Below are 56,794 nucleotides of genomic sequence, written 5' to 3' on the forward strand. Positions count from 1 at the left end.
ATTGTGGACCTCATCCCGGCGCTCCGGGCGTTCGCCCGAACATTCTGCCGCAATCCCAATGACGCCGACGACCTGGTTCAGGAGACGATGCTTAAGGGTATCGCCAACCTCGACAAGTTCACGCCGGGAACGAGGTTGAAATCCTGGTTGTTCACGATCATGCGCAATACCTTCTACACCCAGATCAAGGTGAGGAACCGCGAGGCGCCCGGGGAGGAAGATTGCGTCGCCAGTCTGCCGCAGAATGACGCGACTCAGGACTGGTCGGTCAGGGGGCAGGAACTGCTGGACGCGCTGTCGCGCATTCCCCCGCATTACCGCGAAATGTTCGTTCTGGTGATGGTGCTCGGCGAGAGCTATATCGACGCCGCGGAGATTTGCGACTGCGCGATCGGAACCGTGAAAAGCCGGGTAAACCGCGCGCGTCAACTGCTGCTCGAAGAACTTGGCGAGGTGCAGTAGCCAGTTTTCCTGAGGCTGGATTCAACCACGCTGTCGCGGAACATTCAGCCGGTCTCCCTGTTGGGGCGCTACCTCGATCCTGAGGAAACAGGGAGTAGAAAATGACTTATGATCGATTCAGACGCATGCGTGATCGTGAACGGGAAATGCCGTCGCGGCCGTGGCGCGGACGACCGGCGCCCGAAGACTGGCAGACAGATGATCTCGGTTACACCGATCATCGCGGTCGCCCGAGCAATCCGCGCTACGAGGAAGACCGCTACTATTCCGATTATGACGAATTCGGCTATCCGGCTTTTCCCGGTCTCTACCCGCCGGCCCGGGCCCGCCCCCGCCGGCCATGGGACGAGTCCCGCGGGCGCGGGCGTGACGATCGCGATTTCTGGGACAAGGCCACGGACGAGGTTCAGTCGTGGTTCGGCGACGATGATGCCGAGCGCCGCCGCAAGGCCGATCATCGCGGCAAGGGGCCGCGCGGCTACAAGCGGTCCGATGAACGCATCAACGAGGACGTTCACGACCGCCTGACCGACGAGCCGACGCTGGATGCCAGCGACATCTCGGTCTCGGTCGACAATGGCGAGGTTACGCTCGACGGCTATGTGATCGGCCGGTGGCAGAAACGCCGCGCGGAAGACTGCGTTGACAGCGTTTCCGGCGTTACCCATGTGCAGAACAATCTGAGGGTCAGAACCGAGGGAAGCTTCGATTCCCCGGCCTCTCAGATGAACAACAACGAGTGACCATGTTGGGCAGGCGGCGGGACATGCCGACTGCACGATCATTTCCGCAGCCTGACATTGCGCCGCGCACGAAGAATGCCCGCCGCTCGCAAGCGACGGGCTAAGAAGTGGTGCACCACTCTCCGCGACAGTGCTCTAGGCGGCCTTCTTTTCCGCCTCGGCATTGGCTGCCGTTTCGGCGATCTCGGTGAGCTTGCTGTCGGCATTGCTCTCTTCAGAAAGCGTCTGTTCCAGCAGCGCCCGCACATCGTCATGGCCAAGGCGCTTGGCCCAAGTCCTGAGCGTGCCGTAGCGGGCGATTTCGTAATGTTCGACCGCCTGGGCCGCCGCGACCAGACCGGCGTCCAGAGCCGCGGTTCCCTTGAACAGCTGGATCACCTCATCGCCTTCATCGAGAATGCCGTTGATCGCGTCGCAGGTGCGCCCGCGCGCCGGCTTCCCGAGAATTTCGAAAATGTCCTCAAGGCGGCTGATGTGGTCCTCGGTCTCCTCGCGGTGGTGGTCGAAGGCCTGTTTCAGCTTGTCCTCGTTGGCGGCATGGGCCATGCGCGGCAGGGCTTTCACGATTTTCCGCTCGGCGTAGTAGATGTCGCGAAGCGTTTCGTAGAACAGGTCGTTGAGTGTCTTCTCAGCCATGGATGTTTCTCCCTTATTGGCATGTTGACCCGCCCCTAACCGGGCGTCCGGGCAAATGTTCCTGGCGGTGAGCGCAAATCAGTTCTTTCCTGTCTGGCCTTTGGGAAGCGTGGTGGTGATGCTGGCGGAAACGGGATCGCTGGCCGGGAAACTGTCTTCCAGCCCCTCCTCGAGTTCGCTTTCCAGCCTTGCATCGTCTTTACGGGTAGCAAGGCTGTCGGCAAGTCCGTTGATCACGGACAGGGCGGAACTCTCGGGGTGTTCAACCGGTTGCGGGAAGGTGACCGTGACGGTGGCGTCGTTCGCCGTTCTGAATACCACCGTGCGGTGATCCGGCGTTGCGTGGATAGCCTGCGATGTCATGACTTCGACCTCCGTTCAACACGTCTCCCAAATCGCGTCGGCAACGATTTTGTTCCATGAAATCCGCGAAAGCCGGACCGGGACTATCGGGGAGCGATGGCCATGATCGGCGTGCTGACGACGGCCAGAAGCTCAGTTGAGAATGGTACGGCCTTCAACGAGACGCAGATCCTCAAGCGTCGAGAGCAACCATTCAAGCCGGGACATGCCGGCAGGTCTTTCGTCAACATGGGCGATTGCGTATTCGAAGGTCCGCTCCACAAGCCTGTCGGCCGCGGCATCATCGGCGACAAGCAGTCGGGCCGCGAGCCTCAGGCTCGGCATCAGCGTTATCACGTCTTCGCCGTCGCTCTCGGCGACGACTGACGCAGATCGGTCATAGGTCGCGATTAGTGAGGCGATGACTTCGCGAATGCCGTTCGGCTTCGGCAGTGTATTGATGAAGCGAAAACGATCGGGAATGATGATTTCCGCACATCCGGAGAAGAAGACGAAAGGCGTGTGGTTCTGGTAAAGAATATCGGCCAGCGGAAATACCGGCGTGCCGTCGAGATCGATATCCAGGACGGCGGCGTCGGCCCGGCCGAGATGCGGAATGGCCTGGGAAATCGAAGCGACGGGCCCCAGCACTTGGGCGCCGATCTTTTCGAAGGTGCGGGCAAGGTTTCGGGCGATCAGATATTCGTCCTCGACGATCAGGATCCGTGATCCGCGCAGCCTCTCCAGGTTCCCCTGTACGCTGTTTTCGTCCGGATCCTGTAATCCGCTGGAAGGGGTTTCCGGTAAGAGTTGCATCTGAAAACTCCAATTCTGTGAACATGTCAGTATGCACGACGCAAGGCCTCGACCCCGAATAACGGGTGACCAGCGCATTCGCGACTGAGCTTTCCTGAAAAGCGGGTATCACGCTGGAGTGGCCGGCTTGCTGAACAGCACGCGCGGAAACGGTCGCTGTTTTCTTGGATGCATGCTCGCGGCTTTCGCAAGTGCTTGTCCGGCAGTGATAGACGTTGCAACCTTGGCCAGGAGCATAGGCGCTTCATCCCGCAAATGATACCCCTACATGCAAGATCGGCCCGGAAGCCCTATTCCTCGGCGGCATTCAGCTTGTCGAAGGGAATGCTGATCGTCGCGATCAGCCCGGAAGCCGCGTACTCGGTTTGGAAACTGCCGCCGAGGCGGTACGAGATCTCGCCCTTGATGAGGCTGCTGCCGAAGCCGCTGCCATCGGGCGCCTCGATCGGCATCTCGCATTTTTCCTGCCAGTTCATCTGGAAATGGCCGTCGCTGACGAGCCAGGTGACCTCCACCTTGCCGCCGCTGGTGCTGAGCGCGCCATATTTGGCGGCATTGGTCGCCAGCTCATGGACCACCATGCCGAGCGCCAGGCTGCTTTCCGGTGCGACCTTCAGCTCCGGCCCGTCAAGGGTGATGCGCGGGAGGCTGAAGGGTTCAAGGCCAGCGGTCAGGATTTGGCGGATCGAGGTCTGGCGCCACTGCTCGCGCGACAGCAGCACATAGGCGCGCGACATCGCGTTGAGCCGCCCGACCAGCGCGCCGTGGTACTGCTCCACGGATGATGAGGAATCGAGCATCTGGTCGGCCACCGCGGCGACCACGGCCAGCATGTTCTTGACCCGGTGATTGAGCTCGGAGATCAGAACCTTCTGATGCTCTTCCGCTTCCTTGAGGTTGGTGATGTCGGTGAGCGTGAACACCGCGCCGTCGGTTTTGCCGTCGGCGGTGCGGTAGGGCAGGATGCGCGCCATATAGGTCCGTGAGCCGCCCTCCTGCTGGATATGTTTTTCCAGTCCGGTGTCCGTGTTGAGAACGGTTTCGAGGTCCTCTGCCAGATCGGGATAATCAAGTGTGCTCGAGAGTTCGGTCAGGGGGCGACCGACGTCATGGCTTCGGAGGTTGAAGTGGCCGCTCGCCGCCGGGGTGAAGTTGCGCAGGACAAGCTTTCGGTCAAGGAAGATCGTCGCGATCTCGGTGCTGGCGAACAGGTGTTTCAGGTCATTGTTGACCCGGCCGAGCTCCTCGATCTTGGAGTTGAGCTCCGCATTGATCGTGCCCAGTTCCTCGTTGAGCGACTGCATTTCCTCCTTGGAGGCTTCGAGCTCCTCGTTGGTCGATTGCGCCTCCTCGTTCACCGACATCAGTTCTTCGTAGGAGGATTTCAGTTCCTCAAGTGCGGTTTCGTATTCCTCGATGGTCGAGTGCATGCGCTCGCGTGTTTCCTGGAGTTCTCGTTCCAGGCTCGCGATCGCGTCGGCGCCGGGCGGCGGCGTTTGCCGGTCGGCGGGTTCGGGCTTCGCGCCGGTCTTCTCGAAGAGGACGAGATAGAGCGGATTGGCGTCGTCCTTTCCGTGCCGCAGAGGCTCGACGGTGATGCGCACCAGTTGCGTGCGTTCGCCGGCCTGCTCAAACGCGATGTTGTCGTGAACCACCCTCTCGCCGCGTGTCACCGCCTCGGCGAAGGCGGATCGCAATTCAAGCCGCAGACCGTATTTCGCCATCGCCAGCAACTGACGGTTGGGCAGGCCCTGCTGGGCTTCGAGAAACTGGCCGGTGCGCGCGGAATAATAGACGATGTCGCCGTCCTTGTCGGTCACCACATGGGGCGGCGAGAAGTGTTCGAGCACCTGCTTTTCGACATTCGTTGTCAGCGCGAAACTCGATGAGCGCTGACCTTCGTTGCGCCCGCCGCCATTGCGCGTCACGGCGGGCCCGTCCCCGAAGAAATGGCGCAGATGGCTGGTCGGGTTGGCGTAGGGGCTTGCCTGATAGATGCGGTTGCGCTTGTCGACCGGCGTGAACAGATCGGTGTGGCGGCCGATGCTTTCCGATGTGCCAAGGAACAGATAGCCGGTGGGCTTGAGCGCGTAATGGAAGGTCGGGATCACCCGGTTCTGGAGTTCGGGGCCGAAATAGATCAGCAGGTTGCGGCAGGACACAAGCTCCATGCGGGAATAGGGCGGATCCTGAATGACGCTGTGCGGCGAGAAGATGCAGAGCTCGCGGATATCGCTCTTGACCACATAGGCAGCGCCTTCGCGGGTGAAGAACCGGCGTCGCCGTTCCGCCGACACGCCTTCCAGCAGGATGTCCGGATAGCGGCCGGCCCGCGCCACCGTGAGCGCGTCCTCGTCGATGTCGGTCGCGAAGATCTGGACGCGGGGCTTTGGCCCGTCATGCGCGTTGAGATATTCCCGCACCAGAATGGCGATCGAATAGACCTCCTCGCCGGTGGCGCAACCGGGCACCCAGATGCGGACGCTGTCGGTTGCCCGCTTGTTCTTGAAGATCCGCGGCAGGATGTCGCCGGCAAGGATTTCAAACGCCCTGGCATCACGGAAGAAGCTTGTGACATTGATCAGCAGGTCGCGATAGAAGGCGTCGACCTCTGCCTCGTCCTTCTCGAACAGGTCGAGATAGTCCTCGATGCGTTCGATGTTCTTCAACTGCATGCGGCGGCGGACCCGGCGCAGGAAGGTCTTGGTCTTGTAGCCGGAAAAATCGTGTCCGGTATGGTCCTTCAGCACCGCGCATATAGACAGGCGGGCGGCATCGAGAATGCGGTCGACGTGGTCGTCGTCACGTTCCAGATCGGCGAGCAGGAGGAAGCCGCGGGCGTAGTCGGTAAGCCGCTGGCCCATGCGCTCGGCATCTTCCGTGATGTCGATCACGCTCTCGCGCAGCGCATTGTGGAAGAAACCGGATTCCGCGGAGGCCGTGTCGCTCGCCTGGGCGAGCGTGAGGCCGCCCTGTTCCTTGATCGCCTTGGCGCCGAGCATGCCATCCGGGATCGCTAGGATGACCGCGGCGGCATGATCGCCCTGGTCCCTGGCGAGCGCGCTCAGCAGCGTATCGGCTGGACGCAGGTCGGAGGTTTCCGAAGGCGGTGGAAGATAAAACGCGCCGTTTTTTATGGAAAGCGCGCCGTCCTCGGCGGTGAGATAGACCGTGCGCTTTTCCAGCCGCTGGCCGTCCGCCGCGTTCATCACCCGCATCGGGGTCATATCGCCAAGGGTCGCGGCAAGGTCCCCGGCGTCCCCGTGGCCGCCGACCACGAGCACAAAGGTCATGTCGTGGTCAGAAGGCAATCCCCGGAGGAAGCGCTCTACTGCGCCAATGTTGCGGGCCGAGGCGCTCACGCCGACAGTCAGGAAGGTTCTGGGCGTGAGCGTCATGCGGGTTCCTGTCGTGCATCGTGATGAACAAACCGGGGATTCGTCCGGGTCATGCACCGTTCATAGCGTGCGCGCCGTAATCGTGCAAAAAGGTTCAGGCCTGACAATCACATCTTCTCCTTGATGCCGCTCGACAGCAGCCACCAGTTGACCGGATAGGCGGTCGCGAACCCCGCCCACATGGCGATCTGCATCATGAACCAGAATTCGACCGTCGCGACCTCCAGCCTGATGCCGAGAAGGTGGCGGAACAGGAAGAACTGGGCGAAGGCCATGAAGCCATACATGCCGATCTGCCAGGCCGTCAGCGACAGGAAATCAGCCTTGATCGCCTGGAGGATGCTTTGCCCCACAGACAGGCCGCGCATCGGCTTGATCGTGAAATACTGGAAGACGACGCCGAGCGAGAAGGCGAAGATATAGTCCAGCACCCAGACGGCGAACATCTTTTCCGCAAAGATCGTCTGCCAGCCGAACCATACGGCCACCGCCGGTACGAAGAAGGCCAGCCATTCGGCGATCAGGTCGCCCAGCGCGCAACCGCTGCCGCAATGGGCCGCACCCTTGCCGACCATGACGGCAAACGGCGTCTCGGTCTGGCTCGGCGGCTTGCGGTCCTGCTGCATCGCTTCGTGGTGCGCTTCCGCTGTCGCGAGCCGGCCATAGCGGAAATAGGCCCAGAGCGCGGCCATCGAGCCGAAAAGCGCCACCAGCGGCCAGACGAGGTTCATGATCCACATGTGCTGCGGATGCCGTTTCACGTCGAGCGCGATGACGAAGGCACAGGCAAGCGCGACGATTAGCGAAAGAATGGAGAGAACATGGATCCAGACAGGCATACCTTCGGTTCCTTTCTGTGTTCGCGGGCCGAGACGTTTTCGGTTAAAGCTGTTCACCCTGTTAATAGCTCGCAGGCCTTATTGTTTCGTGCGGCCGCTTCCGTTCACACCGCGCCCCGCGACAGATAATCGACGAATGTCAGCAGCAGCAGCGCCGCGAGCCAGAACAGGGCGCCCGTGCCGAACAGGCGGACCATCGGCGTTTCGTGCCGCATGCCCATGAAGAACCAGAGGACCAGGCCCGCCTTCATCGACGCGATGATCAGGCCCGCGAACAGGCTGACGGGGCCGGTGAACACATGGCTTGCCAGCACCGTGAGGCCCAGCAGGAGGGCGAGGAGCAGCCAGATGACGGAGGTCTGCAGATATTGGCGCATAACGATCACCGCGCGAGATAGAGGACGGGAAACAGGAAGATCCAGATGATGTCGACGAGGTGCCAGTAGGTCGCCGCCGTCTCTGTGGCCGTGGCGCCCGCCGGAAGCTTCAGCCGGCGCGACCGGACCAACCAGGCGAAGAGGCCGAGCACCGCGACCCCGATGGTCAGATGCAGCGCGTGGAGCGAGGTCGCGACGAGGTAGATGTTCATGAACAGGTGCTCGCCGGGCGAGGCGAAATCCGTATGGAGGCCGGGCAGGGGCAGCAGGCCCTCCTGATATTCGCTCCAGTATTCATAGGCCTTCAGGCCGAGGAAGGCGACGCCGAGCACGGCCGCAAGCGCGAGGCAGAGCGAGACCGGCCTCGTTTGGCCGGCGCGCGCCGCCTTCACCGCGATTGCCACCAGAGCGCTCGATGTCAGCAGGATCATCGTGTTGGCGCCGCCGATCGCCACATGCATCTTCTTCGACGCGGCGATGAATTCTTCCGGGTGCAGGTAATGGGCGACGAAGATCACGGCGAACAGGCCGCCGAACAGCATGATCTCGCTTGCGAGAAACAGGTAGACGCCGAGCATATCGGCCTCGCGCTGCTGCCCCCGCGTGCTGTAGGGCTCCTTCAGGCGCGGCAGGTCTTGGCTCATTTTCTGCCCTCCTTGTCGACCGGGTATTCGTAGGGTCTGCCGGTGACCGTGGGTATTTCGACGAAATTATGCTTCGGCGGCGGCGATGGCACCGTCCATTCAAGGCCCGTCGCCCCCCATGGATTGGCGCTCGCGCGCTTGCCGGCCACGAGCGAATAGCCGAGATAGACGAAGGGCAGCAGGTAGGCGAAGCCGAGCAGCGTCGAGCCGGCGGATGAGAGCACATGCAGCGTCTGGAACTCCGGTGCGTAGACGTGGTAGCGCCGCGGCATGCCGAGGAAGCCGAGGATGAACTGCGGAAAAAAGGTCAGGTTGAAGCCGAAAAAGATCGTGGCGGCGGTGATCCGCCCCCAGGTGAGCGGATACATCCGCCCGAACATCTTCGGCCACCAGAAATGCAGCGCGCCGAAATAGGCCGAGATCGTACCGCCGACCATGATGTAGTGGAAATGGGCGACGACGAAATAGGTATCGTGGACATGCACGTCGATGGAGAGCATTGCCAGCGCGATCCCCGTCAGCCCGCCGACGACGAAGAGCCCGATGAAGGACATCGCGAACAGGAAGGGCGGATCGAGCAGGATATTGCCTTTGTAGAGCGTCGCCGTCCAATTGTAGACCTTGATGCCGGAGGGAACCGCGACGGCGAGGCTCAAGAACGAAAATACCGCGCTCGCATACATAGACTGGCCGGAGACGAACATGTGGTGGCCCCAGACGAAGAAGCCGATGATGGCGATCGCAATCGACGAGCCGGCGACGAAGCTATAGCCGAAGACCGGCTTGCGGGCGGCGGCGGCCACAAGTTCGCTGATGACGCCAAGTGCCGGCAGCACCATGATGTAGACCGCCGGGTGGCTGTAGAACCAGAACAGGTGCTGGAACAGCAGCGGATCGCCGCCGAGCGCCGGATCGAAGATGCCGAGGCCGAACAGCCGCTCTGCCGCAATCAGCAACAGCGTGATAGACAGCACTGGCGTTGCCAGAACCAGAATGATTGAGGTGGCGTAGTGCGACCAGACGAACAGCGGCATCCGCCCCCAGCCCATGCCGGGGGCGCGCAGCTTGTGGATGGTGACGATGAAGTTGAGGCCGGTCAGGATCGACGAAAAGCCGACGATGAACACAGAGGCGGCGACCAGCACGACGTGGCCGTTCGAGAACATCGATGACAGAGGCGTGTAGAACGTCCAGCCGGTATCGACGCCGCCGACCAGCAGCACGATCAGCGTGAACAGGCCGCCCAGCATATAGATATACCAGCTCAGGAGGTTCAGCCGGGGAAAGGCGAGATCGCGCGCGCCGATCATCAGCGGGATCAGGAAATTGCCGAAGACATTGGGGATTGATGGGATCAGGAAGAACCAGACCATGATGACGCCGTGCAGCGTGAAGGCGCGGTTATAGCCCTCATTGGTGAGAAGATCGCCTTCGGGCGTCAACAGGTCGGCGCGCACCAGCCCCGCCGCGGCCCCGCCGATCAGGAAGAAGAACGTCACCGAAACCAGATAGAGGACGGCGATGCGCTTGTGATCGGTCGTCAGCAGCCACGAGCGGATGGTGTGGCCGGCGTTCAGATAGCTTGGCGGGTTGGCGGTCACGGCGTGTCCTCCGGCGTGGCGAGCGACTTGATATAGGCGACGAGCTTCATCACCTCGTCTTCGCTGAGCACGTTCTTGTATGTCGGCATGATCTCGGGATAGCCGGCGGCGATCTGTGATTGCGGCAGCAGAATGCTATCGCGGATATACTGGTCATCGGCCGTCGCCATGCTGCCGTCGGCAAGCGGAACCGGGCGGCCGTAGAGCCCTTCGAGATCGGGCGCCTTCACGGTGGCGGCGGGACTGTGGCAGCCGCTGCAGCCATTATTGCGGAAGAGTTTTTCGCCCTCCGCGGCCAGCGACGCATCGGTGCCGGACTGTTCCAGCCAGGCGGCAAAGGCGGGCTTTTCCATGACGATGAAACGGCCGGTCATCTCCGAATGATCCGCCCCGCAAAATTCCGCGCATGCGAGTGCATAGATGCCGGGCTTGTCGGCCTCGAACCAGAGCGAGGTATAGCGGCCGGGAACGACGTCCTGCTTCAGCCGGAGCGCCGGAATGTAGAGGCTGTGGATCACGTCCTGCGAGGCCATCGAAAGCCGCACGGGCTCGCCGACCGGGACATGCAGTTCATCTATCTCGCGCTGACCGCCGGCATGTTCGAATTTCCACATCCACTGTTTGGCGACGACGTTGATCTCCATCGCATCCGCCGGCGGCTGATGGACGGTGAAGAACATCCGCGTCGACCAGACGAACAAGGCGACGATCAGGATGAAGGGGATCAGCGCCCAGGAGATCTCCATCAGGGTGTTGCGGTTGACCCGGTCACTGCGGTCCGCCTTGCGGCCGGCGCGGTATTTCCAGGCATAATAGGCGATCAGAATGAATACCGGCGCGGAGAGCGCCACGACGAGCGCCGTGAATACCCACATCAAAAGGTCGAGCCGTCCGCTGTAGGCGGAGGCGGATTGTGGCCAGAGCGCGATGAAATCGCTCATTCCGCCGCCTCCTTCCGCTTCCTGCGCTCGCGCATAAGCGCCACCGCGATCAGCCCGCCGCCGGCAAGCGCGGTCAGCCCGCCGCCGATCCTCAGCATGGATTGCACCAGCGAGCCGTAGCGGCCGGTGACGGGGTCATAGTGGTAGCAGAGCAGCAGGATCTGGTCGCCCCAGTCACCGATCCGGCCTTCGCCGGCCTCCGTCAGCGCCAGCTTCATGTCGGTCGGCTGCGGAGTCAGGCCATAGATCCAGCGGCTCAAATGACCGTCGCGGGTCAGGAAGGCGGTCGCGGCGACATGGGCATACTGGCTGATGCGCTCGTCATAGGCATAGCGATAGCCGAGCGCATCGGTGACCGCGCGGATGTTTTCCGTCGTGCCGGTCGTCGCGTGGATGCCGGTCATGTCGATGTCCGGGAAGGATTTTTGCAGCACCGCGAGATCCGCGCGCGCATCCTCCGGCCCTTCATCCGGATCGATGCCGAAGGCGATCATGGTGAAATCCTCGCCCGGCTTGAATTCCTGCGCCCGGACCGCCTGCATGACGCCCGACAGCGTCACGCCGCAGATGTTCGGGCAGTCATGCAGCACCGGGACCAGCACGATCGGCTTTCCGTCGGCAAGTTCGGCGAGCGTCACTGTCTCGCCATCGGCGTTCTGGAAGGGCAGGTCGAGGGGGATTTCGGCGTCCGGCCGCTCGTCGATGCCCGCAAGCCCGAACGGGTCGAAATTGGCGTCGCGCGCGGCGAGTGCGGGGACGGCGAGAAGCGCGAGCAGCGCCGCCAGGACGGGGAGCTTGATCATGGACCACCTCCATTGGTCTCATTCGGCCAGCCTCGGTCGGCGAGGAGATCGATGGCGCGATCGACGGGAATGCGGATGCGGCCGTCCGCGCTCCGGCCGTAGGTTTCTATGAGGCGTCGGTTCCTTGCATTCAGCGCGTCGAGATCGGCCTTGGGGTCGACCTCAAGCCGTGGGCCGGCGACGGGCCTTTCGGCAGTCTGAACGGGCGTCGGCTTACGGTCCGGAACGCTGAAAAGGCCGGTGAGGAAAGCGACAAAGGCCAGCGACACGGCCACGAACACCACCAGAAGGACGCCGGCATAAAGGACCATGCGGACGGGGACGTCACGCTGTTCATACTTGGCGCCGTTATTGTTCTCGTTCATGGCCGGACCTCCCGTGGCGGGCGAAGGCTGGCACTGGCAGCGAGCATCAGGCCCGCGCCGGAAACGAGGGCGACGGCAAGGCCGCCACGGCCGGGAAGCGCAAGCCAGAGGCATTCGACCGCCTTGCCCCCGAGGATGATGGCGGCAAGCGCCACGACCCAGCGTCGCGCTTGCCGGACCGGGGGGAAAAGCAGAAGCGCTGCGGGCACCACGCCGCTTGCCGCCAGCAGATATTCGACATAGCGCCAGGGCCCAGCGCTTCGCGGCGCGAACCATTCGAGCCCGGCGGCGGAATTGACGTTCCAGGACACGAAATACTGGATGTAGGCGAAATAGAGCCAAAACAGCACGGCGAGCAGCAGCAGCGTGCCGGAGAGCGGCGTGCGCGTTGCAGGGGCTGAAAGCACGAGCAGGCAGAGCGCGATATTGACCTGGAGCGACAGCACATAGAGCGCGAATCCGGAGGAAAAATAACCCGGCGCGAGCGGCATCAGCCACAGGCTGACCGCCAGTCCCTGCAGGAGGACGAAGAGTATGAGGGCGATAGCCGCTGCAGCGCGGGAGCGCGTGGCGCACCAGGGCGCGATCAGCAGTGCCAGCAGGAGGCCGATCGTTACCAGCGCGTAGGACCATTCGTTGAGAAACAGAGCGCGGAAGGTGGTGTCACGCTCCATCCCGTGCCAGCCGTAGAGTGTTGGCGAGAACAGAAGCAGCGGCAGAAAGACGACGAAGATCGGAGCAAGCCGGGAGAGGCCCTCTGTCACCCCGGCGAGTTCACGCTGCCAGCGTCCGCCGGTGAGCGCCATGACGAGCAGCAGAAAGACCGCGCCGATCGGGATGGCGCTTGCAAACACGCTGGCTGCGAGCAGGCCGGCGAGGCCCGGTTCCGGCCGGTCGACGATCAGCAGTCCGGCGACTGCCAGAAGCAGGAGGCCGGCAATCAGGCGGATCAACGGCGCGGTTGGTCGGAGGGTCATGGTCGCGCCTCCGCAAGCTTTTGCCGGTCTTCCGCCGATAGCCGCCGCTCCGGCGCATCCTGGCTGAGCTGCAGCGCCTTGACATAGGCCGCGATCGCCCAGCGGTCGCGCGCCGGCACGCGGCCGGCATAGGAATACATCACGCCATAGCCATTTGTGATGACGTCGACGATGTAGCGCGCATCGACATTGCGCAGGCGCTCGGAATGGAAGCTTGGCGGGGCGGGAAAGCCGCGCGACGGGATGCGGCCATTGCCGTAGCCGGCAGGGTCATGGCACGGCACGCAGAAGATTTCGTAGCGCGCCTTCCCGCGCTCCAGCAGCGCGCGGTCCATCAGCGGGCGGGTCTGAAGTGCGGCGGTCTCGGCCGGGGCGCTGCGGGAGACCGTGCCCTCCGGCGGATGCTGGAGCGCCTTGCCATCAGGAAACAGCGAACTTTCCTCATAGTCGTCATAGCGCGGCTGATCATTCATGCCGTCACAAGCGACAAGGGTCAGAAGGCAGGCCAAGAAGGGAAACGCTCGGATGGTCACGACGGCGCCTCCGGCAGCGGCACCAGAGCGACGGTTTCTGCACCGAGGTTCTTCAGGTCATCCGGGGTTCGCGCGGTATCGAATTGCTCGTCTGTTGCGTGAACGAGGATGTAGAAGCGGTCGCTCGCGGAAAAATCCGGGATTTCGAAATCGGGGTGATGCAGCTTCGGCAGGCGGCAGGACAGAAGCGTGCCGATCACCGTGAAGACGATGGCAGACATCACCGCGATTTCCAGCGTGATGATCGGCAGCGGTTGCCAGGCGAATACGGGCCGCCCGCCACTATTCAGCGGATAGGCGTAATTGGCGTAAAGCTGCACGCCCAGCCCGGCGAACGCGCCGAAAAGCCCGCCGGCAAGCGTGATCCAGGCAATGCGGTTGTCACCGGCATCGAGCGCATCGGCAATCTCACTGGAAAAATAGGGGCCGAGAACGTCCAGCTTGCGGTAGCCGCGCTGCCGCAATGTTGCGATATGGGAAGCGAGACCTTCCGGGCTGGTAAAGCCGGCGGCTGCGGCGTGATAATGCGTATCGGGGCGGTCAGCGGGCATGCCGGGCCTCCTCTGACGCTTTTTTCAGCTCGAAGCCGGAGACGATCGGCAGCAGGCGGACGAACAGCAGGAACGGCGCAAGGAAGACGCCGATCATGCCGACAAACAGCGCCCAGTCCCAGAGGCTTGCCTGAAACGTGCCCCAGGAGGAGACGAGATGATCGCGGTAAAGCCCGGTGACGATCAGCATGTAGCGCTCCATCCACATGCCGGCGGCGACCGAAACGCCGATGGCGGCAAGCAACAGGCTGTTTCGCCGCACGCGCCGCAGCCAGAGCAGCTGCAACGGCACGAAATTGCAGATCACCGCGCCCCAGAAGCTCCAGGCATAGGCGCCGGAAAGACGGTCATGCAGCGTTTCGAGTTCCGAGCGTTCGCCGGAATAGAGCGCGTTGAAAATGTCGGCGAGATAGCCGTAGGCCGTCATAAGACCGACTGCGAGCAGGAGCTTGCCGATCAGGTCGCTATGGGCATCGGTCAGAATGTCATTGAGCCGGAAGGCGCGGCGCAGCACCGCCATGATCACCGCCACCACCGCAAAGCCGGAGAACACCGCGCCGCAGAGGAAATAGGGCGGAAAGATCGACGAGTTCCAGCCGGGAATCGGCCCGCCACCGAGCAGCAGCGAATAGGCCGCGGTGATGATGAACACCATCGTGACGGCAAGCCCGGCGCAGAGCCGGTAGGCCTGTTCCCAGCGCCGCCAGTGCCGCATGGAGCCGCGCCAGCCAAGGGCGGCGAGCCCGTAGCAGACCTGCCCGAGGTGGCTCTTTGCCCGGTCGCGCAGACGGGCGAAATCGGGGATCGCGCCGACATACCAGAAGGCGGCGGAGGCCATGAGATAGGTCAGCACGGCAAAGAAATCCCAGGAGAGCGGGCTCTTGAACTGCGGCCAGATGCCCATCGTGTTCGGATAGGGCGCCGTCCAGTAGAACAGCCACGGCCGGCCGAGATGGAGGATTGGGTAAAGCCCGGCGCAGACGACGGCGAAAAGCGTCATCGTCTCGGCAAAGCGGTTGAGCGCATTGCGCTGCGTGACGCCGGTCAAGAGCAGCAGCGCGGAGATCAGCGTTCCGGCATGGCCAATGCCGAGAAACCAGATGTAGTTGACGATCGGAAAGCCCCAGGCGACCGGAGTATTGTTGCCGAACACGCCGACGCCGCGCCAGAACAGCACCGTGACGGCGACGGCGAAGCAGAGGAGCAGCAGCAGCGCGAAGGCGAAAGAGAGCGCCCAGGCGCGTGGCGCCGGAAAGCCGAGCGGCAGGTCGGTGACGGCGTTGATCCGCTTGGCAGAAAGTGGCCTTGCCTCCGTCATCACCCCTCCACCCGCGCGAGATAGGATGTGCGCGGCTTGGTGTTGACCTCTTCCAGCAGCAGATAGTCGCGCGCCTCGGCCTTGCGTTGGCTGACCTCGGTGTCAGGATCGGCGACATCGCCGAAGCTGATCGCCTGTGTCGGGCAGGCCTGCTGGCAGGCCGTCACCACCTCGCCATCGCGCAGCGGTCGGTTTTCGCGGTCGGCGTCGATGCGCGCGGTCTCGATCCGCTGGACGCAGTAGGTGCACTTCTCCATGACGCCGCGCGAGCGGACGGTGACCTCGGGATTGCGCATGGCGCGGAGCTGCTCGGGGTCGTCACCGGTATAGTCGAACCAGTTGAAGCGGCGCACCTTGTAGGGGCAGTAGGAGGCGCAGGTGCGGGTGCCGATGCAGCGGTTATAGACCTGCACGTTGAGCCCGTCGGAACTGTGGACGGTGGCGTTGACCGGACAGCCCATCTCGCAGGGCGCATCCTCGCAATGCATGCACGGCACGGGCTGGAAATAGGAAAGCGGCGCCTCCGGCGGGCCTTCGTAATAGCGGTCGATGCGCAGCCAGTGCATCTCGCGGCCCTCGGCCACAAGGTCCTTGCCGACCACCGGGATGTTGTTCTCCGCATTGCAGCCCACCACGCAGGCATTGCAGCCGATGCAGGCGTCGAGGTCGATCGACATGCCCCAGGCCGGGCTGGTCTTTGGCTTTTCCGGATAAAAGCTTCCGGGATGTTCTTCGTGCGTTGCGGCCGCCTGGCGCGAGGCCTCGGCGCTGACGGTCCTGACGAAATCATGCCCCTCCATCGCCTGGTGAAGCTGGGTCGAGGCGAGCTTTTCGCGCGCGCCCGTTTTCTCCAGCGTGACCCCGCTCAGCATGGTGCCGCCCGCCGACAGTGGATAGGCATCGGTGCCGAGACCATCGGCGAGCGAGCCGAAGGTGCGGTGGCCATAGCCGAGGGTGAGGGTGAGCGTTTCGGCCTGCTGGCCGGGCAGAATCCAGACCGGGCCTTCCGCCGTTCTCTCGCCATGGCGGAGCCTGATGACGTCGCCGGCGGCGAGGCCTTCGCGCTCGGCGAGCGCCGGGCTGATCAGGATCGGATTGCCCCATGTCAGCTTGGTCATCGGCTTTGGCGTTTCCTGAAGCCAGCCATTATTGCCGAAACGGCCATCCCAGACCGACGGGTCCGGCTGGATGAGAAGGGTGAGCGCGGCGTCTTCCGTGGTCGGCATTGCCAGTGGTGCGCCGGCGGTTTCAGGTGCCGGGGGCGCAATCGCCGGGGCAGAAGTGCCTGCCACAAAACCGGCAAACAGGGCTTCATTCCATTGCGCGTCAAAATCGCCCTCGAACCGCTCCCGCCATGTCGTCATCACGATGACGCGGGCATCCGCCTCGACTTCGCCGATCAGGTTGGCAAGCAGCGTATGCTGCGATCGGACCGAGTAGAAAGGCTGCACCAGCGGCTGGAGGACGGTCGCCGCGCCGTCGACCGCGCGCGCATCGCTCCAGCTTTCAAGATCGTGGGGGATCGGCAGGTGCCAGCGACAGAGCGCGGCCGTTTCATCGTAATAAAGCCCCGCATGCAGCGCCGTCTCGACCTTCGCCATCGCCGCCGCGAAGGCGGGCGGCCCGGCATAGGCAGGGTTGCAGTCGAGGACGAGCAGCGTCGAGACCGCGCCCGCATCCATGTCATCGACCAGGCTGTCGAGATCGCGCTGGCGGGCGGGCGTTGCGGCGATGGGTTCGGTGAAGGCGAGCGTTTCGCCGATTGCGCCGAGATGCTGGTTGATCCGATAGGCGAGCGCATGCAGCGCCGGCGCGTGATGCGCCCCGACCGTCACCAGCGCCCGGTCCGGCCGGGCCTCAATCTTGGTCACGACGCCATCGACCCAGCGGCTTTCGCTTTCGCTCAGTTCCGGCACGTCGCCGGTGACGCCAAGCCGCGCCGCGAGCGCTGAGAGTAGGGCCGGCATGCGCTTTTCGGCGGCAATCAGCCGCTCGTCGGCGCGGGCTCCGGTGATGCTCGGGCTTGCCTCGGCCACAAGGATGCGGCTCTCGCCGTCGCCATTCCGAAACGCCTTGCGCCGCAGGCTCCATTGTCGGGCGTTGATCGACTGGCGCGAGCCGGGGCCCAGAAAATCATCGGAGAACGAGACGATGGTCTCGGCGCGGCTGAAATCGGGCTGCGGCATCATCGCCCGGCCGAAGGCGGCCTCGGCGCCGAGAACGCGATTGTCCTCGTTGACCGGCTCGGTGATGTGCCAGCGCGCCAGCGGCCAGCGGTCAAGCAACGCCTCGAGCTGACGGATCATTGTGGGGGAGGTGATCTGACCGGTGAGAATGCTGAGCCCCGCGCCGGCCGTCGCGTCCAGGGTCGCGCGCTTTTCTGCCAGAAACGCATCGAAGGCCGCCCAGCTTGCCGGATCGCCGAATTCCTTCGGCGCCTGCGACCGGTCCGGATCGTAGAGCCCGAGCAGGGATGCCTGCAGAAACACATCGGTGGCGCCGCCGGTGGCCGGATGATCGGGATTGCCCTCAAGCTTCACCGGACGGCCCGCGACCGTTCGGCCGAGAACGGGGAGCGCATAGCCGGAAAGCCGCGTGGCGGTCGCGTAGAGAACCGGCTCTTCGCGGTTTCCGGCGGCACGCACATAGGGAAGCGCGTTCTCATCAGAGCGTGCATCGCAGCCCGTGAGCCCGGCCAGTGCGAAGGACGCCGCCATGGTCTTCAGCAGCCCGCGGCGGGTGATGCCTTCCCCCATAGCCTGAAGCGCCGGGAATTCCGACCTCAGGAAAGCGTTGAACTCCTCCGTCGCGGACAATTGCTCCAGCCCCAGCCAGAGCGCTTTGCCCGATCGGCCGTCGAGATGTTTGCGGAAGATGTCGGTTCCTTGCGTCACATGCCCTCCTTCATCGGTGACAGACATTGCAGTCATCGAGACGATCCGGTTCGATCCCGCGCGCTTCCACGACCAGCGCGCCGTAATCGCGATGGGCCGCGAGGTCGTCATCAAGGCTCGACCAGTCCATGCGAGTGACTTCGCTCGGGGGGCGCAGTTTGGGGGCGGGGTCGCGATGGCAATCAAGACACCAACCCATATCGAACGGCTTTGCCTGTTTCATCAGCGGCATCTTGTCGACCCGACCGTGGCAGGTCTCGCAGGGCACGCCGGTGGTCACATGGATCGAGTGATCGAAATAGACATAGTCCGGAACCCGCGCCACGCGGTTCCACTGAAGCGGTTCTCCCGTGGCAAGGCTCTCGCGCACCGGCGCCAGCATCGGCGCATCGGTCCAGATTTGCGAATGACAGGTCATGCAGGTTTCGGTCGATGGCAGGCCGGCCCTGGCGCTGGTCTCGACCGTGTCGTGGCAATAGCGACAGTCGATGCCGAGTTCGCCGGCATGGTGCTGATGGCTGAAGGGGACGGGCTGTTCGCTGACCCAGTCGACGCCGGTGCGATAGCTGGAACTTGCCGCAGACCACCACAGCGCGCCGCCCAACACCACGGCAAGCGCGACCGCTCCGGCGAAAAGCCGAAGCTTCGCATCCGCTGAGGCGGTGAAAATCTGTGCCACGCCGGCCCCCTTGATCGGCGTCGCCCGGGAGGGCAACTTTATTGGTTAACACCGGCCTGCCCGATTGGTTCCGGCTTTTGAACGCGCGCCATGGCGCTCTCGCCATGAATACTCGCCATGAATTCGCTGCCGCCGAACATTCGACGTTGAGATTTGTTCCGGAGCTTTTTGCCGGGCGCGGAACATTTCTTCCGCGTTGAGGTTCGATGCGGAGCGGAGACCGCTTGCTACCCGATTTCAGCCAAGGAGCATTGCCAATGATCGCATCCAGCGAAGACACCCGCTCGGCCGGGGCAGCCAATGGCGTCGAGAGACTTTCGGAGACCAGCCGCGCAACGAAGTCGGAAACTGACGCAGCGGCTCGACGGCCGAACCGCATCGTCATCGTCGGCGGCGGTTTCGGCGGGCTCGCCTGCGCATCGAAGCTTGGCGGCGCGCCGGTCGAGGTCACGCTTATCGACAAGCGCAACCACAATCTGTTCCAGCCGCTGCTCTACCAGATTGCCACGGCCATTCTGTCGCCGGCCGATATTTCCGAACCGCTCCGGCGAACGCTCGGGAAAAAGCGCAATATCGATGTGGTGATGGCCGAAGTCGTCGGCATCGATGCGAAACGCAAGGCCGTTCTAACGCGGGACGGCGCGCCGGTGGAATATGATACTCTGGTGATCGCGACCGGCTCCGTCGACAACTATCTCGGCCATGACGAATGGAGGCAATATGCCCCCGGCCTCAAGACCAATCGCGATGCCCGGCAGGTGCGCGAGACCCTGCTTCTCGCCTTCGAGCGGGCCGAACTGACGCTCGATCCGGACGAGCGCCGCAAGCTTCTGACCTTCGTGATCGTCGGCGGCGGGCCGACCGGGGTCGAATTCGCCGGCGCCATCGCCGAGCTCGGCGTGTTTCTGCTGCGACGGGATTTCAGGAACATTGCGCCCGAGGAATTGAACATCATACTGCTCGAGGCCGGGCCGGGCATTCTCTCCGGCTTTGACGAGAAGCTCTCGCGCTACGCGCTGAAGCGGCTTGAGGCGCGCGGGGTCGATGTGCAGGTCGATACACCGGTCGAGGCCATCGCTGCCGAAGAGGTCACGGCGGGCGGCGAGACAATCCCGACCGGCTGCGTCATATGGGGCGCGGGCGTCAAGGCGACGCCGGTGGCGGAGTGGCTGGGCGTGGAGCCCCAGCGCGGCGGCAGGGTGCCGGTGGCGGCCGATCTCAGCGCCATCGGCTTCGAGGATATTTACATTCTCGGCGATGCGGCCTCGGTTCAGAGCGAGGATGGCCCGTTTCCGGCGCTGGCGCAGGTCGCCAAGCAGCAGGGGAAATATCTCGGCAGGAAGCTGCGACGAGAAGCCGAGGGCCACGATGACGAGGCGCCGTTCCGCTTCCGCAATCGCGGCATCACCGCCGTCATCGGCCGTAACGCGGCGGTGTTCCAGTCCGGCAGGTTCAAGCTGACCGGTCGCCTCGCCTGGTGGCTCTGGGCGCTCATCCATGTCTATCTGCTGGTGAACTTCGAAAAACGACTGCTCGTCAGCGTCCAGTGGATCTGGACCTTCCTCACCGGCCAGCGCAATGCCCGCCTGATCGACGACAAGACATGATTCCGCTCTCGCCGGAACATCGCGGCCTCTCTTCGGTTAGGCGCAAAGGCCGGTCTTTGACGGACCGAAACGAAAGGAGAGACCGATGGCAAATGCCGACAAGAAACATTTCGGGCCGGGTTCGCAGGGCAAGAGCAGTGGCGAAGGCGCCATGACAGACCTTGAGGACGAGGTTCTGCCGAAGGACAAGGTGCTTTCCAACCGCGACAAGGCGCGCCATTCCGAGGAACGCGGGCTTGACGGCAAGAACGTGCAGAACGAGGAATACAAGGACCACAGCGCCAACCGCCGCAAGGACGAGTAGCGTGAAGTTCGATTCCAAATAGCAGCGCCGGGCTTTCGTCCGGCGCTTTTCTTTCGCCGATCAGTTGCTCGGGTTCATCGCGTGAGGCGGCGCCTTGTCCGCCTGATCATCATTGTCGGCGCTGCTCCTGCCGATGGCGAAGGCAGCGATGATTACCACGATGATGATGGCTGCGCCCGCAATGCTCCAACGTCTCATACTTATCTCCTTTCAGCGTAACCGGCGACCGTTCAAAAACGGCGGACGCCCTGCGCCCGCCGCGTCTATCCGTTACTGCGTATCCTCGACGCTGCCGGGCGGCTCCGTGGCCGGAGCGATATCGGTCTGCGGGGGCGTGTCCGTCTGCCCGCCTTCCACCGGCTCCTGGCCGGTGAGCTGTTCGTCGGCGGAGGGTGGCGGGGCTTCCCCGTCGCCAGACGCATTGCTGTCGTCGCCGGCCGCCGCGGCAGGCGTATCCGGGGGGTGTGAACCGGGGCTGCCTTCGCCGCCTGCCTCCGCCATGCCCGCGGCCATGGAACCTGCCGGCATTTCGTCGGTCCCGAGCGGCTCCGGCGTGACCGCGCCATCGGCGGCGGCGACCCGCCAGACCGTGTTGCCGGCATCGTCGGCAATGAGCAATGCGCCGGTTCCGTCGATGCCGACGTCGACCGGTCGGCCGCGCGCCTCGTCGCCGTCCAGAAACCCGCTGACGACGTCGGCTGCGGCGGCAGCCGGCTCGCCGTTCACGAACGGCACGAACACGACCTTGTAGCCGTTGAACACGGTCCGGTTCCAGCTCCCGTGCTCGCCGACGAATGCGCCGGAGGCATAGTCCTCGGGCAGTGCCGAGCCTTGCGAAAAGGCCATGCCGAGCGGGGCCACGTGACTGGAGAGCGCATAGTCCGGGGCGATCGCCTGGTCCACCATGTCCGGCCGCCGCGGGTGAACCCGCGCGTCCACATGATCGCCGAAATAGCTCCATGGCCATCCGTAGAACGCGCCCTCTTCAACCGATGTCATGTAGTCCGGCACCAGATTGGGGCCGAGTTCGTCGCGTTCGTTGACGACGGTCCAGAGTTCGCCTGTATCCGGATTGATCGAAAGGCCATTGGGATTGCGCAGGCCGGACGCGTAGATACGCGCGGCCCCGGTCTCGCGGTTCACCTGCCAGATCGCCGCGCGGCCCTTTTCGGCTTCGATGCCGTTCTCGGCGATATTGGAGTTCGACCCGACCGAGGCATAGAGTGTTTCGCCATCCGGGCTCAGCACCAGATCCTTGGTCCAGTGGTGGTTGATCGGTCCGCCCGGAAGCGGCGTCAACACTGCGGGGGCTGCGGTGATCTCCGTCTGGCCTAGCTCGTAGGGATAGGTCAGGATCGCGTCGGTCGCGGCGACATAGAGCGTGTCGTCGGCCCAGGCCACGCCGAAGGGCGAGTTCAGGTCGGTCAGAAGGTCGTGCCGTTCATCGACCTCGCCGTCGCGGTTCGTGTCTCTGAGCAGCGTGATCAGGTTGCTTTCCTTCGGCTGCCCGCCTCCGCCGCCGTGGGCGATCGACATGATCCAGCCGCGGATCAGGTCTTTCGGTCGGTCCGGCGGCTGGCCGGCCGGCCCGCGCGCCTGGACAACCAGCACATCGCCATTGGGAAGCGTGTACACCGTGCGCGGATTGGCGAGATCCCCGGCATAGGCCGAGACAGTCAGGTTGTCGGGCACATCGGGCGTCTCACCCTCGTCCCAGCCGACGACTTCGGCGACCTTCATGCTCGGCAGCAGGGAGTGCTCCGGCTCGGGCAGTACCGGATCGGCGCCGATCTGCTCCGACGGATCGACCTGGCCGCCGTCGCCGCAGGCGGACAGCGTGACGAGCGCCGAACCCGCCGTGAGGGCGAGGACGCGTTTTCGAGTAAGGCTGAATTTAGTCATGGAGGATCCTCCATTCATAGGAAAACGGGCGGACGGCGGAAAGCCAGAGCGTGGCGAGGATCGCGATGAAGGTGATCGCGGAGAGGATCAGACCGCCCGGCACCACCGCCTTCCAGCCATCACCCGCGTGGACGAAGCTGTTGAGGACCGCGAGTGCGAGAACGACGATGTAGCCGACCGTTTCGCCCCAGCCGGGCCGGTAATGGCGGGCGTTGGGGCGCAACGCATCGCCGATGCCGGCAAGCACCGCAAGCGCGCCGAAAACGAGCCCGCCCAGCAATAGCCATTCCGAGAAGTGCTGCCACATCAGAACGGACGTCCGCCAATAGAGGATATCCGTGATCAGCGCGAAGCTGAACGCCACCAGCGGAAACGGGACAAATACGGAGCGGTAGGGATACCTGCCCACCGCGTTCTGTCGAGTATGCATGAGCGTAACCTCCTTGCGTTCGAACGCGGCCACAACAGGCGGAAGACGGTTTTGTTCCTGGGCGGCGCGGAAGGCGGCGTTCAGCAGGTGCCGCAGAGCCGCCCGCTACACATACGGCAGGCTCGAACCTGTCAAACCGCCAGGTGAAGGCTTCGCCGAAGCCTTCAACAGCAGATTCCGCGCGGAATTTTGTGAACCAGATCATGACCCTCGCGAATGCGCGCGAAAGAGTTGGCGTATTGAGGTAAGCACGACAATGGGGCCGTCCTCATTCTGCGGTCGGGTGCAACCTCCCGACCGCATTTCATAATCCCGGGTGGCGCTACCAGCCTGTCATGGTGAACACAGCCGGAAAATGTCTGCTATTGGTTCCGGCACGGCGGATGTCACGACGACCGGCAACGGCTATCCGCCCAGCGTCTACTTTTCGGCCCTCGGGAACCCGAGACCTCCGGGTCCCCCGCGGCCCCGGCGCCAGCCTTTCGTGCCGCTCTCCGAAGGTTATTAGTCGGCGCTCCTGGACATGAACACGCTTCCGACCATGCGCCAGCGCGTCGGCAAGCGGGCCTGGCTCGGCAGAGAAGTGGTTGTTCCGCCCGCGCCCGCGCCGGTGCTGACGCCGAAGGACCCGGGCTACTACTCGCAGACGAACGTCTCCGTTAACAGCGCCGGCACGCCCGAATTGGATCAGAACGAAAGCCAGGCCACCTTCATGATCCCGCTCCAGCGGTCCGCGCCGGCTCCTACTCCTACGGCGGCAATCTTGGCTGTCGCGTGAAGTGGTAGATCAGTCTCATAGTCAAATGGAAGCCGGAGAAATATCTCCGGCTTCGTACTGCGAGCAAACCTTCGGCGATTGCCGGGGGTTTTAGGTTGTTTCCCGCGGTCTACGGAGCTCGCCTCTCGTCGGTGAGCCTACTTCGTCACCAGCCGGTAATAGACGAAGTCCGAGGTCGCGCCGTTGACGTAGCCTTCGACGTCATCCTGCATGGCAACCTCGTAGGCGGCCTGGAACATGATGATGATCGGCGAGGTTTCCTGCACCTTCTTCTGCAGGTCGACATAGATGTCGAGACGCTTTTCCGGATCGGATTCCGAAAGCGCGGCCATGGTTTCCTTGTTCATGTCGTCCGGCACGGCCCATGCGTTCCGCCAGGTGGTGGTGGCCTGATAATTGTCGTCCGAATTGTCGGAATTGTAGGCGAAGGCCTTGGCGTTGGAATGCGGGTCCATGAAGTCCGGACCCCAATAGAGCAGCATCGCCTCATGGGTGCGGTCGCGGTATTTGGTGATCACCTGCGCGCCGGTGCCCGGGATGATGTCGAAATTGATGCCGGCCTCGGCGAAGCTTGCCTGCAGCGACTGCGCCATGTCGGTGAACGGCGCGGAATTGATGACGTCGAGCGTCACGTCGATCGGCGTTTCGACGCCGGCATCGGCGAGGATCTGCTTGGCTTTTTCCGGATCGTAGGTGAAGGGCGTTTCATCATAGGAACCCGGGAAACCCTTCGGCCAGAACGCCTGATGGATTTCCATCTGGCCCTTCAGGAAGCTGTCGGTCATGCCCTCGTAATTCACGAGGTAGCGCGCGGCCTCCCAGACGGCTTCCGGCTGCAACGCCTCGGTCTTCTGGTTGAAGGACAGGAAGTGGACGGCGGCCTGCGGGAAGGTCTCGACCTTGATGCCGTCGCCTTCGATGGAGGCGATCTGGTCCGGCGTCAGGTTGCGGGCGAGGTCGACGTCACCGGAGGTCAGCAGCAATTGCTGCGTCGCCGATTCCGCCACATGGCGGATGATCACCGATTCCATCGCCGGCGCGCCCTTGAAGTAATCCGGGTTGGCGGTCAGCCGGATCAGCTCGGCCGGACGGTAATCGGCAAGGCTGAAGGGGCCGGAGCCGGCGGTATTGGAATTCAGCCAGGCATTGCCCATGTCGCCGTCGGTCTCGTGCGCCATCACTTCCTTTTCGTCGACGATCGAGGCCGGACGGGAGGCGAGCACGTTGAGCACGAAGGCGGAAGAGAAGTCGCCGTCATATTTGATGGTGACGGTTTTGCCGTCGACGCTCACCATGTCGTCGACATTCTCCGGCGTCCAGCCGAGCTGGGCAAGGATGAAGGCGGGCGTCAGGTTCAGCTTGATGACGCGGCCGAGTGAAAACGCCACATCCTCGGCACGGACAGGATTGCCGGAGGAGAAGGTGGCATCGTCGCGCATCGTGAAGGTGATGGTCTTGGCCTCGTCATCGGCCGTCCATTCGCTGGCAAGGCCGGCCGAAAGCACGGTCGGGTCCTCGGCATCATACTGCACCAGCCGGTCATAGGTGTTGGTGACGAGTTCGCCGGAGGTGAATTCATAGGCCTGGGCCGGGTCGATCGCGACGATATCGTCGATGTTCTGAGCGACGACCAGCATGTTTGCGGGCGTGTCGGCCATGGCAGACCCCGCGCCCATCGGCAGGGTCAGCGCGGCCGCGAGTAGTGCGGCTTTGAAGAGTTTCATGGTCAGTTCTCCTCTTTCTGGTTCGGTTTTGCCGTCTGTGCGGCTGGTTTCGGGGCGGCATTGGATCGGAACAGCGCCAGCGTTCCCGCCCAGAGAAGCTTTGCCGGCCTGTCCGTATGGTTCGACCATGCATGCGGCTGGCTGCCGCGGAAATGCAGGCTGTCGCCCGCCGACATGATCATTTCCTCATTATCGACGCGCTGGGTGATCGATCCCTCCAGCACGTAGATGATTTCCTCGCCTTCATGGCTGACGAGTTCCGAGCGGTAACCGGGCGGCACGGTCATCACGAAGGAGGAGAGCGTGTTGCCAGGAAAATCGGACCCGAGGCGCTCATAGATCACCGAGGAGCCGTCGACCGAGAATTTGGTGCGCGCGCCCTCTCGCGTCAGCGCGTCGCGCGGCGTTGGCGCGGCGATGAAATAATCGATGCCGACGCCGAGCGCCCGGGCAATCTGCGCCAGCGTGCCGAGCGAGGGCACGGCCTGGTCACGTTCGACCTGGCTCAGATAGCCGACGGAGACGCCCGATGCCTGGCTGAGCGCCGTCAGCGTCATCTGCATCTGCTGTCGGCGGGCCCGGATGATCGATCCGACCCTGGGCTGTGTCGTGTCCCGCATGGCGACGAGCGTTTCGCGCATATTTCATCCCGATCAAAATTTTTTTGATCTAAGCAAAAAAACTTGTATTATCCAAGTGAAAATATTCATCGCGCCGCGCCTTGCGGCGGCAGAGCCTCCCGCCAGACAAGGGAAAGACCCGAATTGAGTTTTGAGCCAGCCGGCCCGACAGACGAAACGATGCCAGTGGCCGGACCGTCGCGCATCAGGCGCGGCGGACGCATGCTGGGCGCCATCGCCTCGGTGCTGGTCACCATCGCGTTCACCTTTCTCGGCCTCCTCGCCATCACCTTCTTCATCGGCCGGGTGATCCCGATCGATCCGGTGCTCGCGGTGGTCGGCGATCGCGCGACGCCGGAGGTCTATGAGGCCGCCCGCGTGCAGATGGGGCTCGACCAGCCGCTGCCGGTGCAGTTCTTTCATTATGTCGTCAATGTGCTGTCCGGCGATTTCGGCCGCTCCGTCTCCACCGGCCGGCTCGTCTCGGAAGATCTCGCCCGGTTCTTCCCGGCGACGCTGGAAATGGCGACGATCGGCATCATCATCGGCGTTCTGCTCGGCGTGCCCATGGGCGTCTATGCCGCCGCCCATCGCGGTCGCCCGCTCGATCAGGTCATCCGCGTCATCGGCATGCTCGGCTATTCGGTGCCCGCCTTCTGGCTCGGCCTTGTCGGGTTAGCGCTGTTTTACGCCCGCTTCGGCCTCGTCGGCGGGCCGGGGCGGCTCGATATCTTCTATGACGGGCTGGTGCCCCCGGTGACCGGGCTCATTCTGGTGGACAGCCTGATCGCCGGCGAAACCGACATCTTCTTCAACGCCATCTCGCATATCATCTTGCCGGCCTCGGTGCTGGGCTTCTTCAGCCTCGCCTATATCGCCCGCATGACCCGATCCTTCATGCTCGACCAGCTCGGCCAGGATTTCGTCACCACAGCGCGGGTCAAGGGTGTCGCCGAATGGCTGGTGATCTGGCGTCATGCCTTCCGGCCGATCCTGGTGCCGCTGATCACCGTGATCGGCCTCTCCTTTGCGGGCCTGCTCGAGGGCTCGGTGATGATCGAGACGGTTTTTTCCTGGCCCGGCATCGGCAATTACCTGACGACCGCGCTTTTGAACGCCGACATGAACGCCGTGCTCGGCGCGACGCTGGTTGTCGGTTCGGTGTTCATCCTGATCAACAAACTCTCCGACGTGCTCTACCGCGTCATCGACCCGAGGGCCCGCCGATGATCACACGCGACTGGCTCCTGGCCGATTCTCCCACATCGCTGCTGCAGGCGCGGCTTGGCGCATCCTATCGCGCCGGTCTCGCGCTGCTCGGCAATCCGCTCGCCGCCATCGGGCTTGCGATCGTGCTGCTGCTGGTCATCATGGCTGTCTTCGCCCCCTGGCTTGCGCCCTATTCGCCCTTCGGCCAGTCACTTGGCGAAAGGCTGCAGCCGCCGAGCCTGCAACACTGGATGGGCACGGACGAACTCGGCCGCGACATTCTCTCCCGCGTCATCTACGGCGCGCGGATCACGCTGATGATCGTGGCCCTGGTTGCGATCATCTCCGCGCCGATCGGCCTCATCGCCGGCGCGGTCTCGGCCTATTTCGGCGGCTGGACCGACCGGATCATGATGGGCATCACCGATGTGTTCCTGTCGATGCCGAAGCTGATCCTCGCGCTTGCCTTCGTCGCCGCGCTTGGCCCCGGCATCGAGAACGCGATCATCGCGATTGCGATCACCGCCTGGCCGGCCTATGCCCGCATCGCCCGCGCCGAGACCATGACGTTTCGCAATTCCGAATTCATCGATGCCGTGCGGATGCAGGGCGCGTCCCCGGCGCGGATCATCTTCCGCCACATCCTGCCGCTCTGCACCTCCTCGATGATCATCCGCGTCACCCTCGACATGGCCGGCATCATCCTGACGGCGGCGGGCCTCGGCTTCATCGGGCTCGGCGCGCAGCCGCCATTGCCGGAATGGGGCGCGATGATCTCGCGCGGGCGCGCCTTCATCCTCGACCAGTGGTGGGTGGCGACCATGCCGGGCTTTGCGATCCTCGTCGTCAGCCTCGGCTTCTGCTTCCTCGGCGACGGGTTGCGCGACGTGCTCGACCCGAAACAGGGGGCCGGACGATGACGGCGCTCCTTGATATCCAGAACCTCCGCGTCTCCTTCCCGACCCACAAGGGCCGCGTCGAGGTGGTGAAAGGGCTCTCTTTCACCCTTGGCCGCGAACGCCTCGGCATTGTCGGCGAATCCGGCTCCGGCAAGTCGATGACCGGCCGCTCGATCCTGAAGCTGATCGCTCCACCCGGACGGGTGACCGCCGACCGGCTCGATTTCGACGGCATCGACATCCTGGCGCAATCGTCCCGGCAGATGCGGAAAATCCGCGGCGCGCGCATCTCGATGGTGATGCAGGACCCGAAATTCTCGCTCAACCCGGTACTGACCATCGGCGCCCAGATCGGTGAGGCGCTGGCCGCGCATTTCTCGCTGTCGCGCCGCGCAATCCGCGAACGCAGCATCGCCATGCTGGAATCGGTGCGGATCGACGATCCCGAACGGGTGATGGGCCTTTATCCGCACGAAATCTCCGGCGGCATGGGCCAGCGGGTGATGATCGCGATGATGCTGATCCCGGAACCGGACCTCCTGATTGCCGACGAACCGACCTCGGCGCTCGACGTTTCGGTGCAGGGCCAGGTGCTCGATATCATGGACCGGCTGGTCCGCGACAAGGGCATGGGGCTGATCTTCATCAGCCATGATCTCGATCTGGTGTCGCGTTATTGCGATCGCATTCTGGTGATGCGCTCCGGCGAGATCGTCGAGGAATGTGTGGCGTCCGAGCTTTCACAGGCGCGCCATCCCTATACGCGCGGCTTGCTGGCAGCGATGCCGCGCATGGATGAGGACCGTGATTTCCTGCCGGTGCTGGAACGGGGAGACACGTGATGACCGCGCTTTCCCTGAACAATGTCGATATTTCCTATGGCGACACCAAGGTCGTCTTCGGCGCCGGCCTTGCTGTGGCCGAGGGCGAGAGTTTCGCGCTTGTCGGCGAGAGCGGCTCGGGCAAATCGACCATCCTGCGCGCCATCGCTGGCCTCGCGCCGGACTGGTCCGGCGATATCGCCGTCCTCGGCAAGCCGCGCGGCAAGAAACTCGACAAGGATTTTGCCCGCATCTGCCAGATGGTGTTTCAGGACCCCTACGGCTCGATCCATCCGCGCAAGACAATCGATGCCACGCTATCCGAACCGCTGGCCGTCCACGGCATCGGCAACCGTTCCGAACGGGTGGAGGCGATGCTGGCCGCCGTCGGCCTCGACCGCCGTTTCCGGTTCCGCTTTCCGCACCAGCTTTCCGGCGGCCAGCGCCAGCGTGTGGCAATTGCCCGCGCGCTAATGCTGGAGCCGAAAATCCTGCTGCTGGACGAGCCGACCTCGGCGCTCGACGTCTCGGTGCAGGCCGAAATCCTCAACCTCCTGAAGCGGCTACGCGCCGAGCAAAACCTCACCTTCCTGCTCGTCACCCACAACCTGCCGGTGGTCTCGTTTCTCTGCGACCGGCTGGCGGTGATGCGGCGCGGACAGATCGTCGAGATCGCCGGCGTCGAGAAACTCAAGACCGGCGCGCTGGAACACCCCTATGCCCGCGAGCTCTATGCAGCAAGCGGCGGACATACCGAAGGACACTGACATGACCACCGAAACGGCGCTCGCCCGCTTTGCCACCGACATCGCGGCCGCCACCACGGCCGACGCCGCTTTCGAAGCGCTCCAGCGGCTGACTGAGGCGACCGTCGGCGTGAAGCTGTTCACGGTGATGACGGTGGACATGGAAGCGGGTCTTGCGCGCCGCGCCTATACCAGCGATCCCGTATCCTATCCGGCGACCGGCACCAAGCCGATCCATCATGATGCCTGGTTCGATATCGTTCACATCGAACGCCGCCCCTTCGTCGCCAACACGATTGAGGACATCGCCAAGGTGTTCCCGGATCACGCGCTGATCGACTCGCTCGGCTGCCAGTCGGTGGTCAACCTGCCGGTCATCCTCGGCGGCGAACTCGTCGCCACGGTCAACATGCTGCACGAGACGGATCACTATACGCCGGAGCGCGTTGCCGCGATCGTGCGCGACCTCACCATCCCCGCCCAGCTTTGCCTGAGCGTTGCCAGAGGTTGAAGCGGCTTCCGTTCGCGCCGGCTTTTGTTTCAATGTGAGGCGTTCTAGCAGGCCGTGAAACCGCCATCGATCGGCAACGATACGCCGGTGATCATGGAAGCCCCGTCGCTCAGCAGGAATACGATCGGGGCTGCGATTTCGTCTTCGCTTGCCCAGCGCCCGAGCGGCATCTGCGCCAAGAAGGGCTCGCCGATTTCGGGACGTCCCCAATAGAAGGCGGACATCTCGGTCATGACCACGGTCGGGTTCACGCTGTTGACGCGGATATTGTGGGGGCCGAGCTCAAGCGCAGAAACGCGGGTGATGTTGTCGAGCGCCGCCTTCGAGGAGCCGTAGGAAATATGGCCCTTCAGCGCGACGAGCGAAGCCTGGCTCGAGACATTGACGATCGCGCCGCCCTGGCCAAGCCGGATCATTGATTTGGAGGCATATTTGGTGACCAGCAGCGCGCCGCGCGCATTGACCGAAATGACCTTGTCGAAAACGTCGATATCGGTCTCCATCGGCGTTGCGATCTCGCCGCCAAAGCCGCCGCAGTTGACCACGCCCCACAGATCGCGCCCGTCGAGCGCTTCGCGAATGCTGTCTTCGCTTGTCAGATCGAATGGCAGGGTGGCGCAGCCGGTTTCCGCGGCAAGCGCATCAAGCGCCTCGGCGTTGCGGCCATTGGCGATAACGGTGGCGCCGGCGGCGACCAGTTGCCTCACGGTGGCCGCACCGATCCCGCCGCTGGCGCCGGTTACGAGGATGGGGCCTTTGCCGAACGTGGCCATGTCAGTTTTCCTTCCCGATTTGTCGGTATTCCGGTTTGTTGCGGTGATGCTGTCGCCTATTTCACCGCGCCGGCGGACATGCCGGCGAGGAAATAGCGCTGTGCCAGGAGGTAGATGAGCAGAAGCGGCACGGAGCCCAGCACGCTCATCGCCATCATCTGGTTCCACTCGAAGGCGTGCTGGCCCATGAGAAGCTGAATGCCGATCGGCACGGTGCGCATATCGGTCGATTTGGTCAGCGTCAGCGCGAACAGGAATTCGTTCCAGCACAGCAGGAATGTATAGACTGCGGTAGCGACGATGCCCGGCAGCGAGATCGGCACGATCACGCGCCACAGCGCCGTCCAGCTCGAACCGCCATCGACGGCCACGGCCTCGTCCAGATCGCGCGGCAGCGTATTGAGATAGCCGGTCATCAGAAGGATGGCATAGGGCAGGGTGAAGACCAGATAGGTCAGCACAAGCGCCGCATAGGTGTTGAACAGCCCGTAGGACACGACCAGCCCGAAGAACGGGATCAAAAGCGTGATCGGCGGCAGGGTCTGGGTGCTAATGAACAGCGTGCTCAACACGCCCTTGCCGCGGAAATTGAAGCGGCTGAAGCCATAGGCTGCCAGAAGCGCCAGAACCACGGTGAAGATCGTGACCAGCATGGCCACGAGGTAGCTGTTGAAGAAGAAGCGCAGCTTCACCGGGTCGGTCAGGATCGCGGTATAAGCCTCCAGCGTGAACGCGCGCGGCAGGATTGTCGGCGGCAATGCGAAGATCTCGCTGTTGGGCTTCAGCGAACTGCCGAGCATCCAGTAAATCGGGAAGGCGGCGAAGAACAGGCCGGCGGCAAGTCCGAGATAAAGCGCCAGTGTGATCAGTCTTTCGCGTCTGCTGTTTCGTCTGCGCATCGGACCTACCTCGCTTTTTGATGACGGATGTAGAACAGGGTGAGGCCGATCGAGAGCAGCAGGATGGTAACGGCGCTGGCCGCGGCCTGTGAAAGATCATATTGCGCGAAGGCCAGCTTGTAGGTGTAGGTGCTGAGCACTTCGGTCGCGTAGATCGGGCCGCCGCCGGTGGTCAGCCAGATCAGCGGGAAAACCTGCATCGTCCAGATGAAATCCAGGAGCGAGATGCTGATAATGATCGGCATGAGCTGCGGTATGGTGATGAAGAACAGTTTCTGCGGCCCTGTCGCGCCATCGATGTCGGCGGCCTCGTAAAGGTCTTTCGGAATACCCTGAAGACCGGCGAGAAGACTGACCATGAACAGCGGATAGCCGGCCCAGATATTGGCGAAGGTCACCGCCTGAAGCGCCGTTTCCGTCGACGAGAACCACTGGATCTTGGAGCCGATGATGCCGAGATTCATCAGCACGCTGTTGACCACGCCGTTCGGCTCCAGCAGCAGCCGCCAGATCACCGCGATAATGACCTGGGTGAACAGCCAGGGCAGAATGTAGAGCACCCGCAGCAGGCTGCGCAGCCACGGGCTGACCCGGTCGCTGTTCAGCATCAGCGCGAATGTCAGGCCGAGGATCATGTGCATGATCACGCTGACAATGGTGAAATAGAGGGTGTGCCAAAGCGCTGCCCAGTAGACGTTGTCGCTGAAAATCTCGCGATAATGCTTCAAACCCGCAAAGCGCGCGTCCGGACGCAGCACGGCGCTTTCCTGAAAGGAATAGGCAATCACCATGCACATCGGCAGCAGCATGAGCAGCGCCACGACCACGAGCGAGGGCGACAGATATAGATAGGGTGCAGCCTTCCGTTTGAGCCTGTAGCTCGCCATCGAGGTCGGGTTGATCATTGGCACGCTCATCGATTTCCGGATTTTGAGATACGCTCGGTCTTATCGGGGGCGCGCGTATTCCGCGCCCCCGAAGTGCTTTTGTATCAGAGCGGAGACGTCAAAACTCCTTGACCCAGTCGGCCTGTGCCGCCTCGGCCGCCTGTTCCGGCGTCTGCTGGCCTTCGAGCATTTTCTGGCTCTCGATCGCGAACTGACGCATCAGGTCCACGGCGACGGGAAGCCCGGTGAACTCGTTTGCCAGATATCCTTCCTGGAAGATCTCGAACGCCTTGGCATAAACCTCGTCGGAGGTCACGAAATCGGGCTTTGCGTTGACATTGCCGGGAAACGCGTTGGCGAGCGATACGAGACGGGCATTCACATCTTCGCGCATCATGTATTCCACCAGTTTCCAGGCCTCTTCCTGATGTTCGGTGGATTCGGAAATCCCGATGCCCCAGGAGGCGTAAGGCAGGCCGCGCTTGCCTTCGTAGCCCTCGACCACAGGAATCGGCGTCACGTCGAACTTCAGATCGGGGTTGCGCTCGCGAATCAGGTTCACATGCGCCAGCGTGTCGACCATCATGCCGATACGCCCGTTGACGAATTCCTCGACCTTTTCCTGTTCGGTCTTGGTGGCGATGCCGGGCGAGATGACGCCGGCCTCGTTCAGCGAATTGATATAGGTGAGCATGTCGATGACCGGCGGCTTGTCGAGCGCGGGCTGTCCATTGTCCAGCATGCTTTCGCCGGATGCCCAGACCCATGACATCATGTCGTTCAGAACGCTCGACGGCGATTGCAGCGAAAGCGGCAGCGCCCAGCCATACTTGTTTTCTTCGGCGTTCGTCATCTTCTTGGCGGCTTCAAGAAATTCCGGCCGGGTCGACGGCAGTTCGGTGACGCCCGCCTCCTCGGCGAAGTCGAGGTTCACGAAAATCGGATAGACGAAGGATGCCACGGGCATCATGACGGACTTGCCGTCGATCTTGATGATGTCGGCGGCCTCGCTTCGGTCGAAGCCGGTGCTGTCCATGAGCGGCGCCATATCCGCAATCGCGCCTTGCGCGGTGAGGCTGTTCACCCAGGCGCCGTCGAGACCGACGACATCGCTCATCGTGCCGCTTGCCGCGCCGATCGCGATCTGATCGCGGGTCGTTGCGTAGGGGCCGCTGATCAGCGTGACCTTGATGTCCGGATTTTCGGCCTCGAAATCGTCCATGATGGCGCGCAGTGAGCCCGCGGGAAGCTCTGGCTCCCACCATTGCGAGAACTCGATTTCCGTCTGCGCGAGAGCGCCCGAGGCGCCAAGCAGCCATATGGCGGCCACGCCCGTCAAAAGGTTCATTTTTCCAGAGTATTTCATAGTTTCTCCTCCCTTGCTGAAATAGGCCCTCCTGGCCTCGTGAATTATGGTCGCTGGCCACGAACGCTCCCAAATGTCCGGGCCTTGACCGTTGATTGATTGCACCTCGTTTATCTCGCTCCGACGGGGCCTCCTCCGCGCCGTCTACATGGTCGGCCGACCCCGGCCGTCGCGGGGCCGAGCTGCAATATCAGCGAATGACGACATGGCTGTCGGGATCGAAAAAATGCAGTTTCGTACAGTCGACGGCCACCTTGATCGGATCGCCGGCCCTGACTTCGCTCGTCGGGTCGAACCGGGCCACGGCGTTGGCAAGCCCCGAAAGATCGGCAACGGCGTCCGGGTCGCCCGAATCGACCTCAATGGCATTCAGCCGCAGATGAACCATGTGTTCGGAACCGAGTTCCTCGACATTGACCACCTCCGCCGGAATGGCCTGATAGCCGCGCGCCGCTTCCAGCCTGCTGTCGTAAAGATCCTCGGGGCGGATGCCGAAAACGACCTTATTTCCGTTGTAGCGTTCCAGGGACGGCAGGCGCGAAAGCACGCTTTCGGGCAGGCGCAATTCAAAGCCCGGCGTCTTCAAAACCCCGGCGTCCAGATCCGCTTCGAAAAGGTTCATCGAAGGCGATCCGATGAAGCCGGCGACAAAGGCATTGACCGGTTCGTCATAAAGTCGTTTCGGCACATCGACCTGCTGCAGGATTCCGCCCTTCATGACGGCGACGCGGTCGCCCATCGTCATGGCTTCGGTCTGGTCATGGGTGACATAGATGGTCGTGACCCCGAGCTGACGTTGCAGGCCGGCGATTTCGCCCCGCATCTTGACGCGCAGCTTTGCATCGAGATTGGACAGCGGCTCGTCCATCAGGAAGGCTGCCGGCTCCCGCACCATGGCGCGCCCCATCGCCACGCGCTGCCTCTGGCCGCCGGAGAGATTGGCCGGCTTGCTGTTCAGCAGATCGGTGAGCTGAAGAATATTGGCGATTTCGGCGACCCGCGCCGTGCGCTCGGCCTTGCTCTTGCGGGCAAGCCGCATCGAAAATCCGATGTTCTCGGCGACGGTCATATGCGGGTAAAGCGCGTAGGACTGGAAGACCATTGCGATATCGCGGTCTTTCGGGGCCATGTCCACCACATCGCGCCCGCCGATATAGAGATGGCCGCTGGTAGTCTCCTCCAGCCCGGCAATCATTCTCAAAGCTGTCGACTTGCCGCAACCAGAGGGGCCGACCAGGATCAGGAATTCGCCATCCGCGATCGTCAGATTGAGATCCTGTATCGCGCGAAAGCTGTTTCCGTAGGTCTTGCAGATGTTCTCGAGAACGACCTCTGCCATCTATATCCTCCCGACACCGCCGATGCCGCTGAAAAGCGCGGCATTGAAGCGATCTGTTCAGCGCATTGACTGCTTTCTCCTCAAAAAAACTATACGATAAAAATTACAAAATACAAATTATAAAATTACTTAATGTAAAAAAATGACCGTTTCGAATTTTTTATAAAAGCTGAAATGCCGGAGCGCCTTTCGCTTCCAGCAGGTCGTCCACAGCCCAGCCTGTTGGAAGCGCCTCCCTTCCGCCGCGACCTGAGACCGACAACGCGGCCGCCGCCGCGGCAAACTTGACGCAGTCGCCGATGTCACGCCCCCGAACAAGCGCGACGGCATAGGCGCCGTGAAAACAATCGCCGGCCCCGGTGGTGTCGACCACGCTGACGGAATGTGATGGCAGGTGACGAGGGCGGCGATCCGCCTCCAGCAGATATGCGCCATTTGACCCATCGGTTAGCACAACGGCGCTGCGCCGATCGCTCCACAATGCGTGCAGCACGTCCCGTGGCCGTTTCTGCCCCGTATGGAGGCGGGCGAACCCGAAGGGCAGCACAAGATGATCGCAAGCCTCAAGCAGCAGGTCGGTCGTCTCCCCCTCGCTCCATTCCATATCGGCGATCACCGGCAGGCCGAGGCTGCGCGCCCGGAACACGGCTTCCGGTGAACGCGTTGCATAGCCATCGATCAGCAGCGCGCCGGCGGTTGTCAGAACTGTATCCGGCAGGTCCGGCGCGGTGCCGAGCCGGACATCGTCGTCGAAGGCGATGAACCTGTCGCCGTCCGAGCCGACGGTGATCGTGGAGCGGACCGGCCGGCAACCGGCCGCGCGCGGCGCGTCGTCCGTAAACACGCCTTCGGCCTTCAGCGCCGCCACGACCGGATCATCGGGATCCTCATCGAGCCAGCCGATGAAGCTTGCCTCTGCGCCGAGGCGGGATGCGGCGACCAGAGCGGTCGCCACATTGCCGCCGAAGGCGCTGGCGCGCCGCACCACCCGGCCTTTGCCCGCCTGCAGCGGCGCATCCACATAATAGATGTCATCGACTGACAGGGCGCCGAAGCCGATGATCGTGGCGGGCCGGGACATTGTCAGCCCTGCGCCTTCTTCAGGGCGTCCTCGGCGGCAAGCCCGTCGTGAATGACGCCGCGGAAGGCGCGCGCCGCGATGACGGGATTTCCGTGACCCCAGAGGTTCCGGCCGACGACGGCGCCGCGGGCACCGGCCTGGATTGCCTCTGCCGTCTGCTCCAGCGCGCCGAGCAGGGTATCTGTCTTGGGGCCGCCTGCAATCACGACCGGGACCGGGCTCGTGCGGACGATTTCCTTGTAGCCGTCGAAATCGCCGGTGTAGCCGATCTTGATCACGTCGACGCCGGTTTCGATGCCGATGCGCGCCGCATAGGCGATCTCTTCCGGAGTGAAAACGATCTTTGCGCCGTCGGTGAAGTCGCGCGGATAGATATGGGCGACGATCGGCATGCCGAAACGGGCTGCGGCGTTGACGGAGTCGGTCAGCCAGCGGATGTAGTGCCCTTCCGTGCTGCCGCGCACCGGAATGGCCACGGCAAGCGCATCAGCGCCCGCCCGCACGGCATCTTCCGGCGTCGCGATCAACTGGCTGATCCGGTCGTCCGGCGTGAAGCATCCCGCCTGGATGACCAGCGATGCCTGACCGGCATAGCGCGCCCACAACAGCCGCGCCGCGCCCGGTTGAATGCTGACATAGTCGGGCTTGCCCTGCATGACGCGTTCAAGCGCGCCGGGCAGATCGGCAAGGCCGCCCTTGCGGACATCGCCGTAACCGACGAAATGGTCCACGGCACCGCCGAAAAGGTTTCCCGAAGGGTGTGAAAACAGGCGCGCCAGACGCACCGTTGTACCCAGGGTCATTGCAGTTTCCTCCTGTGATTGTTGAGATTGTCGCCGGATGCGGCTCAGCCTTGCGCCAGAGCGCTGATCGTATCGAAATTGCGCCGAACGGCGGCCGCGGGGTCTATCCCGGCCTCGTCGGATTCTTCCTCGACCACGATCCAGCCATTGAAGCGCGGCGCCCGCTCGACGGTCGCGAGTACAGTGGCGAGGTCGCAGATGCCTTCGCCCAGCATCGCCCAGTCGCCGCCAGCATCGACATCCTTGAGATGGACGTAGCGTATGCGATCGCCGAAGTCGCGGAGGGTCATGTCAATATTCTGTCCCGCCCTGAGGATATGGCCGGTGTCTGGAACCCAGCCGATCTCCTTGTCGAGAAGGCTGAAGATCAGATCGTAATCGGCCTTGTCGAACAGCAGCGTATTCTTGTGCGAAGACGGATGCAGGGCCAGCGGAACGCCGGCCGCGCGCGCAATCTCGGCGGAGCGACTGTAGATGTCGGCAGCAAGCGCGATCTTGTCGGCGCGCGCGCCGTCGGACATGGCGGTCGCCGACCCCATGGATAACACGGCCCCTGGGAAGTGCGCTGCGAAGTCGGACCATCGTCTGCAGGCGGCGTAATCGGCCTCGGCCCAATCGGCTTCGGAAAATCCGCCCTCAGAGCCATAGGCGAAGGCGGCAAGGGTCAGACCGGCCTCATCGAGGCGGCGGGCGAAAGCCTTGGGCTGATCGGCGTAGCGGCCGATCATGGTGTCGGTAATCTCGATGCCGGCATATCCGGCCGTTGCGATGGCCTCCACCAGATCGTCCGGCCCGCCGGCCCAGCCATCGCCGAGCATTTCCCAAGTGAATGTCTGACACGCGATGCGGCGTTCTGCCATGGTGATCCTCCCCTTCTTCTGCCCACCCGCCTGTGGCGGAGGGCCGCGACCCAGGCGCGCCCTCCCGGCGCGTCAGCCCGATAACTTTATTGCATAATGTAAAATTTATTTTTACAATACGTCAAATAAAAAATCTCGGGAGTGACCAGCATGCTAAAGGACGTCAAGCCTCAGATCCGGATCGGGGTCGTGGGGTGCGGAAACATTTCAAAGGCTTATCTGCACAATGCCGCAATGTTTCCGGCAATCAGGCCGGTGGCCTGCGCCGATCTCAATTCCAGCGTCGCAAAGGCGCGAGCGGACGCATTCGGGATCAGGGCCGTGGACTATGACGAGATGCTGGCGTCTTCTGAAATCGATCTGATCCTCAACCTGACAGTGCCGACCGCGCATTTCGATGTCTCGATGCAGGCGCTTCAGGCCGGCAAGCACGTGTTCACCGAAAAACCTCTCAGCGCCACTTTTGCGGAGGGACGCAGACTGGTTGACGAGGCCAGGGCACGGGACCTGTTGATCGGATCGGCGCCGGACACGTTTCTCGGTGCGGCCGGCCGCTATGCGCGTCAGCAGATCGAGACGGGCGTGATCGGCCGGGTGGTTAGCGGCACGGCCTTCATGATGGGCCGCGGCATGGAGCACTGGCACCCCGATCCAACCTTCTATTATCAGCCCGGCGGCGGGCCGGTCCTGGATATGGGGCCATATTACCTGACCATGCTGGTCAACCTGCTCGGGCCGGTACGGCGCGTTCAGGCGACGGCGACCAGCGCTTACACGGAGCGTTTTGTCAGCGCAGAGGGGCCGCTGAAGGGCAAATCCATTCCGGTCAACACGCCCACAACGGTCGCCGCTCTGCTGGAGTTCGACAAGGGCGCGCAGATCACATTTGTCGCCTCATGGGATGTCTTCCGCCATTCCGGCCGCCAGATCGAACTGCATGGCACCGAAGGCTCGCTCGGCCTGCCCGATCCCGACAATTTCAGCGGCGTGGTCAGCCTCTCCAGGCTTGGCGCGCCGTGGCAGGATGTGGATACCGCGACCATGTCCTTCGGGGCGCTGAACTGGCCGCTCGATGCGCCGGACCGCGGCAATTATCGGATGCTGGGGCTTGCGGACATGGCGCAGGCTCTCGTCGAAGGCAGGAATCCCCGTGCATCCGGCGCGTTGGCGCTGCATGTTCTCGATGTGATGCAGGCGATCCTGTGCGCGGGCGAGACCGGCGAGGCCGTGGCCGTTGATCCGGTCGATTGCCAGCCCGCTATTCTGGATGAGGCTGAAGCCGAGGGGCTTTTGGCATGACCGAACTTGATGCTTCCGCGGCATATGCACTTGAAAGGATGGCGTCCGCGAACGCGCCCTCGATCGCGGAGCTGACGCCCCAGGCGGCCCGCCTTCAGTTCGATGCGGGATATGCCGCAAGCCAGTTGAGGCACGAGGATGTGGCGCAAACCGCGGAAGACGACTGGGACGGGCTGCGTGTCAGGATCTGGCGCGGGCACGGGGCCGAGCCCAATGGCCGCGGGCTGCTTTACCTGCATGGCGGCGGCTGGGTGATCGGCGGCATCGGCTCGCATGAGGAGATATGCCGGCGGCTCGCCAACCGCGCACGCGCCGTCGTCGTTTCGCCAGACTATCGACTTGCGCCCGAAACGCCTTTTCCCGGCGCGATCGAGGATTGCGTCGCAGCTCTCTCTCATCTTGCCCGGAACGCTGCCGCGCTCGATATCGACCCGGCGCGGATCGCTGTCGGCGGCGACAGCGCCGGCGGCAACCTTGCCGCCGTGCTGGCCCTTCTGGCGCGCGATGGAAAGGCCCCGGATATCGCCGCGCAACTGCTGATCTATCCGAATACCGATCAGACCCAGGATAGCGAGAGCTTTCGCTGTTTTGGCGAAGGCTACGGCCTGACCGCGCGGGAAATGGGCTGGTTTCGCGACCACTATCTGCCAAGGGAAGCTGACCGGACGGATTGGCGCGCAGCACCACTGAAGGCTCCCTCACTTCAAGGTGTTGCGCCGGCGGCGGTCATTCTCGCCGGGCATGATGTGCTTTATGCGGAGGGCGCTGCCTATGCAGCGCGGCTGACGGATGAGGGCAGGGCGGTTGTGCGCTGCTGGCCCGGGCAGATCCACGGCTTCCTGTCGATGTCGGCCCTGATCCCCGAGGCGGCCGAAGCCGCCCATTGGCTGTGCGATGCCTGGCTGGACATCGCGCCCTGATCCACCGCGTCCTGGCTTCAGGCGGATCGTCGCATCATAAGGGTCGAGCGAATCTGCTTTCGGCGCGGCACTACCTTCACGCCAAGCGCCTGGGTTTCGATGACTTCGATGAGTTGTTGCACGGTTTCGGAGGCGATTGTCTCGGTGTCCTGAGCGGTGGTTGTCAGCGACGGCCAGAAATACTGGCTGAGGGGATGGTCGTCATGTCCGGCGACGCGAATATCGTCATCCCGTTCCCGACCGACCTTCAGTCCGGCCTCGCAGGCGGCGGAAATAACGCCGAAGGCGATGCGGTCATTGGAGCAAAGCAGGGTTTTGCCCGGCAGGCCATTTGCCAGAAGCCGTTGCATCTGCTCGCGGCCCAGGCGCTCCATATCCCATGAGACCTCGGAATCGAAATCCACGATCAGCGGCTCGTGCCCTTCGGCTTTCATGGCCTGGCGGTAGGCATTCTGCCGGATCAGCACATTGTCGGTAAGGTGCGGCCCCTCTATCAGCACGGGCGGCTCGCCGGAACGGCAGAGATACTGGACCATGGCTCTCATGCCAAAATCATGGTCGTTGCTGACGAACGGCACATCGTCGCCCATCGGCACATCGAAGCTGACAACCGGGATCTCACTCTTCAAACGATCGAAAACGCCCGGCCGCGATTGGTTGCCCAGAGGGGCGACGATGACGCCGGCCACCTTGAAGTCGAGCATTCGCTGGACGGCCTCTTCCTCAAGGTCGGCTGCCGTCTTGGATGAAATCAGGATTGGCCGCATGTCGCTGCCGCGCAGGGCGGTTTCGATGTGGGACGTGAACTTGGCAAAGAACGGGTCGTAGATTGTCGGCACGATAATGCCGACATTGATGGCCATCTTGCTGCTGAGGTGACGCACAAACGAGTTCGGCTCGAAATCGGACTGCTTCAGGACCGCCTCAATACGCCGGCGGGTCACCGGTTTGACGTCCAGCGGATTGTTGAAATATTTCGCGATCGTAGGTCGCGATACGCCACAGGCCTTGGCGAAATCTTCCATAGACTTAAAGGTTTTGCCCGCCATGCCCTCTTCCCGGTGCATCCTCGCTTCGATTGAACGCTTCTACACTGGAGCAGCGAAGTTTACAAATTTCACATATTGAAAAATAGTCAGTTCGCGCTGGCGACGTTCCAGCGCGCTGTGATCCTTGATGGTGCAGGTCGATAGAACACGGCCCATATGCGCTTCAAGAGAAGAAAACGTCACCGCGTTGAAAAAGCGGATCAGCCCAGCCCGGCGCGAACACCTTCCGCAGTGATGCCGCCGGCGACACCGCTCCTGTGATCGCTACCGTCGCGGACCGTGAGGGACTTGCTTTCACTGCGGCCTTCATGCACCGTCACGGCCTGTGATCTTTGAATCTGGCAGGCGGGGGAGGCGGCGATGGTGGACTGGCTGGCAAGGCGATGGGTTACCGCGGCGCTGTTCATGGCGTGCGGTTTCATGGCGCTGGCACCGGCAATCTTCCTCGCCTTCTCCGGTTTCGTAACGCTCATCTATCTGCACCTGCCGATCTACATGTTTCATCAATTCGAGGAACATGAGGGAGACCGGTTCCGTCGCTTCGCGAATGAGCGGCTGTTCGGCGGGAAAGACGTGTTGCGCCCGGTCGACGTCCTCGTGGTCAATCTGCCGATTGTCTGGGGGGTTAACCTGTTCGCATTCTATGCCGCGCTGTTGCTGTGGCCGGCAGCGGCCCTCGTGGCGCCCTATCTTCTCTTCGTCAACGCCGTGCTGCATATCGTGACCACGCTGCGGCTGCGGTGCTACAATCCCGGCCTCGTTACCGCGATCGTGCTGTTCCTGCCGCTGAGCGTCGCCACCCTTTTGAGCGCGCGCGCGATGTCGGGCATCACGATCCTGGATCACGCTTTCGGCCTTGCTGCGGCGCTCGCCATCCATCTCGCCATCATGGCGCAGTCCGGCTGGCGCTACCGCCATGCGGCGGGCGCGGTGAAGACCTGACGGTTTCACATCACCGCGCATGCCGGCCGTGCATCGAAAATCTCCTGTCAGTCATCCTGGAGACCAGTCGCATAGCATCGGCAATGCGACGATTACGACACGGACAAGGGCAGGCGCGCGGGCAAATGCCGCTGTCGCAAAACTGAAACAGCTCTCTGGTTAGGTGCGCGTTGCCTATCGCCAATGTGATTCCGCAATCGCGGAAACCGGAGTTTTTGATGTCCCGTTCGCCCCATTCCCGCATGTCTTCCATCCGAAACAGACGCACGCTGTTCATGCTGAGCGCCAGCGTCTTCGTGCTGGGCGGCCTGTCTCTCATGGCGACGGCCGAGGCCGCGGATTTCACCGTTCCGCCGGCTTCCGGTTCGCAGACCGTTTCGGGGGATGACAGGGGCGTGATCGAAAGCGGCGCGACGCTCACGGCGACGGACGCTCAGGCGATCCTCTGGGACGGTTCGGCGACCGGCGGCGGTATTTCCATCATCAATAACGGCACGATTGACGGCAAGAAGGAACGGGCCATCGACACCGAAGACGATGTCAGCGGGCGTTTTGCGCTCACCAATAATGGCACGATCAAATCGAAGAAAGCCGATGCCTTCCGCGTCGACAGCGCGCTGGAAAACGGCACGGTGATTGTCGACAATTCCGGCATCATCACCACGGATGGCGGTCAGGCGCTCGATTTCAACAGCGCTACGTCCGAAAGCGCGGCCGTCGGCATCACCAACCGCGCCGACGCGACGATCACCTCCAGCGACACCGATGCCATCCGTCTGGGGGCCGGCACCATCACGCTCGTCAATGACGGCACGATTTCGACAACGAAATCGGACAAGCGCGCCATTTCCTTTGACGACGACGAGAATTTCGAGACTCTCTCTTCCTTCGCGCTGACCAATGGCGTTTCCGGCGTGATCACCGCCACCGATGACGCGTTGAAGATCAAGGCGGACAAGGACAGCAGCCACGCAGCCTCGATTACCATCGACAATGCCGGCGAGATCTCGTCCTCCGATGGCGGTCAGGCGCTCGACCTTGCCGATATCATCGCCGCCGGTTCGACCATCACCATCACGAACAGGCAGAGCGGCACGATCTCGGCCGCCGACAATGACGGCATCAAGGCCGGCAACGGCACCATTGTCGACAATTACGGACTGATCCGCAGCGATTATGCCGAGGGAGAGGCAAGCGATCAGAACAACAGCGCAATCAAGCTCGATAATGAAGATGCCGACGGCATGGCGCTCACCGTCAACAATTATGCCGGCGCGACGATTACCGGCGCCTATCATGGCGTCAAGGCTTCCGGTGAGAACGATGTGCTGATCGTCACCAATGCCGCTGGCGGCACGATCGAGGGCCGCAACGGTTCCGGGGTGAATTCCAACGGCTCGGGCAGCATCGTCAATTACGGCCTGATCTCCGGCACGTTCGACCCGGCCGCCGATTTCGGCGACGGCGACGGCGTCGATTTCGACCATCGCGGCGAGTTCTACAATTACGGCCAGATTCTCGGCCTCGGCTCCAAGGGCACCAAGGGGGGCGAGACCAAGCCCTCGACCAGCGAGGCGATCGCGACCGGCGGCGGCATCATCGTCAACGGCAGCGCGGATTACACCGGGGCGCTGATTTCCGGCGCGGATAACGGCATTCTCGACGACAACAGCAATAATGGCGACGCTTATGCCGCCTTGACCGTCACCAATTACGGCACGATCGAAGGCAAGGACGGCTTCGGCATCAAGATGGTCAACGACGCCGGCACGTTCGGCAATACGGTGATCAATTACGGCGCCATCAAGGGCACCGAATACGCCGTTTCGATGGGCAATGGCGATGACCGCTTCGTCTATCAGGCCGGCAGCAGCGTGACTGGCTATGTCGATGCCGAAGGCGGGACCGACACGTTCGAATTCGGCGCGCGCGACGGCGCCTTCGATCTCGGCCTTCTCGGCAGCACTGCCACCTATCGCAATTTCGAGGCGCTTGCTTTCGCTTCTGGCTCGAACTGGACCCTGTCCGGCGAGACCGCAATCGCGTCCGCCATGACGCTTTCCGGTGCGACGCTCAGGCTTGACGGGTCGCTTGCCAATATTGCTCTCGATATGGGTGCGGGCGCGTGGCTTGCGGGCAATGGCACGATCGGCGACCTGACGGTTGGCGACGGCGCGACCGTCTCTCCTGGCAATTCCATCGGCCTGATCAATGTGGCCGGCGACGTCAGCTTCGCGCCCGGTTCGACGCTGATCATCGAAACCGATGGCATGTCGGGCGCGGCCGATCTCGTCGCGGCCACCGGCAGCGCAACGCTTTCGGGCGGAAACCTGTCGCTGATGATGGCCGATCCGGCCGCCAACTGGAGCAACGCATACACCGTGCTGACGGCAGATGGCGGCGTGTCCGGAAGCTTCGACAACGTGTCCTCCAATGCTGGCTCGATCTTCCTTGCGACCGGGATCGATTATGGCGCGACCGTCGTGACCGTTCAGATGGCGCGCAACAATGTCGCCTTTGCCGACTACGCGGTAACGGCCAATGAAAGGGCCGCCGCCAACGCACTCGACGCCCTGCCGCAATCGAGCGCGCTCTACGGCGCGGTCGTGGTTCAGGATGGCGCCGGCGCGACGGAAGCCTTTGATGCATTGTCCGGAGACATTCACGCCAGCCTCAAGACCGGCCTGATCGAGGACAGCCGTTATGTCCGCGCCGCGGCTTTCTCGCGCCTTGATGACGCCGTGGGCGCGCCGGGTTTCTGGCTGCAGCCCTTCGGCGGCTGGGGCACGACGGATGGCGACGGCAATGCGAGCGGGCTTGACCGCAGCACCGGCGGCGTCCTCGGCGGTGGCGATTTTGCGCTTGGCGACACGGCCCGCGCCGGCATCGTCGCCGGCTATCAATCTTCGCGCTATGAGGAAGACGGCAGCGACGCGAAGGCGACAGCCGATACCTTCCTGCTCGGCGTCTATGGCGGCGGCGAATGGCAGGGCTTCGGCCTCAGCGCCGGCGCGGCCTATGGCTGGTCGACGGTCGATACCGCCCGCACGGCGGCATTTCCGGGCTTTTCGGAATACCTTTCCGGTTCGACCGATGCGGGCACGGCGCAGATCTTCGGCGAGGCCAGCTACCAATTCGACATGGGTGCGGCGACGCTTCAGCCCTTCGCCAATCTCGCCTATGTGAACCTTCACACCGACGGCTATTCGGAGACCGGTGGCGCGGCGGCGCTTTCCGTCGCATCCGGCGATACCGACACCACGTTCTCGACGCTCGGCCTTCGCGCGTCCACCGATTTCGATATTTCCAATGGCGGCTCCGCCAGTCTTTCCGGCATGATCGGCTGGCGTCATGCCTTCGGCACAACGGTGCCCAACGCCGCGAACAGCTTTGCCGGTGGCATGCCGTTTGTCGTCGACGGCGCGCCGATTGCCGAAAACGCTGCGGTCGTCGAGGCCGGCCTCGATTTCGACCTCGGCGCCTTCGGCAAGGACGGCAAGGGGCGGGCCGCGCTCGGTGTGTTCTACGCCGGCCAGTTCGGCGACGGCTCCAGCGACAATTCGGTTCAGGGCCGGCTCACGCTCACCTTCTGAGGCGGAGGCCCTTCGGTTCTGATTGCGCGGCACGGCGGATCGTTGGGGGCGCGACCGATCATGCCAGAACACTTTCGACAATACGCTCAAGCTTTTCGGAGATGGCCGCCACGTGCGGCCATTGTCTTGCTGTCTGGAAAATGAGGGCTATTCAGCGACCGTCCGCGCCTGAACGCCTGCCATTTGCGTATCGAATGACGGAAAGCTATTGAAATAACAGCGATAGCAAACAAGACTTTTGGGTGGAGCCGCGATGACCTTCGAGCAATTGCGCATCTTTGTCGAAGTGGCCGAGCGGCAGCATGTCACGCAGGCCGCGCAGGCGCTCAACATCGCCCAGTCCGCAGCCAGCCACGCGATCGCCCAGCTCGAGGCGCGCTATGATGTGCAGCTTTTCTACCGCGTCGGGCGGCGGATCGAGCTGTCCGAGGCCGGCCGGGCGCTGCTCACCGAGGCGAGCGCGATCCTCGGTCAGGTGGAGCGCGCCGAACTGGCGCTGAGCGAGTTCAGCACGCTGTTGCGCGGGACGCTGCAGGTCGAGGCGAGCCAGACGATTGCAAGCTACTGGTTGCCGGCACGGCTTGCCGCATTCCGTCGCACCCATCCCGGCATCAACCTGCGCATGAAGATCGAGAACACCCAGCAGGTCGCCGAGGCGGTGCTGACCGGGGCCGTGGAGCTTGGTTTTGTCGAGGACGAGGTTGCGCATCCGCAGCTTGTCTGTCACCCCGTCGCAGCCGACCGGCTGATCGTCGTCGTCGCGCCCGAGCACCCCTGGGCGGGGCTGAAGCGGCTTGACCCCGTCAAGATGTCGGAAAGCAGTTGGGTGCGGCGCGAGACCGGCTCGGGCACGCGGTCCGCCTTCGAGCATGCCGCTCTCGCCATGGGCGCGGATGTGGCCGGCTTCCGCATCGCGATGGAACTGCCGTCCAACGAGGCGGTGCGCGCGGCGGTTGAGGCCGGGCTCGGGGCGGCCGCGATGTCGGCTTCGGTTGCGGCGCCCAGCCTGGAGGCGGGATTGCTGCATCACGTCCCGATCGAATTGCCGGAACGCCAGTTCCTGGCCCTGCGTCTTGCAGCCCGCCGCCCGACCCGCGCCGTGACGGCGTTCCTGAACCAGTTGGGCATTGTCGAGCCGATCAGCGGCGCGGAAGCCGAAAGACAGGTTTGAGCTTTCGGCCTGACCATGGATCATGGGCGAAAAGGCGGATCTTGGTATTTTGCGAACCCGACGCAAGGTCGAACAATGGCGCGACGTCGTTGGTAACTGATCGCTGCACCGGCTTTCCTGTCCCTGATCCATCATGAATCCAGATTGAATGCATCCGATCAGAGTATTGGACCGTGTCGCCGGCCTTATCTACTTATGCGTTAACCGGAATTCCGGATGAGGAAGCCGACAATGCGCAAGACCCGTGACGAAGGTATCAAACCTCAGGCCGAACATACGATCGAAAGCCCGGATGCGGGCAGCGCTTTGACCGGGCCGCAATTGCCGCCCCAGGGCCACGAGCCCGACTACCGCTTCACGCTTGCCAACGAAAGAACCTTCCTTGCCTGGGTGCGCACGGCGCTGGCGCTTCTGGCCGGCGCGGTGGGGCTGATGCATTTCGCCAAACCGCTGACCGGCCTCGACCCCGACAAGCTGTTCGGCATCGTGCTGGCTGCGGCCGGCCTTGTGGCGATCATCTATGCGACCTGGCGCTGGCACAACGTGCAGCGGGCCATGTCTCATGACGCGCCGCTGCCCGGCGGCACGGCCATCTGGTTCCTGTCCGGCCTCATCATCCTGTCCGGCAGTCTCGCCGGGATCACCGCACTTGTCACCGGAGGGCTGCTGTGATGCGGAAAGGACAGGCTCATGAGCGAGCGCCTCATTCCGGGCCGACCCGGATTGCAGCCCGAGCGGACGGACCTCTCCTGGGTGCGCACCGCGCTGGTGGTGGCCATCGACGGCGGGTTGTTGCTTCTGCGCGAGGGCGGGTCGCCGGGCCTGCTGTCAATTCTTGGCGGCAGCTTCGCCATGGCGCTTGCCATCATGATGGTGCTGACCGGCATGAGACGCACGCGCCTGCTGCGCCTGCGTCCACTGCCGCATCACCTCGCGCCGCGACAAGAAGTGCTGATCACCGGCATCTCTGTCGCCTTGTTGGGAGCGCTCACGCTCCTGATGATCGTCGTTCGCTGACCACGGTGGCATTCCCATCGTTTCCGATCGTCCTCACCTTTGAAGGAGTCTCAGATGGCGCGCAATGATCGCGGTGCGAACGCAGCCCCGTCGCAGCAAGCCCTGCGTGACAGTCCCGCCCCGGATGAGGGCGACGGCGTCGTCACCTCGCCAAAGATCGGCGACCATGTGGCGAAGACCACCTGCTACATGTGCGCCTGTCGCTGCGGGATCGACGTGCATATCCGCGATGGCAAGGTGCGCTATATCAACGGCAACAAGGACCATCCGGTCAATCGCGGGGTGCTCTGCGGCAAGGGCAGCGCCGGCATCATGCAGCATTACAGCCCGGCGCGGCTTAAAAAACCGCTGCTGCGCACCGGCCCGCGCGGCAAGGGCGAGTACCGCGAGATCGCGTGGGACGAAGCGCTTTCCATCGTCACGGAGCGGCTTGCCCGCATCCGTTCCACGGACCCGAAGAAGCTGGCCTTCTTCACCGGCCGCGACCAGTCGCAATCGCTGACCGGCTGGTGGGCGACGCAGTTCGGCACGCCGAATTTCGCGGCCCATGGCGGCTTCTGTTCGGTCAACATGGCCGCGGCCGGGCTCTATTCCATCGGCGGCGCGTTCTGGGAATTCGGCGAGCCCGATTGGGAGCGCTCGAAATATTTCATGCTGTTCGGCGTCGCCGAGGACCATGATTCCAACCCGATCAAGATCGGCCTCGGCAAGCTCAAGGCCCATGGCGCCAAGGTTGTCGGCGTCAATCCCTGTCGCACCGGCTATAACGCGATCGCTGACGAATGGATCGGCATCCGCCCGGGCACGGACGGGCTGTTCGTGCTGGCGCTCGTGCATGAGCTGTTGCGGGCGGGCAAGGTCGATCTTGATTACCTGATCCGCTACACCAATCTGCACCAGTTGGTCATTCGCGAGGAGGGCGCGGCCGACGACGGCCTGTTCCTGCGCGATGGCGACGGCAATATCCTGAGCTGGGAGCGCGAGAAAGGCACGACGGCCATTTCCAGCGACCCGACAATTGCCCCGGCGCTGACCGGCACCTTTCATGCGCTTGGCCGCACCGTCAGCCCCGCCTTTCAGATTCTTGCAGAACGCTACCTCTCCAAGGAATACGCGCCGGATGCGGTTGCCGACAAGTGCGGCGTGCCCGCCGCCACCATCCGCCGCATCGCGGCGGAACTCGCCAAGGTCGCCTTCGAGGAGGAAATCGAAATCCCCGTCGCCTGGACCGACTGGGCGGGCCGCGAGCACAAGACGATGAAGGGCCGCCCGATCTCGATGCACGCCATGCGAGGCATCTCGGCCCATTCCAACGGCTTCCACACCTGTCGCGCCATCCACCTGCTTCAGGTTCTGCTCGGAACCGTCGATGTGCCCGGCGGCTTCCGCTACAAACCGCCCTATCCGAAGCCGGTGCCGCCGCCGCTGAAGCCCGCGGGCAAGGATGGCAGCAAGCCGAACACGCCGCTTTCGGGCGCGCCGCTCGGCTTCGTCACCGATCCCGCCGACCTGCTGGTGGATGAGAAGGGCGGCCCGATCCGCATCGACAAGGCCTATTCCTGGCAGGCGCCGTTTTCGGCCCACGGGCTGATGCACATGGTCATCCGCAATGCCTATGAGGGCGATCCCTATCCGATCGACACGCTGTTTCTCTACATGGCGAACATGGCGTGGAACTCGTCGATGAACACATCCGAGACGATGCGGATGCTGACGGCGAAGGACGAGAATGGCGAGTACAGGATCCCGTTCATCATCTATTCCGACGCCTATCATTCCGAGACGGTGTCCTATGCCGATCTGGTGCTGCCGGACACGACCTATCTGGAACGCCACGACTGCATCAGCCTGCTCGACCGGCCGATCAGCCATGCGGACGGGCCGGGCGATGCGATCCGTCACCCGGTGCTGGAACCCGACCGCGACGTGCGCGGTTTCCAGTCGGTGCTGATCGATATCGGCGCAAGGCTCGGTCTGCCGGGCTTCGTCAATGAGGATGGCAGCGCGAAATACCGCGATTATGCCGATTACATCGTCAATCACGAGCGCAGCCCCGGCATCGGCCCGCTCGCCGGTTGGCGCGGCGAGAACGGCGACCAGCACGGCCGCGGCGCGCCGAACAAGGACCAGCTCAAGCGCTATATTGAACATGGCGGCTTCTGGCATCACGATTTCAGGCCGGAGGAACGGTTCTACAAGATGGCCAACAGGGCCTATCTGGAGACGGCGGTGCAGTTCGGCTTTCTGTCGAAGCCCGAGCCGATCATCTTCCAGATTTATTCCGAACCGCTGCAGCGCTTCCGCCTTGCCGCGAAGGGCCACGGCCCGATCCAGCCGCCCGAGGCCGAGCGCGACCGGGTCGCCACCTATTTCGATCCGCTACCGTTCTGGTCCGAGCCGCTCGAACAGTCGCTGGTTTTTGCCGATGACTACCCGATCCACGCGCTGACGCAGCGGCCGATGTTTATGTACCATTCCTGGGGTTCGCAGAATGCCTGGCTCAGGCAGGTGATGAACCAGAACAAGCTGTTCGTGCATCGCAATCTCGCCGCCAGCCTGAACCTCGTGGATGACGACTGGGTCTGGATCGAAAGCCCGCACGGGCGGGTGCGCGGCCAGATCTCGCTGGTCGAGGGCGTGAACCCCAATACGGTGTGGACCTGGAACGCCATCGGCAAGCGGCGGCGGACCTGGGGTCTGCACGAAAATGCCGGGGAATCGAACCGCGGCTTCCTTCTGAACCATGCAATCACCGAACTGCTGCCGCCCGATGCCAAGGGCCGCCGGTTCTCCAATTCGGACCCGGTGACCGGGCAGGCCGCCTGGTTCGACCTGCGCATCCGCCTGATCAAATGCACGCCGGAAGAGGCCGGGAGCACCGAGCCTCTGGAACCGCCCGTCGAATTGCCGCCGGGCCTTTCCGAGGGACCCGACAAGCTCACTTACGGCGCGGAGTTCAAGCCGGCACACAAACCAAGGGAGCGCGCGAAATGACCTGTCTTCCCGAAAAGACCGACCGCAAGCTCGGTCTCGCGATCGATCTCGATACCTGCGTCGGCTGCAATGCCTGCGTCACCTCGTGCAAGGAATGGAATGCGGGCGGCCACATGGCCCCGCTGACCGATCTCAACCCCTATGCCGACAAGGTGGACGGGGTGTTCTTCAACCGCGTCCACACCTATGAGCAGGATACGCCGAAGGGCGGGGCCACCATCCACTTCCCCCGCTCCTGCCTGCATTGCGAGACGCCGGCCTGCGTCACGGTCTGTCCCACCGGCGCGTCCTACAAGCGCGCCTCGGATGGCATCGTGCTGGTGGACGAGGACAAGTGCATCGGCTGCAAGCTGTGCTCCTGGGCCTGTCCCTATGGCGCGCGGGAATTCGATGTCGATGTCGGCGTGATGAAGAAATGCACGCTCTGCGTCGACCGGATCTACAATGAAAACCTCGCCGAGGAGGACCGGGTGCCGGCCTGCGTCGCCGCCTGTCCCACCGGCGCGCGCCATTTCGGCGATTTCGGCGATCCGGACTCGGCGATCTCGAAGCTTTCCGAGGAACGCGGCGGCGTCGCGCTGATGCCGGAGCTCGGCTACAACCCGACCAACCGCTACCTTCCGCCGCGCCCCAGGCGCGATGCCGCCACCGCGACGGATGCCCTGCCGCTTGAGGACGCCGCGCCCGAGGGCGGCTTTCTTGGCTGGGTCGATCGCATGCTTTCGAGGTAGACGCCGATGCATCCCGCCTTTTCCGTCATCTTCTTCACCACCGCGTCCGGCGCGGGCTATGGCCTTCTGTTCCTGCTGGGGCTTGCCGCCGCCTTCGGCCTGCTGCCGCCCGATCCGTGGCTCGGTGTCGTCGGCTTCGGCCTGTCGCTCGGCCTGATCTCGGCCGGGTTGTTGTCGTCCACCGCCCATCTCGGCCGCCCGGAGCGCGCCTGGCGCGCCTTCAGCCAGTGGCGGTCGTCCTGGCTTTCGCGCGAAGGCGTTTCCTCCGTCGCGACCTATGTCCCCGCTGTCGCGCTCGCCTTCGGCTGGGTGATCCTGCAGGCCAGCGGCGGCTGGATGGCGCTCGCCGGCGCGCTCGCCGCCATTGGCGCGGTCGCGACCGTCATCATGACGGCGATGATCTACGCCTCGCTCAAGCCCGTCGCGGAATGGCACGGTCCCTGGACGCTGCCCTGCTACCTCGTCTTCGCCGCGATGACCGGCCTGACGCTGCTCAACGCGCTGCTTGCCATTTTCGGTCCCGCAAGCCGGTTGGTCGCCGCGCTGGCGGTGCTCCTTGCGCTGGCAGGGTGGGCGGTCAAGCGCGGCTACTGGGCCTATCGCGACAGCGGCAGGGCACAGCCCACCACCAATCAGGCGCTCGGGCTGGGCGAGGGCCAAATCCGACAGGTGCAGTCCCCGCACAGCGAGCAGAACTACCTGCTGAAGGAAATGGGCTATCGCGTCGCGCGCAAGCATGCCGCAAGGCTGCGCCTGATCGCGCAAGCGCTTGCCTTTGCCCTGCCGGCAGCCTGCCTGTTGCTGTCGATGCTGCTTCCCGGACCGCTGGCGCTGGTGCTCGCCCTTACCGCCGTGCCCCTGCAACTTGCCGGCATGCTGGTCGAACGCTGGCTGTTCTTCGCCGAAGCGCGGCACACGGTGACGCTTTACTACGGTTATTGAGCCAGAGATGTTTTAAGTCCGCGGGGTTTCCAGCGCTTCGAGCTCGTCTTCGGTGAGTACGCGGGACCGGGTCAGAAATCGCTTCTCGCGGCCATTGTCGAGGCTGAACATGCCGCCGCGACCGGGCACCACGTCGAGGATCAACTGGGTGTGTTTCCAGGCCTGAAACTGCGGGCCGGAGATCCAGACCTCCGCACCTTCCACCGTGCCGAGTTTCACATCGCCGCTGCCGAGGTGAAATTCGGCTTTCGGATAGCACATCGGCGACGAGCCGTCGCAGCAGCCGCCGGACTGGTGGAACATGATCTCGCCGTGGTCGGCCTTGATCTCGCGGATGAGCTCTCGCGCCGCAAGCGTCGCGGTTACCCGGCTGCCCTTTTCGGCGCCGGCAGGCAGGTCGGCATCGGTGACGCAGTGGATGTTCGGCTTTTCCATATCCGTCTCCTTGTTGAACCGAAAGCGAACGGGCGAAGCCGAAGCTCCGCCCGCCACCTGGGAGGATTCCCCTGGCCTCAGAAGAAGCCGACCTTCTCGGTCGAGTAGCTGACCAGCAGGTTCTTGGTCTGCTGATAGTGATCGAGCATCATCTTGTGGGTCTCGCGCCCGATGCCCGACTGCTTGTAGCCGCCAAAGGCCGCATGGGCGGGATAGGCGTGGTAGTTGTTGACCCAGACGCGCCCGGCCTGGATGTGGCGGCCGAAGCGGTAGCAGGTGTTGGCATCGCGCGACCACACGCCGGCGCCGAGGCCATAAAGCGTGTCGTTGGCGATTTCGAGCGCCTCGGCCTCATCCTTGAAGGTGGTGACGGAGACCACGGGGCCGAAGATTTCCTCCTGGAACACGCGCATCTTGTTGTGCCCCTTGAGGATCGTCGGTTCGATATAGTAGCCGCCCGAAAGCTCGCCGCCGAGATCGGCCGCCTTGCCGCCCAGAAGCACTTCCGCGCCTTCCTGGCGGCCGATATCGAAATAGCTGAGGATCTTTTCCTTCTGCTCGCTCGATGCCTGCGCGCCGATCATGGTGTTGTCGGCGCGGGGGTCGCCCTGGATGATCGCCTTGGTCCGGGCAATCGCCTTTTCCATGAAGGCGTCGTAGATATCCTCCTGGATCAGCGCGCGGGACGGGCAGGTGCAGACCTCGCCCTGGTTGAGCGCGAAGAACACGAAGCCCTCGACCGCCTTGTCGAGAAAGCCGTCATCCTCGCGCATCACATCCTTGAAGAAGATGTTGGGCGATTTGCCGCCAAGCTCCAGCGTCACCGGAATGAGGTTTTCGGTGGCATATTGCATGATCAGCCGGCCGGTCGTGGTCTCGCCGGTAAAGGCGATCTTGGAGATGCGCGGGCTCTGCGCCAGCGGCTTGCCGGCCTCGAGCCCGAAACCGTTGACGATGTTGAGCACGCCGGGCGGCAGAATGTCGGCAATCAGCTCCGCCAGCACCAGGATCGAGGCGGGCGTCTGTTCGGCGGGCTTCAGCACCACGCAGTTGCCGGCGGCAATCGCCGGGGCCAGCTTCCAGGCGGCCATCAGGATCGGGAAGTTCCACGGGATGATCTGGCCGACCACGCCGAGCGGTTCATGGAAGTGATAGGCGACGGTGTCGTCGTCGATCTCGCTCATCGTGCCTTCCTGGGCGCGCAGCGCGGAGGCAAAGTAGCGGAAATGGTCGGCGGCAAGCGGGATATCCGCATTCATCGTCTCGCGGATCGGCTTGCCATTGTCCCAGGTCTCGCAGGTGGCGATCAGGGCAAGGTTGGCCTCGATCACATCCGCGATCTTAAGCAACGCGCGGGCGCGGTCGGCCGGCGAGGTCGAACCCCATTTCGCCTTCGCCGCATGGGCCGCATCCAGCGCGAGCTCGATATCGGCGGCGTCGGAACGGGCGATCTCGTTAATCGCTGCCCCGGTGATCGGCGTGGTATTGGTGAAATAGCGACCGTTCTTCGGCGGTACGAACTTGCCGCCGATGAAGTTGTCATAGCGGTCCTTGAAGGGGGATTTCAAAAGCCCTTCGGGTTTGGTCATCTCGTTCATGGCATTTCCTCCCATAACGTTTGAACGTTGGCTATGAGGAAGATCATGAGCGTCTGCATCGCCGCCGTCACCCGGGTGAAAGGTGAGGATGTCGCGTTCTGTCTCAATTCTGAAACAGTTCGAGAGGAAAAAAGCGACCCGGCGTCAAAATCCGGTAATGCCGAGCCGTTTCATCCGGCGATAGAGCGTGGCCCGGCTGATTCCGAGCGCGCGTGCCGCAGCCTGAACATTGCCGTTCATCCGGGCGAGCGCTTGGACAACCACGGCATGCTCGGCGGCGTCGAAGCCGCGTTTTCCGGTATCGTTGCCAAGCAGATCCGCCGCCGGTATCGGGGTGAAGTCGCCGGAAAGGGCGAGGCCCAGCGCCTGCCGGGCCGAACGGGTCGCCGCGACCACCAGATCATCATTATCGACCGCGATCAGCGCGGTGACCGCATCGTCGCCGCCGGCGCCACCTTCGGCAAGCAGGATGCGATAGCCCGGATGGCTGGCCCGAAAGCAGTCCGCTTCTATCTGCCGCGCGGTCTGCTGCACCAGCGCGGCAATCATCTGATTGGCGGATGCGGTCTGGTCGGCGCGCGCCGATGAAACGTCGAGCGCCCCGATCAGCCGTCCGTCGGGCCCGAAGATCGGTGCATCAATGCAGCTCATGGCGGTGTTGCGATTGAAAAAATGCTCGTCGCGATGGATGATGAGCGCGCGGCCCTCGGCAAGGCAGGTGCCGATGCCGTTGGTGCCCTCGACGGATTCCGACCAGCTTCGTCCCTCTCGCAATCCCCAAAGTTCGAAACTCTCGCGGTCGGCGTCGCGATAGCGGTGTTCGAGAACGAAGCCGTCGGCATCGCTCAGGAATACGCCGCAGGCTGACTGTGAAACGCAACGGAACAGGCGGTCGAGGCGGGCGCCGGCGATCGAAACCATCGGGTCTGCGCGCTCGCGCCGTTCGCGCAGTTCGGCGCTGCCGAGCCTTCTTTCCCCGGTGTCGGTTGCGCCGGCCGGATCGAGCTTGTGCTGGACCAACGACCGCCACCACGATGCCGCGACAGGCGAGAAGGCCGGTTCTTTCGAAGAAAGGGCCGTCGCCAGAACGGTTTCGGCATGGATATGAGCATCCGTTACCCTTGATGGAAAAACCATCGGCATTTCCTCCCATGTCGCGCAGCCTGATATTTCGCGCCTCGCTTGGCGATGCGGCCTCATGGCGCCACCGGCTGTCTCCTCCCGCCGGCCGCTTCCTTGTCCGGCGTCCCATCCTACAGTATTACGTCGCCGCGGTCATCCATGACCTTTGCCCAATATCGCCGCTGACCGGTTGCGAGCGGTTTGCGGTTTGAATTCATCGGGCGTGCTCGGTCTGAAGCGCTTACGCCGATCGCGTCCGCCGGAGCGTTTCGGAGGGGCTTTCGCCATAGGCCGTGCGATAGGCGGAGGCAGCGCGGCCGAGATGGCCGAAGCCCGAGGCCAGAACGGCGTCGGCGACGGAAAGCCCGGGGCCGGGCTTGAGCAGAAGCTCGCGCAATTTCTGCAGCCGGGCCTTCTGCACGCCGTCCGAAAGCGTGTGGCCGCGGGCCTTGCGATAGGCATCCTGCAGGGTGCGCAGCGGCAGGCCGGCGGCGGCGGCGATA

The 56,794-nt window shown here is 63.3% G+C and carries 55 protein-coding genes (2 of these 55 running past the window's edge); 20 read left to right on the top strand and 35 right to left on the bottom strand.

All coding sequences use genetic code 11. The features are described 5' to 3' along the window. Positions 1-462, top strand: partial view of a sigma-70 family RNA polymerase sigma factor gene (locus tag K7H91_RS02300; protein WP_419197434.1) — the 3' portion only. 48 nt of this gene lie to the left of the window's left edge; only the last 462 of its 510 coding nucleotides appear in the window; its start codon lies beyond the left edge, outside the window; its stop codon occupies positions 460-462. A 101-nt stretch (positions 463-563) separates the two neighbouring features. Beyond that, positions 564-1,205, top strand: coding sequence for a BON domain-containing protein (locus K7H91_RS02305; protein WP_230718567.1), 642 nt, complete (start codon positions 564-566; stop codon positions 1,203-1,205). Positions 1,206-1,340: 135 nt separating this feature from the next. On the opposite strand, the gene K7H91_RS02310 is transcribed toward K7H91_RS02305, so the two are convergent. From K7H91_RS02310 to K7H91_RS02390, 17 genes are all read right to left on the bottom strand, one after another. Further along, entirely contained in the window at positions 1,341-1,841 is a 501-nt protein-coding gene (locus K7H91_RS02310; protein WP_230718568.1) for a ferritin-like domain-containing protein, read from the bottom strand. 78 nt (positions 1,842-1,919) lie between these two features. Next, positions 1,920-2,204 carry a hypothetical protein gene (locus K7H91_RS02315; RefSeq protein WP_230718784.1) on the bottom strand — a complete coding sequence of 95 codons (285 nt, stop codon included), beginning with the start codon at positions 2,202-2,204 and terminating at the stop codon, positions 1,920-1,922. Between the two features lie 132 nt (positions 2,205-2,336). Further along, positions 2,337-2,999, bottom strand: coding sequence for a response regulator (locus K7H91_RS02320; RefSeq protein ID WP_230718570.1), 663 nt, complete (start codon positions 2,997-2,999; stop codon positions 2,337-2,339). A gap of 290 nt (positions 3,000-3,289) precedes the next feature. Continuing rightward, positions 3,290-6,397 carry a CheR family methyltransferase gene (locus K7H91_RS02325; RefSeq protein WP_230718572.1) on the bottom strand — a complete coding sequence of 1,036 codons (3,108 nt, stop codon included), beginning with the start codon at positions 6,395-6,397 and terminating at the stop codon, positions 3,290-3,292. Positions 6,398-6,504: 107 nt separating this feature from the next. Continuing rightward, positions 6,505-7,236, bottom strand: coding sequence for a DUF4396 domain-containing protein (locus tag K7H91_RS02330; protein ID WP_230718573.1), 732 nt, complete (start codon positions 7,234-7,236; stop codon positions 6,505-6,507). A 104-nt stretch (positions 7,237-7,340) separates the two neighbouring features. Then, positions 7,341-7,613 carry a cytochrome C oxidase subunit IV family protein gene (locus K7H91_RS02335; protein ID WP_018066881.1) on the bottom strand — a complete coding sequence of 91 codons (273 nt, stop codon included), beginning with the start codon at positions 7,611-7,613 and terminating at the stop codon, positions 7,341-7,343. A 5-nt stretch (positions 7,614-7,618) separates the two neighbouring features. Continuing rightward, a complete protein-coding gene (locus K7H91_RS02340; protein WP_230718574.1) occupies positions 7,619-8,257 on the bottom strand; it encodes a cytochrome c oxidase subunit 3 in 639 nt (212 codons plus the stop codon). Further along, entirely contained in the window at positions 8,254-9,858 is a 1,605-nt protein-coding gene (locus K7H91_RS02345) for a cytochrome c oxidase subunit I (RefSeq protein ID WP_230718576.1), read from the bottom strand. Before K7H91_RS02345 ends, K7H91_RS02340 begins: the two co-directional genes overlap by 4 nt. After that, positions 9,855-10,799 (bottom strand): cytochrome c oxidase subunit II, encoded by a 945-nt coding sequence (coxB, locus tag K7H91_RS02350; protein WP_230718577.1) that lies wholly within the window; start codon positions 10,797-10,799, stop codon positions 9,855-9,857. Before coxB ends, K7H91_RS02345 begins: the two co-directional genes overlap by 4 nt. Then, positions 10,796-11,602 carry an SCO family protein gene (locus tag K7H91_RS02355; RefSeq protein WP_230718579.1) on the bottom strand — a complete coding sequence of 269 codons (807 nt, stop codon included), beginning with the start codon at positions 11,600-11,602 and terminating at the stop codon, positions 10,796-10,798. Before K7H91_RS02355 ends, coxB begins: the two co-directional genes overlap by 4 nt. Continuing rightward, positions 11,599-11,967 carry a hypothetical protein gene (locus K7H91_RS02360; protein WP_230718580.1) on the bottom strand — a complete coding sequence of 123 codons (369 nt, stop codon included), beginning with the start codon at positions 11,965-11,967 and terminating at the stop codon, positions 11,599-11,601. The genes K7H91_RS02355 and K7H91_RS02360 overlap by 4 nt, the downstream gene beginning before the upstream one ends. After that, on the bottom strand, positions 11,964-12,944 hold the full coding sequence (locus tag K7H91_RS02365) for a hypothetical protein (protein ID WP_230718581.1): 981 nt from the start codon (positions 12,942-12,944) through the stop codon (positions 11,964-11,966). Before K7H91_RS02365 ends, K7H91_RS02360 begins: the two co-directional genes overlap by 4 nt. After that, a complete protein-coding gene (locus tag K7H91_RS02370; RefSeq protein WP_269065917.1) occupies positions 12,941-13,417 on the bottom strand; it encodes a c-type cytochrome in 477 nt (158 codons plus the stop codon). Before K7H91_RS02370 ends, K7H91_RS02365 begins: the two co-directional genes overlap by 4 nt. 56 nt (positions 13,418-13,473) lie before the next feature. Beyond that, the gene (locus tag K7H91_RS02375; protein WP_230718584.1) at positions 13,474-14,028 is read right to left on the bottom strand and encodes a DUF3341 domain-containing protein; all 555 of its coding nucleotides are present in this window, start codon (positions 14,026-14,028) and stop codon (positions 13,474-13,476) included. Continuing rightward, entirely contained in the window at positions 14,018-15,346 is a 1,329-nt protein-coding gene (nrfD, locus tag K7H91_RS02380; protein WP_230718586.1) for an NrfD/PsrC family molybdoenzyme membrane anchor subunit, read from the bottom strand. Before nrfD ends, K7H91_RS02375 begins: the two co-directional genes overlap by 11 nt. Further along, complete coding sequence (locus K7H91_RS02385; RefSeq protein WP_230718588.1) at positions 15,346-18,240, bottom strand: TAT-variant-translocated molybdopterin oxidoreductase; 2,895 nt, start codon at positions 18,238-18,240, stop codon at positions 15,346-15,348. Before K7H91_RS02385 ends, nrfD begins: the two co-directional genes overlap by 1 nt. Positions 18,241-18,250: 10 nt before the next feature. After that, the gene (locus K7H91_RS02390) at positions 18,251-18,919 is read right to left on the bottom strand and encodes a cytochrome c3 family protein (protein WP_230718589.1); all 669 of its coding nucleotides are present in this window, start codon (positions 18,917-18,919) and stop codon (positions 18,251-18,253) included. A 257-nt stretch (positions 18,920-19,176) separates the two neighbouring features. Between K7H91_RS02390 and K7H91_RS02395 the strand changes: the two genes are divergently transcribed. Both K7H91_RS02395 and K7H91_RS02400 read left to right on the top strand, forming a co-directional pair. Next, positions 19,177-20,526 carry an NAD(P)/FAD-dependent oxidoreductase gene (locus K7H91_RS02395; protein ID WP_230718591.1) on the top strand — a complete coding sequence of 450 codons (1,350 nt, stop codon included), beginning with the start codon at positions 19,177-19,179 and terminating at the stop codon, positions 20,524-20,526. Positions 20,527-20,611: 85 nt separating this feature from the next. Beyond that, the gene (locus tag K7H91_RS02400; RefSeq protein ID WP_230718593.1) at positions 20,612-20,830 is read left to right on the top strand and encodes a hypothetical protein; all 219 of its coding nucleotides are present in this window, start codon (positions 20,612-20,614) and stop codon (positions 20,828-20,830) included. Positions 20,831-20,890: 60 nt separating this feature from the next. Here the strand turns inward: K7H91_RS02400 and K7H91_RS02405 are convergent, their stop codons facing one another. The 3 genes from K7H91_RS02405 to K7H91_RS02415 all read right to left on the bottom strand — a co-directional run bounded on the left by K7H91_RS02405 (position 20,891) and on the right by K7H91_RS02415 (position 23,162). Beyond that, entirely contained in the window at positions 20,891-21,028 is a 138-nt protein-coding gene (locus K7H91_RS02405) for a hypothetical protein (protein ID WP_230718595.1), read from the bottom strand. A 72-nt stretch (positions 21,029-21,100) separates the two neighbouring features. Next, entirely contained in the window at positions 21,101-22,732 is a 1,632-nt protein-coding gene (locus K7H91_RS02410; RefSeq protein ID WP_230718596.1) for a PQQ-dependent sugar dehydrogenase, read from the bottom strand. Beyond that, positions 22,725-23,162, bottom strand: a complete 438-nt coding sequence (locus tag K7H91_RS02415; protein WP_230718597.1) for a DUF2231 domain-containing protein — start codon at positions 23,160-23,162, stop codon at positions 22,725-22,727. Before K7H91_RS02415 ends, K7H91_RS02410 begins: the two co-directional genes overlap by 8 nt. Before the next feature lie 523 nt (positions 23,163-23,685). On the opposite strand from K7H91_RS02415, the gene K7H91_RS02420 reads away from it, so the two are divergent. Next, positions 23,686-23,940 (top strand): hypothetical protein, encoded by a 255-nt coding sequence (locus K7H91_RS02420; RefSeq protein WP_230718598.1) that lies wholly within the window; start codon positions 23,686-23,688, stop codon positions 23,938-23,940. A gap of 137 nt (positions 23,941-24,077) precedes the next feature. Here the strand turns inward: K7H91_RS02420 and K7H91_RS02425 are convergent, their stop codons facing one another. Together K7H91_RS02425 and K7H91_RS02430 are read right to left on the bottom strand one after the other, a co-directional pair. Continuing rightward, positions 24,078-25,664: an ABC transporter substrate-binding protein gene (locus K7H91_RS02425; RefSeq protein ID WP_230718599.1), complete on the bottom strand. Its 1,587-nt coding sequence runs from the start codon at positions 25,662-25,664 to the stop codon at positions 24,078-24,080. A 2-nt stretch (positions 25,665-25,666) separates the two neighbouring features. Then, positions 25,667-26,305, bottom strand: a complete 639-nt coding sequence (locus K7H91_RS02430) for a helix-turn-helix domain-containing protein (RefSeq protein WP_230718600.1) — start codon at positions 26,303-26,305, stop codon at positions 25,667-25,669. A 123-nt stretch (positions 26,306-26,428) separates the two neighbouring features. On the opposite strand from K7H91_RS02430, the gene K7H91_RS02435 reads away from it, so the two are divergent. Genes K7H91_RS02435 through K7H91_RS02455 form a run of 5 tightly spaced genes read left to right on the top strand, consistent with a single transcriptional unit; the run spans position 26,429 to position 30,470 of the window. After that, positions 26,429-27,514 (top strand): ABC transporter permease, encoded by a 1,086-nt coding sequence (locus tag K7H91_RS02435; protein WP_419197435.1) that lies wholly within the window; start codon positions 26,429-26,431, stop codon positions 27,512-27,514. After that, entirely contained in the window at positions 27,511-28,413 is a 903-nt protein-coding gene (locus K7H91_RS02440) for an ABC transporter permease (RefSeq protein ID WP_230718601.1), read from the top strand. Before K7H91_RS02435 ends, K7H91_RS02440 begins: the two co-directional genes overlap by 4 nt. Next, a complete protein-coding gene (locus K7H91_RS02445; protein ID WP_230718602.1) occupies positions 28,410-29,234 on the top strand; it encodes an ABC transporter ATP-binding protein in 825 nt (274 codons plus the stop codon). The genes K7H91_RS02440 and K7H91_RS02445 overlap by 4 nt, the downstream gene beginning before the upstream one ends. Beyond that, on the top strand, positions 29,234-29,980 hold the full coding sequence (locus tag K7H91_RS02450; RefSeq protein ID WP_230718603.1) for an ABC transporter ATP-binding protein: 747 nt from the start codon (positions 29,234-29,236) through the stop codon (positions 29,978-29,980). The genes K7H91_RS02445 and K7H91_RS02450 overlap by 1 nt, the downstream gene beginning before the upstream one ends. Before the next feature lies 1 nt (position 29,981). After that, positions 29,982-30,470, top strand: a complete 489-nt coding sequence (locus tag K7H91_RS02455; protein WP_230718604.1) for a GAF domain-containing protein — start codon at positions 29,982-29,984, stop codon at positions 30,468-30,470. A 44-nt stretch (positions 30,471-30,514) separates the two neighbouring features. On the opposite strand, the gene K7H91_RS02460 is transcribed toward K7H91_RS02455, so the two are convergent. From K7H91_RS02460 to K7H91_RS02495, 8 genes are all read right to left on the bottom strand, one after another. Beyond that, positions 30,515-31,243, bottom strand: coding sequence for an SDR family oxidoreductase (locus K7H91_RS02460; RefSeq protein WP_230718605.1), 729 nt, complete (start codon positions 31,241-31,243; stop codon positions 30,515-30,517). A 56-nt stretch (positions 31,244-31,299) separates the two neighbouring features. After that, positions 31,300-32,142, bottom strand: coding sequence for a carbohydrate ABC transporter permease (locus K7H91_RS02465; RefSeq protein WP_230718606.1), 843 nt, complete (start codon positions 32,140-32,142; stop codon positions 31,300-31,302). A 5-nt stretch (positions 32,143-32,147) separates the two neighbouring features. Then, a complete protein-coding gene (locus K7H91_RS02470) occupies positions 32,148-33,059 on the bottom strand; it encodes a carbohydrate ABC transporter permease (protein WP_230718607.1) in 912 nt (303 codons plus the stop codon). An 88-nt stretch (positions 33,060-33,147) separates the two neighbouring features. Next, a complete protein-coding gene (locus K7H91_RS02475; protein ID WP_230718608.1) occupies positions 33,148-34,395 on the bottom strand; it encodes an ABC transporter substrate-binding protein in 1,248 nt (415 codons plus the stop codon). A gap of 190 nt (positions 34,396-34,585) precedes the next feature. After that, a complete protein-coding gene (locus K7H91_RS02480; RefSeq protein WP_230718609.1) occupies positions 34,586-35,734 on the bottom strand; it encodes an ABC transporter ATP-binding protein in 1,149 nt (382 codons plus the stop codon). Between the two features lie 160 nt (positions 35,735-35,894). Further along, entirely contained in the window at positions 35,895-36,815 is a 921-nt protein-coding gene (locus K7H91_RS02485; protein ID WP_230718611.1) for a PfkB family carbohydrate kinase, read from the bottom strand. Between the two features lie 2 nt (positions 36,816-36,817). Beyond that, positions 36,818-37,618, bottom strand: coding sequence for a class I fructose-bisphosphate aldolase (locus K7H91_RS02490; RefSeq protein ID WP_230718613.1), 801 nt, complete (start codon positions 37,616-37,618; stop codon positions 36,818-36,820). 44 nt (positions 37,619-37,662) lie between these two features. Next, positions 37,663-38,478 carry a sugar phosphate isomerase/epimerase family protein gene (locus tag K7H91_RS02495; protein ID WP_269065880.1) on the bottom strand — a complete coding sequence of 272 codons (816 nt, stop codon included), beginning with the start codon at positions 38,476-38,478 and terminating at the stop codon, positions 37,663-37,665. 150 nt (positions 38,479-38,628) lie between these two features. Between K7H91_RS02495 and K7H91_RS02500 the strand changes: the two genes are divergently transcribed. Together K7H91_RS02500 and K7H91_RS02505 are read left to right on the top strand one after the other, a co-directional pair. Further along, on the top strand, positions 38,629-39,777 hold the full coding sequence (locus K7H91_RS02500) for a Gfo/Idh/MocA family protein (RefSeq protein WP_230718615.1): 1,149 nt from the start codon (positions 38,629-38,631) through the stop codon (positions 39,775-39,777). Next, positions 39,774-40,697 carry an alpha/beta hydrolase gene (locus K7H91_RS02505; protein ID WP_230718616.1) on the top strand — a complete coding sequence of 308 codons (924 nt, stop codon included), beginning with the start codon at positions 39,774-39,776 and terminating at the stop codon, positions 40,695-40,697. The genes K7H91_RS02500 and K7H91_RS02505 overlap by 4 nt, the downstream gene beginning before the upstream one ends. Positions 40,698-40,714: 17 nt before the next feature. On the opposite strand, the gene K7H91_RS02510 is transcribed toward K7H91_RS02505, so the two are convergent. Then, positions 40,715-41,746: a LacI family DNA-binding transcriptional regulator gene (locus K7H91_RS02510; protein WP_230718618.1), complete on the bottom strand. Its 1,032-nt coding sequence runs from the start codon at positions 41,744-41,746 to the stop codon at positions 40,715-40,717. Positions 41,747-42,106: 360 nt separating this feature from the next. On the opposite strand from K7H91_RS02510, the gene K7H91_RS02515 reads away from it, so the two are divergent. The 8 genes from K7H91_RS02515 (at position 42,107) to K7H91_RS02555 (ending at position 53,136) form a co-directional block, all read left to right on the top strand. Beyond that, entirely contained in the window at positions 42,107-42,688 is a 582-nt protein-coding gene (locus K7H91_RS02515) for an HXXEE domain-containing protein (RefSeq protein ID WP_230718620.1), read from the top strand. 218 nt (positions 42,689-42,906) lie between these two features. Beyond that, a complete protein-coding gene (locus K7H91_RS02520) occupies positions 42,907-46,281 on the top strand; it encodes an autotransporter domain-containing protein (RefSeq protein ID WP_230718622.1) in 3,375 nt (1,124 codons plus the stop codon). A 253-nt stretch (positions 46,282-46,534) separates the two neighbouring features. Continuing rightward, on the top strand, positions 46,535-47,452 hold the full coding sequence (locus tag K7H91_RS02525) for a LysR substrate-binding domain-containing protein (RefSeq protein ID WP_230718624.1): 918 nt from the start codon (positions 46,535-46,537) through the stop codon (positions 47,450-47,452). Positions 47,453-47,683: 231 nt separating this feature from the next. Then, complete coding sequence (locus tag K7H91_RS25530; RefSeq protein WP_269065881.1) at positions 47,684-48,124, top strand: YidH family protein; 441 nt, start codon at positions 47,684-47,686, stop codon at positions 48,122-48,124. A gap of 18 nt (positions 48,125-48,142) precedes the next feature. After that, entirely contained in the window at positions 48,143-48,469 is a 327-nt protein-coding gene (locus K7H91_RS02540; protein ID WP_230718626.1) for a DUF202 domain-containing protein, read from the top strand. A gap of 54 nt (positions 48,470-48,523) precedes the next feature. Further along, complete coding sequence (locus tag K7H91_RS02545; protein ID WP_230718627.1) at positions 48,524-51,463, top strand: molybdopterin oxidoreductase family protein; 2,940 nt, start codon at positions 48,524-48,526, stop codon at positions 51,461-51,463. Next, positions 51,460-52,194 carry a 4Fe-4S dicluster domain-containing protein gene (locus K7H91_RS02550; RefSeq protein WP_230718628.1) on the top strand — a complete coding sequence of 245 codons (735 nt, stop codon included), beginning with the start codon at positions 51,460-51,462 and terminating at the stop codon, positions 52,192-52,194. Before K7H91_RS02545 ends, K7H91_RS02550 begins: the two co-directional genes overlap by 4 nt. 6 nt (positions 52,195-52,200) lie before the next feature. After that, on the top strand, positions 52,201-53,136 hold the full coding sequence (locus K7H91_RS02555; protein WP_230718629.1) for a dimethyl sulfoxide reductase anchor subunit family protein: 936 nt from the start codon (positions 52,201-52,203) through the stop codon (positions 53,134-53,136). A gap of 12 nt (positions 53,137-53,148) precedes the next feature. Here K7H91_RS02555 and K7H91_RS02560 read toward each other — a convergent pair whose 3' ends face one another. The 4 genes from K7H91_RS02560 to K7H91_RS02575 form a co-directional block, all read right to left on the bottom strand. Further along, positions 53,149-53,571, bottom strand: a complete 423-nt coding sequence (locus tag K7H91_RS02560) for a DUF779 domain-containing protein (RefSeq protein ID WP_230718630.1) — start codon at positions 53,569-53,571, stop codon at positions 53,149-53,151. A 77-nt stretch (positions 53,572-53,648) separates the two neighbouring features. Continuing rightward, positions 53,649-55,160, bottom strand: a complete 1,512-nt coding sequence (gene adh, locus K7H91_RS02565; protein WP_230718773.1) for an aldehyde dehydrogenase — start codon at positions 55,158-55,160, stop codon at positions 53,649-53,651. A gap of 153 nt (positions 55,161-55,313) precedes the next feature. Next, positions 55,314-56,306, bottom strand: coding sequence for a GAF domain-containing protein (locus K7H91_RS02570; RefSeq protein WP_230718631.1), 993 nt, complete (start codon positions 56,304-56,306; stop codon positions 55,314-55,316). Between the two features lie 226 nt (positions 56,307-56,532). After that, positions 56,533-56,794 carry the end of an AraC family transcriptional regulator gene (locus tag K7H91_RS02575; RefSeq protein ID WP_230718633.1) on the bottom strand. Its footprint extends 728 nt past the window's final position, so 262 of the gene's 990 nt are visible here — the last part of the coding sequence; the start codon falls outside the window, past its right edge; its stop codon occupies positions 56,533-56,535.

The organism is Martelella mediterranea, from assembly GCF_021021415.1.
GTDB lineage: Bacteria > Pseudomonadota > Alphaproteobacteria > Rhizobiales > Rhizobiaceae > Martelella > Martelella mediterranea_C.

Coding starts and splice junctions, on each gene's coding strand:
- K7H91_RS02310 (WP_230718568.1), bottom strand. CDS start 1,841: ATGGCTGAGAAGACACTCAACGACCTGTTCTACGAAACGCTTCGCGAC.
- K7H91_RS02450 (WP_230718603.1), top strand. CDS start 29,234: ATGACCGCGCTTTCCCTGAACAATGTCGATATTTCCTATGGCGACACC.
- K7H91_RS02365 (WP_230718581.1), bottom strand. CDS start 12,944: ATGACCCTCCGACCAACCGCGCCGTTGATCCGCCTGATTGCCGGCCTC.
- K7H91_RS02420 (WP_230718598.1), top strand. CDS start 23,686: ATGAACACGCTTCCGACCATGCGCCAGCGCGTCGGCAAGCGGGCCTGG.
- K7H91_RS02445 (WP_230718602.1), top strand. CDS start 28,410: ATGACGGCGCTCCTTGATATCCAGAACCTCCGCGTCTCCTTCCCGACC.
- K7H91_RS02360 (WP_230718580.1), bottom strand. CDS start 11,967: ATGAACGAGAACAATAACGGCGCCAAGTATGAACAGCGTGACGTCCCC.
- K7H91_RS02520 (WP_230718622.1), top strand. CDS start 42,907: ATGTCCCGTTCGCCCCATTCCCGCATGTCTTCCATCCGAAACAGACGC.
- K7H91_RS02560 (WP_230718630.1), bottom strand. CDS start 53,571: ATGGAAAAGCCGAACATCCACTGCGTCACCGATGCCGACCTGCCTGCC.
- K7H91_RS02475 (WP_230718608.1), bottom strand. CDS start 34,395: ATGAAATACTCTGGAAAAATGAACCTTTTGACGGGCGTGGCCGCCATA.
- K7H91_RS02405 (WP_230718595.1), bottom strand. CDS start 21,028: ATGAGACGTTGGAGCATTGCGGGCGCAGCCATCATCATCGTGGTAATC.
- K7H91_RS02305 (WP_230718567.1), top strand. CDS start 564: ATGACTTATGATCGATTCAGACGCATGCGTGATCGTGAACGGGAAATG.
- K7H91_RS02415 (WP_230718597.1), bottom strand. CDS start 23,162: ATGCATACTCGACAGAACGCGGTGGGCAGGTATCCCTACCGCTCCGTA.
- K7H91_RS02410 (WP_230718596.1), bottom strand. CDS start 22,732: ATGACTAAATTCAGCCTTACTCGAAAACGCGTCCTCGCCCTCACGGCG.
- K7H91_RS02570 (WP_230718631.1), bottom strand. CDS start 56,306: ATGGTTTTTCCATCAAGGGTAACGGATGCTCATATCCATGCCGAAACC.
- K7H91_RS02330 (WP_230718573.1), bottom strand. CDS start 7,236: ATGCCTGTCTGGATCCATGTTCTCTCCATTCTTTCGCTAATCGTCGCG.
- K7H91_RS02320 (WP_230718570.1), bottom strand. CDS start 2,999: ATGCAACTCTTACCGGAAACCCCTTCCAGCGGATTACAGGATCCGGAC.
- K7H91_RS02355 (WP_230718579.1), bottom strand. CDS start 11,602: ATGATCAAGCTCCCCGTCCTGGCGGCGCTGCTCGCGCTTCTCGCCGTC.
- K7H91_RS02505 (WP_230718616.1), top strand. CDS start 39,774: ATGACCGAACTTGATGCTTCCGCGGCATATGCACTTGAAAGGATGGCG.
- K7H91_RS02525 (WP_230718624.1), top strand. CDS start 46,535: ATGACCTTCGAGCAATTGCGCATCTTTGTCGAAGTGGCCGAGCGGCAG.
- coxB (WP_230718577.1), bottom strand. CDS start 10,799: ATGAGCGATTTCATCGCGCTCTGGCCACAATCCGCCTCCGCCTACAGC.
- K7H91_RS02370 (WP_269065917.1), bottom strand. CDS start 13,417: ATGAATGATCAGCCGCGCTATGACGACTATGAGGAAAGTTCGCTGTTT.
- K7H91_RS02455 (WP_230718604.1), top strand. CDS start 29,982: ATGACCACCGAAACGGCGCTCGCCCGCTTTGCCACCGACATCGCGGCC.
- K7H91_RS02335 (WP_018066881.1), bottom strand. CDS start 7,613: ATGCGCCAATATCTGCAGACCTCCGTCATCTGGCTGCTCCTCGCCCTC.
- K7H91_RS02495 (WP_269065880.1), bottom strand. CDS start 38,478: ATGGCAGAACGCCGCATCGCGTGTCAGACATTCACTTGGGAAATGCTC.
- K7H91_RS02425 (WP_230718599.1), bottom strand. CDS start 25,664: ATGAAACTCTTCAAAGCCGCACTACTCGCGGCCGCGCTGACCCTGCCG.
- adh (WP_230718773.1), bottom strand. CDS start 55,160: ATGACCAAACCCGAAGGGCTTTTGAAATCCCCCTTCAAGGACCGCTAT.
- K7H91_RS02480 (WP_230718609.1), bottom strand. CDS start 35,734: ATGGCAGAGGTCGTTCTCGAGAACATCTGCAAGACCTACGGAAACAGC.
- K7H91_RS02340 (WP_230718574.1), bottom strand. CDS start 8,257: ATGAGCCAAGACCTGCCGCGCCTGAAGGAGCCCTACAGCACGCGGGGG.
- K7H91_RS02440 (WP_230718601.1), top strand. CDS start 27,511: ATGATCACACGCGACTGGCTCCTGGCCGATTCTCCCACATCGCTGCTG.
- K7H91_RS02395 (WP_230718591.1), top strand. CDS start 19,177: ATGATCGCATCCAGCGAAGACACCCGCTCGGCCGGGGCAGCCAATGGC.
- K7H91_RS02510 (WP_230718618.1), bottom strand. CDS start 41,746: ATGGCGGGCAAAACCTTTAAGTCTATGGAAGATTTCGCCAAGGCCTGT.
- K7H91_RS02540 (WP_230718626.1), top strand. CDS start 48,143: ATGAGCGAGCGCCTCATTCCGGGCCGACCCGGATTGCAGCCCGAGCGG.
- K7H91_RS02465 (WP_230718606.1), bottom strand. CDS start 32,142: ATGCGCAGACGAAACAGCAGACGCGAAAGACTGATCACACTGGCGCTT.
- K7H91_RS02430 (WP_230718600.1), bottom strand. CDS start 26,305: ATGCGCGAAACGCTCGTCGCCATGCGGGACACGACACAGCCCAGGGTC.
- K7H91_RS02315 (WP_230718784.1), bottom strand. CDS start 2,204: ATGACATCGCAGGCTATCCACGCAACGCCGGATCACCGCACGGTGGTA.
- K7H91_RS02515 (WP_230718620.1), top strand. CDS start 42,107: ATGGTGGACTGGCTGGCAAGGCGATGGGTTACCGCGGCGCTGTTCATG.
- K7H91_RS02460 (WP_230718605.1), bottom strand. CDS start 31,243: ATGGCCACGTTCGGCAAAGGCCCCATCCTCGTAACCGGCGCCAGCGGC.
- K7H91_RS02375 (WP_230718584.1), bottom strand. CDS start 14,028: ATGCCCGCTGACCGCCCCGATACGCATTATCACGCCGCAGCCGCCGGC.
- K7H91_RS25530 (WP_269065881.1), top strand. CDS start 47,684: ATGCGCAAGACCCGTGACGAAGGTATCAAACCTCAGGCCGAACATACG.
- K7H91_RS02490 (WP_230718613.1), bottom strand. CDS start 37,618: ATGACCCTGGGTACAACGGTGCGTCTGGCGCGCCTGTTTTCACACCCT.
- K7H91_RS02485 (WP_230718611.1), bottom strand. CDS start 36,815: ATGTCCCGGCCCGCCACGATCATCGGCTTCGGCGCCCTGTCAGTCGAT.
- K7H91_RS02545 (WP_230718627.1), top strand. CDS start 48,524: ATGGCGCGCAATGATCGCGGTGCGAACGCAGCCCCGTCGCAGCAAGCC.
- nrfD (WP_230718586.1), bottom strand. CDS start 15,346: ATGACGGAGGCAAGGCCACTTTCTGCCAAGCGGATCAACGCCGTCACC.
- K7H91_RS02470 (WP_230718607.1), bottom strand. CDS start 33,059: ATGAGCGTGCCAATGATCAACCCGACCTCGATGGCGAGCTACAGGCTC.
- K7H91_RS02550 (WP_230718628.1), top strand. CDS start 51,460: ATGACCTGTCTTCCCGAAAAGACCGACCGCAAGCTCGGTCTCGCGATC.
- K7H91_RS02325 (WP_230718572.1), bottom strand. CDS start 6,397: ATGACGCTCACGCCCAGAACCTTCCTGACTGTCGGCGTGAGCGCCTCG.
- K7H91_RS02555 (WP_230718629.1), top strand. CDS start 52,201: ATGCATCCCGCCTTTTCCGTCATCTTCTTCACCACCGCGTCCGGCGCG.
- K7H91_RS02500 (WP_230718615.1), top strand. CDS start 38,629: ATGCTAAAGGACGTCAAGCCTCAGATCCGGATCGGGGTCGTGGGGTGC.
- K7H91_RS02400 (WP_230718593.1), top strand. CDS start 20,612: ATGGCAAATGCCGACAAGAAACATTTCGGGCCGGGTTCGCAGGGCAAG.